The sequence below is a fragment of the Paenibacillus campinasensis genome, assembly GCF_002272015.1.
Classification (GTDB): domain Bacteria; phylum Bacillota; class Bacilli; order Paenibacillales; family Paenibacillaceae; genus Paenibacillus_AQ; species Paenibacillus_AQ campinasensis.
In genome coordinates this window covers 1-57,671 of the sequence record NZ_NPBY01000067.1, presented here as the reverse complement: position 1 = coordinate 57,671, position 57,671 = coordinate 1, and the positions used below count along the sequence as shown (strand labels likewise).

The 57,671-nt window shown below is 52.2% G+C and carries 55 protein-coding genes (1 of these 55 running past the window's edge); 14 read left to right on the top strand and 41 right to left on the bottom strand.

Translation table 11 applies throughout. From position 1 onward, the window contains the following. Positions 1 to 309: the 3' portion of a vWA domain-containing protein gene (locus CHH67_RS20570; protein ID WP_244908273.1), read on the top strand. It extends 1,809 nt beyond the left edge of the window; the window shows 309 of its 2,118 coding nt (coding positions 1,810–2,118); its start codon lies off the left edge, out of view; the stop codon is at positions 307 to 309. 48 nt (positions 310 to 357) lie between these two features. On the opposite strand, the gene CHH67_RS20565 is transcribed toward CHH67_RS20570, so the two are convergent. From CHH67_RS20565 to CHH67_RS20515, 11 genes are all read right to left on the bottom strand, one after another. Further along, entirely contained in the window at positions 358 to 1,278 is a 921-nt protein-coding gene (locus tag CHH67_RS20565) for a serine/threonine protein kinase (protein WP_230875863.1), read from the bottom strand. 252 nt (positions 1,279 to 1,530) lie between these two features. Next, positions 1,531 to 2,100, bottom strand: a complete 570-nt coding sequence (locus CHH67_RS20560; protein ID WP_095267253.1) for a manganese catalase family protein — start codon at positions 2,098 to 2,100, stop codon at positions 1,531 to 1,533. A 94-nt stretch (positions 2,101 to 2,194) separates the two neighbouring features. Beyond that, complete coding sequence (locus CHH67_RS20555) at positions 2,195 to 2,470, bottom strand: spore coat protein CotJB (RefSeq protein ID WP_095267252.1); 276 nt, start codon at positions 2,468 to 2,470, stop codon at positions 2,195 to 2,197. A 6-nt stretch (positions 2,471 to 2,476) separates the two neighbouring features. Further along, entirely contained in the window at positions 2,477 to 2,698 is a 222-nt protein-coding gene (locus CHH67_RS20550) for a spore coat associated protein CotJA (RefSeq protein WP_095267251.1), read from the bottom strand. Between the two features lie 159 nt (positions 2,699 to 2,857). Further along, positions 2,858 to 3,889 carry a sporulation integral membrane protein YtvI gene (ytvI, locus tag CHH67_RS20545; RefSeq protein ID WP_095267250.1) on the bottom strand — a complete coding sequence of 344 codons (1,032 nt, stop codon included), beginning with the start codon at positions 3,887 to 3,889 and terminating at the stop codon, positions 2,858 to 2,860. Positions 3,890 to 3,929: 40 nt separating this feature from the next. Continuing rightward, a complete protein-coding gene (locus CHH67_RS20540) occupies positions 3,930 to 5,249 on the bottom strand; it encodes a hemolysin family protein (protein WP_095267249.1) in 1,320 nt (439 codons plus the stop codon). Between the two features lie 24 nt (positions 5,250 to 5,273). Further along, positions 5,274 to 6,413, bottom strand: a complete 1,140-nt coding sequence (yfkAB, locus tag CHH67_RS20535; protein WP_095267248.1) for a radical SAM/CxCxxxxC motif protein YfkAB — start codon at positions 6,411 to 6,413, stop codon at positions 5,274 to 5,276. Positions 6,414 to 6,538: 125 nt separating this feature from the next. Continuing rightward, positions 6,539 to 8,815, bottom strand: coding sequence for an MMPL family transporter (locus CHH67_RS20530; RefSeq protein ID WP_095267247.1), 2,277 nt, complete (start codon positions 8,813 to 8,815; stop codon positions 6,539 to 6,541). A gap of 18 nt (positions 8,816 to 8,833) precedes the next feature. Then, positions 8,834 to 9,931 (bottom strand): HD-GYP domain-containing protein, encoded by a 1,098-nt coding sequence (locus CHH67_RS20525; protein ID WP_095267246.1) that lies wholly within the window; start codon positions 9,929 to 9,931, stop codon positions 8,834 to 8,836. Positions 9,932 to 10,045: 114 nt separating this feature from the next. Further along, positions 10,046 to 10,873 carry an undecaprenyl-diphosphate phosphatase gene (locus CHH67_RS20520; RefSeq protein ID WP_095267245.1) on the bottom strand — a complete coding sequence of 276 codons (828 nt, stop codon included), beginning with the start codon at positions 10,871 to 10,873 and terminating at the stop codon, positions 10,046 to 10,048. Positions 10,874 to 10,968: 95 nt separating this feature from the next. Next, entirely contained in the window at positions 10,969 to 12,405 is a 1,437-nt protein-coding gene (locus CHH67_RS20515; RefSeq protein ID WP_095267244.1) for a bifunctional metallophosphatase/5'-nucleotidase, read from the bottom strand. A 111-nt stretch (positions 12,406 to 12,516) separates the two neighbouring features. On the opposite strand from CHH67_RS20515, the gene moaD reads away from it, so the two are divergent. Next, a complete protein-coding gene (gene moaD / locus CHH67_RS20510) occupies positions 12,517 to 13,251 on the top strand; it encodes a molybdopterin converting factor subunit 1 (protein WP_095267243.1) in 735 nt (244 codons plus the stop codon). A 105-nt stretch (positions 13,252 to 13,356) separates the two neighbouring features. After that, a complete protein-coding gene (locus CHH67_RS20505; RefSeq protein ID WP_095267242.1) occupies positions 13,357 to 14,418 on the top strand; it encodes an HD-GYP domain-containing protein in 1,062 nt (353 codons plus the stop codon). Between the two features lie 352 nt (positions 14,419 to 14,770). Here the strand turns inward: CHH67_RS20505 and sufB are convergent, their stop codons facing one another. From sufB to CHH67_RS20475, 6 genes are all read right to left on the bottom strand, one after another. Further along, positions 14,771 to 16,168, bottom strand: a complete 1,398-nt coding sequence (gene sufB / locus CHH67_RS20500) for a Fe-S cluster assembly protein SufB (RefSeq protein WP_095267241.1) — start codon at positions 16,166 to 16,168, stop codon at positions 14,771 to 14,773. Positions 16,169 to 16,192: 24 nt separating this feature from the next. After that, entirely contained in the window at positions 16,193 to 16,615 is a 423-nt protein-coding gene (gene sufU / locus CHH67_RS20495; RefSeq protein ID WP_095267240.1) for a Fe-S cluster assembly sulfur transfer protein SufU, read from the bottom strand. Beyond that, on the bottom strand, positions 16,605 to 17,828 hold the full coding sequence (locus CHH67_RS20490) for a cysteine desulfurase (RefSeq protein ID WP_141235872.1): 1,224 nt from the start codon (positions 17,826 to 17,828) through the stop codon (positions 16,605 to 16,607). The genes sufU and CHH67_RS20490 overlap by 11 nt, the downstream gene beginning before the upstream one ends. Further along, positions 17,825 to 19,129, bottom strand: coding sequence for a Fe-S cluster assembly protein SufD (gene sufD, locus CHH67_RS20485; protein ID WP_095267239.1), 1,305 nt, complete (start codon positions 19,127 to 19,129; stop codon positions 17,825 to 17,827). The genes CHH67_RS20490 and sufD overlap by 4 nt, the downstream gene beginning before the upstream one ends. Positions 19,130 to 19,151: 22 nt before the next feature. After that, positions 19,152 to 19,934, bottom strand: coding sequence for a Fe-S cluster assembly ATPase SufC (gene sufC, locus CHH67_RS20480; protein ID WP_095267238.1), 783 nt, complete (start codon positions 19,932 to 19,934; stop codon positions 19,152 to 19,154). A gap of 278 nt (positions 19,935 to 20,212) precedes the next feature. Continuing rightward, on the bottom strand, positions 20,213 to 20,689 hold the full coding sequence (locus CHH67_RS20475; protein WP_095267237.1) for a Dps family protein: 477 nt from the start codon (positions 20,687 to 20,689) through the stop codon (positions 20,213 to 20,215). 294 nt (positions 20,690 to 20,983) lie between these two features. On the opposite strand from CHH67_RS20475, the gene mtnK reads away from it, so the two are divergent. Both mtnK and mtnA read left to right on the top strand, forming a co-directional pair. After that, positions 20,984 to 22,204, top strand: a complete 1,221-nt coding sequence (gene mtnK / locus CHH67_RS20470) for an S-methyl-5-thioribose kinase (RefSeq protein WP_095267236.1) — start codon at positions 20,984 to 20,986, stop codon at positions 22,202 to 22,204. Then, positions 22,201 to 23,280 (top strand): S-methyl-5-thioribose-1-phosphate isomerase, encoded by a 1,080-nt coding sequence (gene mtnA, locus CHH67_RS20465; RefSeq protein ID WP_095267235.1) that lies wholly within the window; start codon positions 22,201 to 22,203, stop codon positions 23,278 to 23,280. The genes mtnK and mtnA overlap by 4 nt, the downstream gene beginning before the upstream one ends. A gap of 252 nt (positions 23,281 to 23,532) precedes the next feature. On the opposite strand, the gene CHH67_RS20460 is transcribed toward mtnA, so the two are convergent. The 10 genes from CHH67_RS20460 to CHH67_RS20415 all read right to left on the bottom strand — a co-directional run bounded on the left by CHH67_RS20460 (position 23,533) and on the right by CHH67_RS20415 (position 34,544). Continuing rightward, positions 23,533 to 25,161 carry a PucR family transcriptional regulator gene (locus CHH67_RS20460; RefSeq protein ID WP_095267234.1) on the bottom strand — a complete coding sequence of 543 codons (1,629 nt, stop codon included), beginning with the start codon at positions 25,159 to 25,161 and terminating at the stop codon, positions 23,533 to 23,535. An 85-nt stretch (positions 25,162 to 25,246) separates the two neighbouring features. Next, a complete protein-coding gene (locus CHH67_RS20455) occupies positions 25,247 to 25,963 on the bottom strand; it encodes a cysteine hydrolase family protein (protein ID WP_095267233.1) in 717 nt (238 codons plus the stop codon). Continuing rightward, a complete protein-coding gene (locus tag CHH67_RS20450; protein ID WP_095267232.1) occupies positions 25,960 to 26,397 on the bottom strand; it encodes a cupin domain-containing protein in 438 nt (145 codons plus the stop codon). The genes CHH67_RS20455 and CHH67_RS20450 overlap by 4 nt, the downstream gene beginning before the upstream one ends. 20 nt (positions 26,398 to 26,417) lie before the next feature. Further along, the gene (locus tag CHH67_RS20445; RefSeq protein ID WP_230875657.1) at positions 26,418 to 27,578 is read right to left on the bottom strand and encodes a BMP family ABC transporter substrate-binding protein; all 1,161 of its coding nucleotides are present in this window, start codon (positions 27,576 to 27,578) and stop codon (positions 26,418 to 26,420) included. Between the two features lie 69 nt (positions 27,579 to 27,647). Continuing rightward, positions 27,648 to 28,562: an ABC transporter permease gene (locus CHH67_RS20440; RefSeq protein ID WP_244908272.1), complete on the bottom strand. Its 915-nt coding sequence runs from the start codon at positions 28,560 to 28,562 to the stop codon at positions 27,648 to 27,650. Next, on the bottom strand, positions 28,559 to 29,620 hold the full coding sequence (locus tag CHH67_RS20435) for an ABC transporter permease (RefSeq protein WP_095267230.1): 1,062 nt from the start codon (positions 29,618 to 29,620) through the stop codon (positions 28,559 to 28,561). The genes CHH67_RS20440 and CHH67_RS20435 overlap by 4 nt, the downstream gene beginning before the upstream one ends. Beyond that, the gene (locus CHH67_RS20430; protein WP_095267229.1) at positions 29,617 to 31,152 is read right to left on the bottom strand and encodes an ABC transporter ATP-binding protein; all 1,536 of its coding nucleotides are present in this window, start codon (positions 31,150 to 31,152) and stop codon (positions 29,617 to 29,619) included. Before CHH67_RS20430 ends, CHH67_RS20435 begins: the two co-directional genes overlap by 4 nt. A 334-nt stretch (positions 31,153 to 31,486) precedes the next feature. After that, positions 31,487 to 33,271, bottom strand: a complete 1,785-nt coding sequence (atzF, locus tag CHH67_RS20425) for an allophanate hydrolase (RefSeq protein WP_095267228.1) — start codon at positions 33,269 to 33,271, stop codon at positions 31,487 to 31,489. Between the two features lie 48 nt (positions 33,272 to 33,319). Beyond that, entirely contained in the window at positions 33,320 to 34,015 is a 696-nt protein-coding gene (biuH, locus tag CHH67_RS20420; protein WP_095267227.1) for a biuret amidohydrolase, read from the bottom strand. 226 nt (positions 34,016 to 34,241) lie between these two features. Then, positions 34,242 to 34,544 (bottom strand): YunC family protein, encoded by a 303-nt coding sequence (locus CHH67_RS20415; protein WP_095267226.1) that lies wholly within the window; start codon positions 34,542 to 34,544, stop codon positions 34,242 to 34,244. A 189-nt stretch (positions 34,545 to 34,733) separates the two neighbouring features. Between CHH67_RS20415 and CHH67_RS20410 the strand changes: the two genes are divergently transcribed. Next, positions 34,734 to 35,294 carry a hypothetical protein gene (locus tag CHH67_RS20410; protein ID WP_095267225.1) on the top strand — a complete coding sequence of 187 codons (561 nt, stop codon included), beginning with the start codon at positions 34,734 to 34,736 and terminating at the stop codon, positions 35,292 to 35,294. Between the two features lie 55 nt (positions 35,295 to 35,349). Here CHH67_RS20410 and CHH67_RS20405 read toward each other — a convergent pair whose 3' ends face one another. Beyond that, entirely contained in the window at positions 35,350 to 35,736 is a 387-nt protein-coding gene (locus CHH67_RS20405) for a DUF423 domain-containing protein (protein WP_095267224.1), read from the bottom strand. Positions 35,737 to 35,915: 179 nt separating this feature from the next. On the opposite strand from CHH67_RS20405, the gene CHH67_RS20400 reads away from it, so the two are divergent. The 4 genes from CHH67_RS20400 (at position 35,916) to CHH67_RS20385 (ending at position 41,417) form a co-directional block, all read left to right on the top strand. Next, complete coding sequence (locus CHH67_RS20400; RefSeq protein WP_095267223.1) at positions 35,916 to 36,332, top strand: hypothetical protein; 417 nt, start codon at positions 35,916 to 35,918, stop codon at positions 36,330 to 36,332. Positions 36,333 to 36,513: 181 nt separating this feature from the next. After that, complete coding sequence (gene yhbH, locus CHH67_RS20395) at positions 36,514 to 37,674, top strand: sporulation protein YhbH (RefSeq protein WP_095267222.1); 1,161 nt, start codon at positions 36,514 to 36,516, stop codon at positions 37,672 to 37,674. 314 nt (positions 37,675 to 37,988) lie between these two features. Next, positions 37,989 to 40,280 carry an acyltransferase family protein gene (locus CHH67_RS20390; RefSeq protein ID WP_244908271.1) on the top strand — a complete coding sequence of 764 codons (2,292 nt, stop codon included), beginning with the start codon at positions 37,989 to 37,991 and terminating at the stop codon, positions 40,278 to 40,280. Between the two features lie 300 nt (positions 40,281 to 40,580). After that, positions 40,581 to 41,417 carry a sulfurtransferase gene (locus CHH67_RS20385; RefSeq protein ID WP_095267221.1) on the top strand — a complete coding sequence of 279 codons (837 nt, stop codon included), beginning with the start codon at positions 40,581 to 40,583 and terminating at the stop codon, positions 41,415 to 41,417. A gap of 629 nt (positions 41,418 to 42,046) precedes the next feature. Here CHH67_RS20385 and CHH67_RS20380 read toward each other — a convergent pair. The 8 genes from CHH67_RS20380 to CHH67_RS27100 form a co-directional block, all read right to left on the bottom strand. Beyond that, positions 42,047 to 43,408, bottom strand: a complete 1,362-nt coding sequence (locus tag CHH67_RS20380; RefSeq protein WP_095267220.1) for an SIR2 family protein — start codon at positions 43,406 to 43,408, stop codon at positions 42,047 to 42,049. A gap of 44 nt (positions 43,409 to 43,452) precedes the next feature. Beyond that, positions 43,453 to 44,466 (bottom strand): hypothetical protein, encoded by a 1,014-nt coding sequence (locus CHH67_RS20375; protein WP_144029296.1) that lies wholly within the window; start codon positions 44,464 to 44,466, stop codon positions 43,453 to 43,455. Between the two features lie 138 nt (positions 44,467 to 44,604). After that, positions 44,605 to 44,937, bottom strand: coding sequence for a hypothetical protein (locus tag CHH67_RS20370; protein WP_095267218.1), 333 nt, complete (start codon positions 44,935 to 44,937; stop codon positions 44,605 to 44,607). After that, positions 44,927 to 45,295: a hypothetical protein gene (locus CHH67_RS20365; RefSeq protein WP_144029294.1), complete on the bottom strand. Its 369-nt coding sequence runs from the start codon at positions 45,293 to 45,295 to the stop codon at positions 44,927 to 44,929. The genes CHH67_RS20370 and CHH67_RS20365 overlap by 11 nt, the downstream gene beginning before the upstream one ends. Before the next feature lie 267 nt (positions 45,296 to 45,562). Then, complete coding sequence (locus CHH67_RS20360) at positions 45,563 to 46,141, bottom strand: tyrosine-type recombinase/integrase (RefSeq protein WP_179292180.1); 579 nt, start codon at positions 46,139 to 46,141, stop codon at positions 45,563 to 45,565. 10 nt (positions 46,142 to 46,151) lie between these two features. Then, positions 46,152 to 46,511: a hypothetical protein gene (locus tag CHH67_RS26005; protein ID WP_144029293.1), complete on the bottom strand. Its 360-nt coding sequence runs from the start codon at positions 46,509 to 46,511 to the stop codon at positions 46,152 to 46,154. A 134-nt stretch (positions 46,512 to 46,645) separates the two neighbouring features. Beyond that, a complete protein-coding gene (locus CHH67_RS20350) occupies positions 46,646 to 46,948 on the bottom strand; it encodes a 4-fold beta flower protein (RefSeq protein WP_095267214.1) in 303 nt (100 codons plus the stop codon). 10 nt (positions 46,949 to 46,958) lie between these two features. After that, the gene (locus tag CHH67_RS27100) at positions 46,959 to 47,090 is read right to left on the bottom strand and encodes a hypothetical protein (RefSeq protein ID WP_280523059.1); all 132 of its coding nucleotides are present in this window, start codon (positions 47,088 to 47,090) and stop codon (positions 46,959 to 46,961) included. Between the two features lie 946 nt (positions 47,091 to 48,036). On the opposite strand from CHH67_RS27100, the gene gdhA reads away from it, so the two are divergent. Beyond that, on the top strand, positions 48,037 to 49,416 hold the full coding sequence (gene gdhA, locus CHH67_RS20345; protein ID WP_095267213.1) for an NADP-specific glutamate dehydrogenase: 1,380 nt from the start codon (positions 48,037 to 48,039) through the stop codon (positions 49,414 to 49,416). Positions 49,417 to 49,605: 189 nt separating this feature from the next. On the opposite strand, the gene CHH67_RS20340 is transcribed toward gdhA, so the two are convergent. Further along, a complete protein-coding gene (locus CHH67_RS20340; protein WP_095267212.1) occupies positions 49,606 to 50,589 on the bottom strand; it encodes a diaminopimelate dehydrogenase in 984 nt (327 codons plus the stop codon). 190 nt (positions 50,590 to 50,779) lie between these two features. Here CHH67_RS20340 and CHH67_RS20335 point away from each other — a divergent pair, with 190 nt between their 5' ends. Further along, positions 50,780 to 51,118: a hypothetical protein gene (locus tag CHH67_RS20335; protein WP_095267211.1), complete on the top strand. Its 339-nt coding sequence runs from the start codon at positions 50,780 to 50,782 to the stop codon at positions 51,116 to 51,118. 69 nt (positions 51,119 to 51,187) lie between these two features. On the opposite strand, the gene CHH67_RS20330 is transcribed toward CHH67_RS20335, so the two are convergent. From CHH67_RS20330 to CHH67_RS20320, 3 genes are all read right to left on the bottom strand, one after another. After that, a complete protein-coding gene (locus tag CHH67_RS20330) occupies positions 51,188 to 52,009 on the bottom strand; it encodes an AraC family transcriptional regulator (RefSeq protein WP_095267210.1) in 822 nt (273 codons plus the stop codon). 145 nt (positions 52,010 to 52,154) lie between these two features. Next, the gene (locus tag CHH67_RS20325) at positions 52,155 to 54,260 is read right to left on the bottom strand and encodes a beta-galactosidase (protein WP_095267209.1); all 2,106 of its coding nucleotides are present in this window, start codon (positions 54,258 to 54,260) and stop codon (positions 52,155 to 52,157) included. 291 nt (positions 54,261 to 54,551) lie between these two features. Further along, positions 54,552 to 55,811 (bottom strand): amidohydrolase, encoded by a 1,260-nt coding sequence (locus CHH67_RS20320; protein ID WP_095267208.1) that lies wholly within the window; start codon positions 55,809 to 55,811, stop codon positions 54,552 to 54,554. Positions 55,812 to 56,000: 189 nt separating this feature from the next. Here CHH67_RS20320 and CHH67_RS20315 point away from each other — a divergent pair, with 189 nt between their 5' ends. Further along, positions 56,001 to 56,336, top strand: a complete 336-nt coding sequence (locus CHH67_RS20315) for a hypothetical protein (protein ID WP_095267207.1) — start codon at positions 56,001 to 56,003, stop codon at positions 56,334 to 56,336. Positions 56,337 to 56,343: 7 nt separating this feature from the next. Here CHH67_RS20315 and CHH67_RS20310 read toward each other — a convergent pair whose 3' ends face one another. Beyond that, on the bottom strand, positions 56,344 to 56,832 hold the full coding sequence (locus CHH67_RS20310) for a GyrI-like domain-containing protein (RefSeq protein ID WP_095267206.1): 489 nt from the start codon (positions 56,830 to 56,832) through the stop codon (positions 56,344 to 56,346). 170 nt (positions 56,833 to 57,002) lie between these two features. Here CHH67_RS20310 and CHH67_RS20305 point away from each other — a divergent pair, with 170 nt between their 5' ends. Further along, a complete protein-coding gene (locus tag CHH67_RS20305; protein ID WP_244908270.1) occupies positions 57,003 to 57,647 on the top strand; it encodes a GyrI-like domain-containing protein in 645 nt (214 codons plus the stop codon). Positions 57,648 to 57,671: the final 24 nt, after the last annotated feature.

Below are 57,671 nucleotides of genomic sequence, written 5' to 3'. Positions count from 1 at the left end.
GGAGGAGGCACTGTAACCCTCGCGGAGCTGTTCCGTACCCTTCAAGTGCAGGAGTCGCTCCCGGAAGCAGCCAGAATCGTGTTCAGTGCAGGCAAACAGGGTAAGCTCTATGTCAAGCATAGTACACGATGCGCGGTTCAAATCGGCAAAATGCCTGTTCCAGCGGGCAAGAAGGCTGCCCTCGACTTCAACGAGAAGTTATATGTCACCTTCGAGGACGGTATAACCGAGATCGAGCTGCGGTATAAGGCTATTAAACCCAATACCAATATCTATACCGACCACCTGACTGTGAAAATATCCTCGTAATCGGCATTATCTGCTTCTGATAACAAAAGGAAGCTTTGGCGGATAGCGCTAACGCGCCGAACTTCGCCGAAGCTTCCTTTTGTTCATTAAATACTCCGTCCGCAGTGCCGCTTTGAGCCACCCGAGCGATATTCTGCGCTGTTGGGGACGGAGAGCCAAGCCACGACGAATCGCGGTTGATAGCAGCGCTGAAACCCCGTGACCCACGGGTTCAAAACGCAGACGGTCTTCAAACAGCCTTTGTCTTACATCCGGTGGCGTCTCGCCGGTACAGCAGCGGTACATCACCGCTGCCAGACTGTATATATCCGACGCGGGTCCCTGCTGTGACTTCTTCGAATAGAATTCCAAGGGGGAATAACCGGATGTGGTAAAGATCGGGTACTCCTCCTGTGTATACTGTACAGCAGATCCGAAGTCAATCAGCTTCACTTCCCCCTGGGAGCTAATCATCATGTTGGAGGGCTTGATATCCCTATGGATGATGCCGTGTGCATGAAGATATGCCAGCGCATTCATGACCGGCAGAAGCGTATCATACATCAGCTGCAGATCTGCTTCCCGCTGTTCCAGAATTTGCGCCAGCGTGGTTCCTTCGCAGAACTCCATGACGAGATAGGCCGTGCCTCGCTCCTCGAAATGGTCAAGGTATCGAACGATCCCCGGATGATCCAGCCCCTTCAGAATGAAGGCTTCCTGCAGGAACTGCTCCCTGAATTCATCGAGCTTGTGCGCAAGCGTCCGCTGACGGCAGACAACTGTTTTTCGGTCTTGTCCTCGTGCAGCCAGGGAAGTCGGGAATAGCTCCTTCACGATCACTTTCTCCCGGGTGTCGATCTTACGTGCCAAATATACGGCAGAGAGCGCACTGCTGGACAGAACCGTTCGGATCTGATAGGTGTTATGTAATTTGGTGCCTCTGGGTAGAGTTTCTTCCCTACTCCTGTATGTTCGATATTCGCTGATCAACCGTCTATCCTCCTGCATGGGAATTTAGCTGCTTAGCTGCATGGCTGTTCTTCATGAAGAGGTTGTCTTTACAATATATCGGTTCACCATTTCTTCAAGTTTAGTGGTTTAGAAAATACACTCCCTTCCGTTTACGCAAAACGGGAACAGGGCGCCTCAAAGGTCATTAACCTGACCAAATAGGCAGCCCTGCTTGTGCTCGGCACAGGACCCTTCAAGGAGAGATAACCGCTATGCCATTCATCCATATGATTAGAATATTTTCTTATGCTCCCGATCCTCTTTAATGATCTCCACCGCTTCCCGGAAGCGGATCGAGTGAATGATTTCACGCTCGCGTAAAAATTTCAAACTATCCTGCAGGTCCACATCATCGGTCATGTCGATCAGCCATTGATATGTAGCCCGCGCCTTCTCTTCCGCGGCAATGTCCTCATACAGATCGGCGATCGGATCGCCCTTGGCCTGAATATAGGCTGCCGTCCACGGCACACCTGAAGCGTTCTCGTAGAACAATGCGTTGTCATGGTTCGCATAATGGGCGCCAAGGCCGGCTGCTTCCAGCTCCTCGACACTTGCATCCTTCGTAAGCTTGAACACCATGGCGGCAATCATCTCAAGATGGGCAAATTCCTCGGTGCCGATATCATTGAGGAGACCGATCACCTTGTCAGGAATCGTATATCTCTGATTCAGATAACGGAGAGCGGCTGCCAGCTCCCCATCCGCACCGCCATATTGCTCGATCAGAAACTTTGCCATTCGGGGATCACACTTGCTAACTCGCACCGGATATTGCAGTTTTTTCTCATAGACCCACATCGGATTGTACCGCCTCCTTTATAAATTCCCCGCTTCCTTGCCTGTTCGGGGGCCGCCAGGGCTGCTCCGGCTCGGCCGGGGGCCCGAACTGTGCTCACACTTGCCATGGCCAAGGGCCTTGTGACCATTCAAACGGATATTTCGAATAGGCGCGGCCAAAGTTTTGCAGCGGGCCGTACATTTCCTGAAACTGCTTGGCAAGAATCGTCCGCTCCTGCGTGACCTTGTTAAACTGTTCAATGCTTTTCAAGTCATCCGGATGGGTATCGAGATAGAGATTCAGTTCCACCAGTACAAAATCGAGGGCCTGCAGCTGCTCCAGCAGCTCATAGTATTGGCGGTCGCCCACCTTAGGCGCTGCATCCGTCATGGACGATCACTCCCCTTTGAATTTTCTGGACGTGTACGGACTGTATAAGGACGGCCATAGTGTCCCGTGCTTCAAGGCTTCCGCGGGGCTGAACTGCGGCAAACCAGCGGGCTGGAACACCACATACTGGTTTACGGGCACAACATACGTTTTATAATGCTTCGGAGGGCAGGGATCGAACGGTGAGTGAAACAACGGGTACGCCCGCTCCTCTGGATTCTGCTTCAAGAGAGATTCCTCCTTTATCGGTTTATCATTCGTTTGGGAACCTGATCCTTTCGACTCTTCGTAATTAACATATGTCGTTCGCCCAGAAAATGAACTGGAAATTGACAAAAAAAACCTCTTCTCCGGCGTTTCGCCGGGAAGAGGCTTGGCACTTTCGTCCTAAAATTTGATTTTGATCTGGAACAGGCCCGCCTTACGCATGGCGGAATAAATAATGATAACCACCGGTCCGACAAAAAATCCGATCACCCCGATCAGCTTGAAGCCGACATACATGCTGATCAGTGCAGGAAGGGCCCCGATGCCCACCGCATCGCCGATCACTTTCGGCTCCAGCACGCGTCGTATAATTGTGATCACAATAAACAGCATAATCAATCCGACCCCGGTAAACACATCGCCCGCAAACAGCAGATAGATCGCCCACGGCACCAGTACCGAACCTACGCCCAGAATCGGGAGTATATCAACGACCGTCACAAGCAGCGCAATGGCCATCGGATAGTTGACGCCGAGAATGAGGAGTCCAAGCAGTGTCACGACATAGGTGAACATGCTCAGAATCAGCTGGGCACGGAGAAAGCCAAAGATCGACTTTTTCAGGCTGCCCAGCACTTCGGTTACCTGCGACTGCGATGATTCGTCAAACAGGGACAAGACGCTTTCCTGCATCGTATTCATACTGAATCCGAACAGGTACACCGCTACAAAAAATACGATCGAGCTGACAAACAGATTCGGCAGCGTCTTGGCAAACGAGAGCACAGCCGAGGATACGGAATTGACAATGGACTGAATGTAGGAAGAGATATTCGACATAAACTCGGTCAGGCTGTCCGCCAGTCCGGGAGAAATGCCGTTTAGCACGTCCTGCGCCTGCAGAATGGTTTCCTGCAAAATTTCATTCGCGCCTTCAAAATAAATCGGCGCACGGCTCCAGTACTCGACAAGCTGGCTGAACACCTGCAGGCCGATCACATAGACCAGGAGCAGCAATAGCAGCAGGAAAAGGGTGCTGGTGATCGTCACCGCACCGATCCGGTTGATCTTCATGTTCCGGATCATGAGCCGATTCAAAGGCTCCAGCGATATGGCAATGACAATCGCCAGCAGAAACGGGGCTCCTACCGTAAACATCATGTATAACAAAAAGAGACCCAGGCCGATAAAAATCAGCTGTTTAATGGACATAGCGCTACTCCCCACCTCATCGTGTGTTCCGGTTCATATCCTACTCCAAGCTTTCTTGCGGCTTACGGTGAATCATGACGCGGATTACCCTAAGGTCTGTAGCTTCCTCAACCTCAAAAGTCGTTCCGTTATAGGTGAGCTGTCTTCCGATAACCGGCTTGCCTTCAAGCTCTCTGAACAGCCATCCTCCGATGGAGTCCACGGTCTCTTCCTCGATGACCACACCGGTCAAATCGTTCACTTCTTCAATCAGCATCCGGCCGTTGACAGAATAATAGTCGTCATAGATTTCGATCTCTGGCCGTTCGTCTTCAAACTCATCATGAAGATCCCCGACAATCTCCTCAACGATCTTCTCGACGGTCAGAATGCCTGCGGTTCCTCCGTATTCGTCCACCACAAGGGCCATCTGTTCATGCCGGTCCTGCATCAATCGAAGCACCTGGCTGATCTCCATCGTCCCCGGCACGTCCAGAATCGGCCTGACAATCGAGGCCAGATCCCCTTGCTTCTCTGGCGAAGCAAGCAGGAAATCAGTGATGTGCACAAATCCGATAATCCGGTCCTTATTGTCCGTAGCAACGGGATAACGGGAATGCTTCGTCTTGCTGATGATGCGTAGATTCTCCTCCACGGAATCATTCGTGAACAGACAGTCTACATCCGTCCGGGGAAGCATAATCTCCCTTGCGCGCAGATCGGCAAAATCAAACAGGTTGTCCATCAGCTTCATTTCGTTCTGATCAATCACCCCGCTCTTCGCGCTCTCGCTCATCAAGATTCGGATTTCTTCCTCGGAATGCGCACCCTCGGCTTCCGATACCGGCCTTACGCGCAGCAATCGGAGCACCCCGTTGGCCGATACGTTGAGCAGCCAGATGACCGGAAGAAACAAACGATAGAACCATAGGAGCGGAGCCGACAGCAGAAGGGCTGTTCGCTCCGTTCTCTGAATGGCCAGCGACTTGGGAGCAAGCTCTCCTAACACAATATGCAGAAAGGTAATGATACAGAAGCCGACCACAACGGAAATCGTTGTAATGAGCCGCCCGTCAGTGTAACCCATGCTGTGCATGAGCGGTGCGATCAGCAGTCGGGAAATCGCCGGCTCCCCGATCCAGCCAAGCCCGAGCGAGGTGAGCGTAATCCCGAGCTGCGTTGCCGACAAATAGGCATCCAGCTTGCGGTTCACTTTAAGAGCGAAGCCCGCCAGCAGGTTGCCCTCGCTCACAAGCTGGGTCAATCGGGATTGACGCATCTTGACCAGCGAAAACTCAGCAGCTACAAATACGCCATTCAACAGGACAAGCATAAATACCAAGAATAAATTCAAAATCAGTTTCCCGACCTCAAATTCCATGGTGGTACGCCTTCTTTCCGGATTCTAGTTCGTCATCGCTGTCCTCGATTTAAAGTTTACGCCCTGATAATACATATCCGCTACCAGCAGATTAGGTCCGCAGCAATTCGCCGCATTGCAATGACAGTTGACCGTCTGGTTCAGCGGATGGCCGGTTAACCACGAGGCAAAGATGTCATCCAGCCTCTGTTCTTTAATATTACCAAATGGAGGAATGTCTGCAAAATCCGTCACATATACGTCCCCGGAGAACAGATTCACATTGACCCGGTTGCGGCCGTCAGGATCGTTACGGACGGTCACATTGGGCTCTTTCCACAAGCGGCGGATCAGATCCAGGTCGCTGTCATCCGAGCTGCAGGCAAAGAACGGGAGCGTGCCGAACAGCATCCATATGTCCGGATTGCGGGCATCCAGCAAACGATGGATCGCCGCTTTCATATCAGCCAGCGGCAGCACCGGCAGCGTGGATGCAAAGTTCGAAGCATACATCGGATGCACCTCATGGCGCTTGCAGCCCATTTGGTCGATGAGGCGGTGGATGCCATCCAGCTTCGTATGGGTGCGGTAATTGATCATGGATTCGGCGGAAATAAACATCCCGGCCGCACTCAGTTGTTCCGCATTGCGGATCATCGTCTCATACAGACGGTAGGCTGCCTCTTTCGGAACGGGGTGCAGGCTGTTCTTGAAGCCCACTTCATAGAAATCGTCCCCGTTTAAATAGTTGAATGATATATGCATCACATCAAGATAGGGCAGCATCTTCTCGTATCTTCCCAGATCGAGCGTCAGATTGGAGTTGATCTGGGTCCGGATCCCACGCTCCCGGGCATATTTAAGCAGGGGCACGATGACGTTGTCCACCGTTTTTCCCAGAAACGCCGGTTCCCCGCCGGTCAGACTGATCGTCTGCAAATGCTCCACTTCATCCAGCCGCTTCAGCATCATATCCAGCGGAAGCATCGGCGCCTCCTTCATGACGAGCATATCGCCCACCGCACAATGCTCGCAGCGCATATTGCACAGATGGGTCACCGTCATCTCCACGCTTGTCAGCACATGTCTGCCATGCTCGCGCAGTGAAGTGATCGGATCCCAGGGATCGTAGCTCGGAGAGAGCGGGATGAGGCTGGGCTGTACAGGACGTGCCGTATAACTCATGTATTTTCACCTTATTTCTTTGAATTACCGATTTCAATCAGCACAAATGATATTTGCGCCTACGGTTTGATCATATCCATCGTATGATTATAACATACCCGGTTGAAGCCGTACTGCCACTTCGATCACGTTTTTCGATCCAGATCCCGGCTGTCTTGGTCCGGCATCGATGGGCCGAGCGATGACTTCGCTCGCTTCCGGGAAGCAAACATCCATCCGGGGCTCCACCAGTTGGCCCGGCCCAACAGCTTCATAAAGGCCGGAACGAGCAAAATCCGAATCAAAGTAGCGTCGAGCAGGACAGCGGCCGTCAAGCCGAGTCCGATCGCTTTCATGACCTCGTTGTCTGTGAACAGGAAGGCGCCGACGACCACGGACAGAATGAGCGCTGCTCCCGTAATCAACCCGCCGGTGTTCTCCAGGCCTTCAATCGTGCTCCGGTCATTGTCCCCGGTCCGCTCATAGCTTTCCATGATCCGCGACAGCAGCATCACCTCATAATCCATCGAGATCCCGAATACCACGCAGAAGATAAGAATCGGCAGCAGCGCAAACAGCGATCCGGTATACGTTACCCCCAGCCACTCAGCGCCAACGCCCTCCTGAAATACCCAGGCGACCACGCCCAGGCCTGCGCCCAGACTAAGCACGTTCATCAGGCTCGCTTTGAGCGGAAGGAGAATGGACCGGAAAGCAACACACAATATGATATAGGTAGCCAGAAACACGAATACCAGCACGGCTAGCGAATCACGGCTGATCGTTTGTATGATATCGTATTTATAAGCGGGATTACCGGTAACGTAGGTGGACAAGCCGTCCATCTCGATCCCCCGAAGGGCTTCAACCAGCTCTGTCGTTGACGGGTGCAGCTCTCCGTGCTCCGGAACGACCGCCACAATGGCCATATTGCCGCGCACCACCCGGTACTGCTCCAGCTGCTCCCGGATATCCGCCTGCGCAAGGAGACGCATGACTTCATCCATCGACCCGCGCCCGATGCTGAGATAGCTTTCGACACGTCTTGCGTCAGGGAGCTGTCTCACTTCATCCATATAGGTCTTCAGCAGCTCGATGCTGCTGGGATCATCATAGGGTGCGGGCAGCTCGACAGCAATCATAATCGGACCGAGCTCGCGGCTGTTATAGGCCTGCATCAGCAGCTCTTGCCCGTAACGGGATTCATAAGCCGGTGGCAGCACCTCGGCATCGGGAATCGTCAAGCTCAAATTTTTCAATGGCAGCATGGCCCCCAGCAGCACCAGGATGACGGCAATCGATACACTTACAGGACGCGCCATCACAAAGCCGGCGATTGTATTCCACAGGCCGGACGAAGCGCCCGCTCCGCGCTTGCGTGCAGGCAGGACGGGCAGCGCATGGATTCGCCTGCCCAGCATGCCGAGCAGCCCCAGCAGAAGCGTATTCGCAGCCAGCACCGACACCAGCACAACGGTAATGCCTCCGATGCTGAAGGAACGAAAGATCGGCAGGTCGATAAAACCCATGGCCACAAATCCGATCAGCACGGCCGTTCCGGAAAATATGACCGCTTTTCCCGCAGTGGCACAGACGATCCCGACGGCGTGAGCCGGGTCAGCGCCGCGGTCGATCTCTTCCCGGAACCGGCTGACGACCAGCAGCGCATAATCAATGCCGACAGCAAGCCCGAGCATGGTGACAACATTCGGCAGGAAATTGCTGATGGTGCCATCCACCAGGGCCGGGAAATAAAGGGCGCCCATCGTCACAATCACGCTCGTCACGCCGACGATGAGCGGCAAGAGTGCAGCGGTCACATTCCGGAACACCAGCAGCAGGATGATAAGCGCTGCCGGGATGCCGATCAGTTCGGCGCGGATAATATCACTCTTGATCGCCTCGTTCATATCCGCAAACACCGCGGTGCTGCCTGTCACATAGACATCGGCGCCCGGAATGTCCGGAATCGCACTGCGGATCGTCTCGTACTGGGCAAGCGCCTCCGATGCTTCCATATCCAAATATACTTTCGCTGAAACGATATGATTCTCTCCGGCATCATGCGTCGCCAAATTCCAGTACATGGATCTGACATAGGAGCTGGACGCAAACGGCGCAAGCTCGTCCATCAGCCGCCGCTGGGCCGTCCCTGTCGTCAAATTGTCGCCATTGTTGCTGACAATGACGATATCGAGAATGGCCGAGGATAGGTCCAGGCCCTCCTCAAGCTTCGTAATGGCGATCTGGGAAGGGGAACTTTCGGAGGTAAAACCGTTGTGCTGCAGCAATGCAGGCAGCTTGAACGCGAGCGGAAGCAGCGCCAGAAACAGAATCAGCCATACCGCAGCAATGGCTCGGCGAAAGCGGAATACCATTCGCCCCCATATGTAGAGCTTTGAGTCACGGCCATTATGCTTCACGGTCTAACCTCCTTGCAGTTATATCGATTGCGTCTGGTTGTCTCCAATACCGGCGATCATCTTCGTCAGACTTTCCGACAAGTCCAGCTCATATGGCGGAGTCACCGGCTGTCCTTCAGAATCCGTCAAAATTCGCACCACAGGCCGATGAGGAACATGAGGATGAATCCGGGATACCACCCCGGTCTCCCCTGTGTGAAGCCTCACCGTCAGGCCGACAGGATAGATCGCCACCCTGTCCCGAAACAAGGCAAGAAACGGCTGCTCGTAGAGCGTGCCTGAACCGGTATACATGACCTCCACCGCTTCATGTGGAAGCATCGCCGGCTTATATACCCGCCTGGATACCATGGCATCATAGGAATCGACGATGCCGATCCACTTGGCATAATCATGGATATCGTCACCCTTCAGCCCCCGCGGGTACCCGCTGCCATCCAGCCGCTCATGATGCTGCAGGGCGCAATGGGCCGACAGGAGAGGAATGTTCGGTTCATCCTTCAATATTTTAAAGCCGATCTCGGTATGCCGCTGGATCTCGCGGAACTCTTCCTTGCTTAAAGCGCCGGGGCGGTTAAGCAGCTCAGGCGGCGTTCTCGTCTTGCCGATGTCATGCAGCAGCGCCCCCAGCCCCAGCACCTTCAATTCATCCTTGCTGTAACCATACGAGATGCCGAGCACCATCGTATATAGGCACACATTCAAGGAGTGGCGGTACAAATTGTAATCATTCGTATGCATGTCGGTCAGCAGCACCATCGATTCTTGATGGCTTGCGATTTCATCCATAATCGAATCCATCAGTCCGCCAAAGGTTTTTCCCAAATGAAGAAAGCTCCCTTTCAAATGGCTCTGACTCTCCAGATTTCTGAAGCTGGACTGGATCGAGCGGATCGCTTTGAGCCGCGTCTCTTCCGAGACCAGCTCAGGGATGACGATATCCTCCGTCAGCTTGTCCTTGATGTATACGTATCCGAGGTCCATCCCTTGCAGGCGGCGAATCATTCCCTCCGACAGCTTTACACCCTCCGCAAGCAGCACCAAACCGTCACTGTTGTATATATTTCTCGCAAGAATCATTCCCGGGCTCAGTAATTTAACAGGTATAAGACGCAAACCGTCACTTCCTCTGCAGTCATTCAATGAATGGGAGCCTAAACCATTTATCCAAATGGAAGAAGCATTCCGTAAGGTAAAACTCATCCTGCTGCCTGTGAAGGAGAACAGGATTTAATGCATAATAAAGAGCCAGAACAGTGCGGCAAGAACAAATCGGTAAATCGCAAAATGAGTTAACCGGATCCTTTGAATCAGTCTCATAAAGACAAGCACTACGAAATAGGCCACAACAAAAGAAACGATAAACCCGACCGCAAACACGCCCAGCACATCGGAACTTAAATACCTGTATGAATCCAAAAGCTCATATCCTGATGCCGCGCACATGATCGGAATGGCGATCAGGAACGAAAAGTCCGCGGATGCCCGGTAGCTGACCCCGCTCAGCATCCCTCCGGCAATCGTGGAACCGGAACGGGAGAACCCGGGCCAAAACACCGATATAATCTGATAAAGACCGATCATCAAGGCCTGCTTGTAGCTGAGATCATCCAGCTCATGCGCCGTGATCTGCGCTTTATGTTTATTGTACCATTCGGAAAATATCATAAAAATGCCTCCGGCCACAAGCGCATATAATACGGTCTGGACGTGAAACAGGCTTTTGATGAAATCTCTCGCAAAAAATGCTACAACAAGCGCGGGTGCAATGCCGAGAAAGACATGCAACAGATCCAGTCTTTTCTTCTTCGGCGAGCGCTTGGACAGCGGCTCAACCCGCGTCCAGCCGAGCAGATCCAGAATCCGGCGCCAATAGACGAGCGCAATGGCAAGAATGGCCCCTAGCTGTATCACGACCTCGAACGTTTTCATGACCGGTGTCTGATCGTCATATCCGAGCAGCTTCGTTGTCAATATCATGTGTCCTGTCGAGGACACCGGAATAAACTCCGTTAATCCCTCTACGATCCCTAGAATGATGGAGGTTATAAAATCCATATCGATCCCCTTCCTTCACCTTTGTCCTCCTATATGTATGCTTGGACAATGGAAGTTAGTCTTGGGATCGGATAGGCTCATCCGCCCCTTCAGGATCAATCAAGCCAGCGCGGAATCATCGTTTGCTCCAGTGCGCCGGGACGGGACAGCTCATCGCGCAGCAGGTCCCTGATGAACTCCGGCAGCATGTATACCGTATCCTGGCCATGAGAAAGCGTCTCATAGCCGACCTTAAACGTGAACATATCCAGAGTGCCTACCGTGTATTCCCTGCTCCGGTCGAGCGGCTCGCCCTGGACGGTGATTTTCGAGATTTTGCGATAAGGCTCGGCGCTGGCATCATACCGGATCTCCATGCCGTCAACGGCCAATGCACCCAAAATGTAGCCGCGGAATCCGAATCCGAAAATCTTCTTCCCGCTGAATTCCTCCAGCAAGCTCTCCTCCAGCGCCTGCACGAGATCGGAGCCTGACAATTTAATGATGCACGGGTTAATGGGAGACGGGCACAGCGCATGCAGCATGCCCGTGCTGATCTCCCCTCCGGGCAAGGGACCGAGCAATTGACCGGAATTGACAACCGACAGCTGAGCCCCCGTATGGCGGCGTACCGCCTGAGCCAGCAGGTTCGCAAACGGAGATTCCCGCTCATAATGGATCGGAAGATCACGGGCTGTGACAGCGATCGTCTCGGACAGCGTCTCCTCAGCCCGCTGGCGATGGCGGATAATGGCATGTTCGACCTCCGGCTCCAGCAGCTCGTGGGTCACCGACAGCAGACGGCCTTCCTTACAGCCAAACGGTTCAGAGCGTGTCTTCCGCTCGAGGACAATTTTTCCGACATAGGCTCCGAATTTTCCAGCGGCGCAGACGGCCGTACGCTCGATGATCAGCGGCTCTTCCAGCACATGATGGGTATGACCGCCGAGAATTACATCGATGCCGTCCACATTCTCCGCAAGGCGCTTATCTATGGTTAATCCCAAATGAGATAATACGATAATGAGATCTGTCTTGTCCCTCAGCTCCCTGACCTGTTCAGCGATGGCCTGCTCTGGCTCCAAGGCATCCCAGCCAAGCAGCTGGTAAAAGCCGGAGAAAGCGGCGGTGGCGCCAATGATGCCGATCGTTATTCCGCCTTTCTCAAGGAGAATATAAGGTTTCATCCAAGGTGGAGGGGTCCCTGTCCCCGTTTCGAGAATATTGCAGCATACAACAGGGCATTGAAGCCCGGCATAAATGGTGCCAAGCGTTTCCGGAGGAATGGTCAGACCTTCGTTGTTGCCGATGGTGATGGCATCGTATCCCGTCAGGTTAAGCACATCCACATTGGCCTGCCCCATCGTGCCCTCCGTTTCCGCAGCTGCACGATCCATATGATCGCCAACATCGAGGACGAGAACATGCTCCTGTCCGGCTGCCTCTTTTTCCCGGGAAATGATCGCCGCCACACTGCTCATCGTTTCAAAGTGACTGTGGATATCGTTCGTATGCAGAATCGTAAGCTTCTGTCTGCCGCTTTCCGCTTGCAAGATGACGGCCCCCTCTCTATCGTCGTTCAGCGTTTTTTCGTCCTTTTAGCATAACATTTTAACGGAGATTATGGTATATTGAGCCCATAAGAAATCAGAGGTGAAACAACAATGACAACTCCCTTGCATGTATTCCTATTCGCAGGACTGGCCGATCGCATCGGCTCCTCCTCGATCACTATGAACATCCCGCAATTGCCCGTGTCCGCCGGTGAGCTGAAGCAGCTGCTGAGCGAGGCATATCCTGACGCCGCCTCCCTGATTGCCGCCTCTTTTGTCGCTGTCAATCAAGAATATGCCCCGGCGGACCTTCTGATCCATGAAGGGGATGAAGTTGCGCTGATTCCGCCGGTATCCGGCGGGGATGGCCTTGGAGATCGAGCTGGTGCAAGCACGATGGCGACTGAGGATGGCATGTGCTTGATTACCAGCGAAAGTCTCTCCGTAGAAGACACACTTTCCAAGGTGCTGCATCCCGACCATGGCGCTTCCTTGTCTTTTGTAGGCACGACTCGAGAATTAACAGGAGAGAGAAGAACGGTGACGCTGGAATATGACGCCTATATTCCGATGGCTCTTAAGGAACTCGACAAAATACGTCAAAATATTGCAATGAAGTGGCCGCCAAGCTTATGTGCCATTTCGCACCGGATCGGAACGGTTGGCATCGGCGAAATCAGCGTAGTTATCGCGGTTTCTTCGCCACATCGGGCCGATTGCTATGAGGCCAGCCGCTACGCTATTGAGGAACTGAAACGCACGGTTCCGATATGGAAACGTGAGATCTGGGACGACGGTTCGGAGTGGAAAGGTGCGCAGACAGGGACTTGGGACCCATCAAATTAGATAATTGGTTACGTTTTACGTTGAAAATCCATCTTTTACTTGCTAATATGAGTTTAATTACATTGATTTAACAATTAATTTAATGAGGTAAGAGGTGCTGTCATTTTGAAAGTTCATGTCTCGGATCTGATACCAGGCGATCAAATAGAGCAGGATGCTTTCAACAGTCATGGTGTACATATTCTACGAAAAGGAACCGCCCTTCGTACACAAGATATAGCGAAGCTGCTACAGCATAATATCGATTTCATTGAAATTGCACCGCGGGAGGAACAATCCAGCATCGCTTATGAAGCTCCATCAGAGTCTCAGGATCTGGTCGACAAGGTGACATCTCAATATGAATTGGCATTCGAGGGATGCGAAGCATTGTTCTCAGAGGCTCTGCAGACTGGCAGCTTTGATGAAGTCGTGGCTGAGGAATCCTTCCGGCCTCTGGCTCATACCATTAGCAAGCATAAAGATGCCGTCTCTCTTCTGCTGATGTTTAATAGCGATGATGATTATACCTACAGACATTCCATCCAGGTTGGCATGCTCTCCTATTATATTGCCACCTGGCTCGGCTACTCCGAAGAGGAAGCCTATGACATCGGCAAGGCCGGTTATCTTCACGATATCGGCAAATGCAAAATTCCGAAAGAAATTTTGGAGAAGCCCGGCAAGCTGACAAAGGAAGAATTCGAAACGGTGAAGCTTCATACGGTCTACGGCTATGAGTTGATCAGAGAATCGACCGATAACGAAGCCATTGCGCTCGCTGCGCTCCAGCATCATGAGCGTATGGACGGCTCAGGGTATCCCCAGCGCCTGTACGAAGATGAGATCCACCCTTACTCGCAAATTTGTGCCGTTGCCGACGTGTACAGCGCTATGACCACCACACGGGTCTATCAGTCAAGACAGTCCATGCTTACCGCGCTGCGTGAATTACACCGCCTAAGCTTCGGAAAGCTTAGTGCCAAGCCGACTCATGCGTTTATTGAGCAGATGCTGCCGAATTTCATTGGCAAAAAGGTGCTGCTCACAACAGGCGAACAGGGAACGATTGTGATGAATAATCCGTCCAACTATTTCCGCCCGCTGGTTCAGGTTGGATCGCGATTCATTGATTTATCCAGGGAGTCCGAAGACGAAACCGCTATCAGGGACATTTTGCAAATTTAAGGTTAGGCTGATCTGCGGTGACTTCATTTCGTGCTGGCTATTATCCGTTTCTTATATCATCCGGCCCCCAGGCTAAAGCATCCCGTACATGCATGATGTGACGGGATGCTTTTTTATATCGTATAAGCCACTCATCCGGAGTCATCATCCCCTTTCATCCCCCACGTATCCCTCATAGGAAATCTACGGCACGCGAGGACCAGCTATGTATGTATAATGCAGTGCTTACTTAGTTACACTTTAGGAAAATATCGCAGAAACTGTATCCGCACAGGTGGTGGAATAAAAAAAGAAGGCGAACTGTGAAGTTCGCCTTCTTCTATCATTTAACATCGGTTGGCACCAGCAGAACTTAACCGATGGAGCCTTCCATCTCGAACTTGATGAGACGGTTCATCTCAACCGCATATTCCATCGGCAGTTCTTTCGTGAACGGCTCGATGAAGCCCATAACGATCATTTGCGTCGCTTCTGCTTCGCTCAGACCACGGCTCATGAGATAGAACAATTGATCCTCCGACACCTTGGATACGGTGGCCTCATGCTCAAGCGTAATGTTGTCATTCTTGATCTCGTTGTACGGAATGGTATCCGAGGTCGACTCGTTATCCAGAATCAACGTGTCACACTTGATGTTCGCTTTCGCGCCTTCCGCATTGCGTCCGAAGGAAGCAAGTCCGCGATAGGTTACTTTACCGCCATGCTTACTGATCGATTTCGATACGATCGTAGACGTTGTGTCCGGAGCCAGGTGAATCATTTTCGCCCCTGCATCCTGATGCTGGCCTTTGCCCGCAACAGCGATGGACAGTACGCTTCCTTTCGCCCCGCGGCCCTTCAGTACTACCGCAGGATATTTCATCGTCAGCTTCGAACCGATGTTGCCATCGACCCATTCCATCGTTGCATTCTCCTCAGCAACTGCGCGCTTGGTTACCAGGTTGTAGATGTTTGGCGCCCAGTTCTGAATGGTAGTGTAACGAACGCGGGCATTTTTCTTACAGATAATCTCAACGACCGCGCTGTGAAGCGAGTTCGTGCTGTAGATTGGAGCGGTACAGCCCTCTACATAGTGCACAAAGCTGTCTTCGTCAGCGATGATCAGGGTACGCTCGAATTGTCCCATGTTCTCGGAGTTAATGCGGAAATACGCCTGAAGCGGAATTTCACATTTCACACCTTTAGGAACATAGATGAAGCTGCCGCCGGACCATACTGCACTGTTCAGTGCCGCAAACTTGTTGTCTGCTGGCGGTACCACAGTTGCGAAGTACTCTCTGAAGATTTCAGGATGCTCTTTCAGCGCGGTGTCGGTATCCATGAAGATAACGCCCTGATCCTCAAGATCCTTCTGCATGTTGTGGTAAACAACCTCGGATTCATACTGCGCGGATACACCCGCCAGGAACTTCTGCTCGGCTTCAGGAATCCCCAGTTTATCAAAGGTTTCCTTAATTTCGGCAGGCACTTCCTCCCAAGTCTTTCCTTGCTTCTCAGAAGGTCTTACATAATACTGGATGTCATTGAAGTCCAGCTCGTCGAGATCGCCGCCCCAACGCGGAACCGCCATTTTCTCAAACTGTTCAAGCGACTTCAGACGGAAGTCCAGCATCCATTCAGGTTCTCCCTTAATGCGAGAAATTTCAGTGACAACTTCCCGTGTCAAGCCTTTGCCGGTCTGGAACACAGCCTTATGCTCGTCACGGAAACCATATTTATACTCTTCCAATTCAGGTGCTTTTTTAGCCACTAATCTTACCTCCCTATCGTAATATTACTGCTCTGATTCAATTCCTTTTCGCAGTGCGTTCCACGCCAGTGTTGCACACTTGATGCGCGCAGGAAACTTATTTACACCGGATAGGGCTTCAATATCCTCATATTCTTCAAACTCCACAGGTTCCCCCTGCATCAGAGCAGAGAATCGGGATGCAAGCTCAAGCGCTTCTCCGAGAGATTTGCCTTTGACGGCGTCTGTCATCATCGAAGCCGACGACATGCTGATGGAGCATCCTTCGCCTGTGTACATGGCATCGCTCACCACGCCATGATCAATCTTCAGCTGCAAGGAGATCCGATCGCCGCAGGTCGGATTGTTCAGATCCACCGTAACGGCATCGTCTTCAAATTTCCCGCGATTTCGCGGATTTTTATAATGATCCATTATGACACGTCTATATAAATCGTCAAGTTGCATCGCCAAAATACTCCTTTGTCTGGATTAAGGCGCTCACTAATCGATCGATGTCCTCTTCTGTATTATACAGATAAAAGCTGGCCCGTGCTGTAGAACTTTCCTTGAGCCAGCGCATCAGCGGCTGACAGCAGTGGTGTCCTGCCCGAATAGCGATACCTTGCGCATCCAGTACCGTAGCGACATCATGCGGATGAACATCTCCGAGGTTAAAAGTAACGAGACCCACCTTCCGCTCGCGCGGGCCGTGCAGCCGAATCCCTTCGATCTCGGACAAGCGGTTCATCGCATATGCCGCCAGCTTCGTCTCATGCTGTTCGATCGCATCCAGACCGATCTCTTCAAGGAAATCAATGGCAGCTCCCAGGCCAACAGCACCTGCGATAATCGGCGTGCCTCCCTCAAACTTCCAAGGGAGCTCCTTCCAATTGGACTCATACAAACCGACATCGTTAATCATCTCGCCGCCGAATTCAATCGGCTCCATGCGATTCAGTAGCTCCTTCTTCCCGTACAGTGCACCGATGCCGGTTGGAGCACACATCTTATGCCCGGAAAAGGCATAAAAATCAATTCCAAGCTCCTGCACATCCACCTTCATATGCGGAGTGCTCTGCGCTCCGTCAACCACGATCACCGCTCCATGACGATGCGCAATCTCGGCAATCTGCTTCACGGGATGAACAACGCCCATCACATTGGACACATAGGCGATCGCCACGAGCTTCGTCCGGTCAGTAACCGTCTGTTCCACATCTTCTACCCGGATCGTTCCGTCCGGTTGAAGCGGGATATATTTCAGTGTGGCGCCAGTCGCGAGCGCGGCCTGCTGCCACGGAATGAGATTGCTGTGATGCTCCATTTCGGTCAAGACGATTTCATCGCCTGGACCACAAACCGAGCGTGCGTAGGACGAGGCGACCAAATTCAAGCCAACCGTAGTCCCTCGATTGAAAATAATCTGCTCAGCGCTTTCGGCATTAATAAAACGGGCGACCTTCTCCCGGGCCCCTTCATAGGCATCCGTTGCACGGCTGCCCAGCGTGTGTACGCCGCGGTGCACATTCGAGTTCTCCCACTCATAATAGCGCTTGACCGCATCGATAACCTGCCGCGGCTTCTGGGAAGTCGCGGCGTTATCGAGATACACCAGCGGATGTCCGTTGATCTCCTGATGAAGGATCGGGAACCATTCACGGACGGATGAAGGTATCATTGTCCCAGCTTCCTTTCAACAAGCCCTTGAAGCTGGTCACGGAGACCTTCAAGCGGAATTTCGCTGACAACCGGAGCCAGGAAGCCGTAAATGATCAGCGATTCTGCAACACGGCGGGAAATGCCGCGCGACATCAGGTAGTGGATTTGCTCCTGGTTAACCTGACCGACAGAAGCCGCGTGTCCTGCCGTCACATCATCCTCATCAATGAGCAGGATCGGGTTGGCGTCACCGCGCGCTTTCGGGCTCAGCATGAGCACGCGTTCGGTCTGCTGACCGTCAGCTTTCGTAGCGCCCTTCTCGATTTTGGTGATCCCGTTAATGATCGCCTGAGCTTCTTCCCTCATGACGGCACGGGTAATCATCTGAGAAGCGGAGCTTTTTCCGAAATGCTTCGCCTGTGTTGTATAGTTAATCTTCTGAGAACCGGAACCTACTGCGATGACTTTGGCATCCGAAGTGGAGCCGTTCCCTTTCAGAATGCTCATCGTATCGCTCGCGGTATCGCCGTCGTTCATCTCGCCAACGATCCATTCGATGGAGGCGTCGTTGTCGATCACAGCGCGACGGAATGTCACATCAGTTGCACCTTCAGCCAGCTGGTGAACGGTCGCATAACGGACCTTCGCTCCGTTCTTGACAAATACCTCAACCGCTCCGTTGTGTGTGATAGGCGCAGACAGCGAATCCGAAACATAGTTGTCCACGTACGTAACCTGGCTGTTCGCTTCGGCTACAACGAGCACATGCGGCGCAAACGTTGCTTCCGCATCATCAACGAGGAAGATGGCCTGAAGCGGTGCATCCACCTCGACATTTTTAGGCACATACAGAAACACTCCGCCGTTCCAGAGCGCGGCATGCAGTGCAGCCATGCTGTGCTCGTCACGCTTCACAGCTTGATGCAGATACGGTTTCACCAGATCAGCATGCTCTCTGACCGCCGTCTGAAGATCTGTGAAAATGACGCCTTTCGCGGCCAGCTCTGGCGAGAGGCTCGCATGAACCGCACCCGAGTTGCGCTGAATGACCAGGCCGCCTTCTCTGGAGCCTGCCACCAGCTTCGCAACATGCTCCGGCAGATCGTCAAGCGAAGCAAGTGAAGCGCCCTCCTTGAATTGACCGTAGCTGTTAATCGCCCATTTCTCGATGCGTTGCTTCTCCAGCTTCGGCAGCTCAAGCTGTCCGGCCAGCTCAAGCGATTCCAGTCTGCTCTCAGTAAGCCATGCTGGCTCCTGCTTGCTTGCGGACAAAGCTTTCAAAGCTTCAGCGTTGACCGGAAGAATGGTTTGTGTAGTCATATCGTTTCCTCCTCCCGTCTATTTACGCTTCTTGTCCTACAGTTTCGTCTGTAATGCCCAGCTCTTCCTTGATCCAGTCGTATCCGTCCGCTTCCAGACGCTCAGCCAGCTCAGGACCGCCGGACTTCACGATGCGTCCTTGCATCATTACGTGCACATAATCTGGTGTAATATAGTTAAGCAACCGCTGATAGTGGGTAATAATCAGAAAACCGCGTTCTTCGGATTTCATCGCATTTACACCGTTAGCTACGATTCTCAGTGCGTCGATATCCAGACCGGAGTCGATTTCGTCCAGTACGACAATTTTCGGATCCAGCATCAGCATTTGCAGAATTTCGTTCCGCTTCTTCTCACCGCCGGAGAAGCCTTCATTAAGGTAACGGTGAGCGAACTCCGGGTTCATCTCCAGTTCCTTCATCTTGGTCTCCATCTGGCGGATAAACTTAATGAGGGAAATTTCGTTGCCTTCGCCGCGGCGTGCGTTGATTGCACTGCGCAGGAAGTCGGAATTGGTCACACCAGCGATCTCGCTCGGATATTGCATTGCCAGGAACAGGCCAGCGCGAGCGCGCTCATCCACTTCCATGTCGAGTACGTCTTCGCCATTCAGCGTTACACTGCCGTCAGTTACTTCATATTTTGGATGTCCCATAAGCGCGGATGCCAGCGTACTTTTACCAGTACCGTTCGGTCCCATAACCGCATGAACTTCTCCGCCTTTAATCTCCAGGTCGATTCCTTTCAAAATCTCTTTCCCTTCGATTGTTGCTTTCAATCCTTCAATGACAAACTTTGTTGACATGTTCGATTCCCTCCGTCGAATAGTTAGTATAGTGTGTCCTCAATTATGATAACAGGATTGGACGCCCTGATTTCATCCATATAGAACAATTACTTGTTTGTAATTATTCTAAACTGATTCTCACTGATTCTCAAGCCATTTTATAATAAAAAGTGACGTATTTCAACCGGACAAGCCGCTAACAGGGCAGGCGGCGGACTTTGCGAAATAAGAGAAACAGACCTGACCGTCCCCGGCCAGGCCTGTGATCAGGCAGCAGGATTGCTCTCCCTTGGAGCTTACCCCAAGAATGAACGAAGCATCCACATATGCTTTTCAAAGTCTGCTTTAAATCCTGTTAACATATCTGCAGTCGGAGCATCTCCGGCTTCTTCCGCCATATCGATGCCTTCCTGCAGCTCTTCCGCCACCGTAGCAAAGTCCTCGATCAGCGTTTGCACCATTTTGCGGGCATCCTCTTTGCCGGACGCTTCCTGAACGGTCGCAAGGTCCAGATAGTCCTTCATCGTGGAAGCCGGTTTGGCTTTCAGGGCCAGCATGCGCTCAGCAACCTCGTCCATTTTCAGCGTGACCTCATTATACAATTCCTCAAATTTCTCATGCAAAGCATAGAACTGCTCACCGGTTACGTACCAGTGGTAATGATGGAGCTTCACATACAGCACGTTCAAGTTAGCCACCTGCTGATTCAGCAGCTGTTCAATTCCCGAGCTTTTGGTTTTGCCTGCCGATTTGTTCGAAGAAGCTTTCGCCATGGTTTATCCCTTCCTTTTTATAAAGTGGTACATCCCTACTCGCAGAATGAAGGTTCAGCGGGCCAGGGATTGCTCACGATATTCTTCCCGGCGCCCGAAGTCTATTTCCTGATCGTTCCTTACATGCCGAGAGTCTAATTATAGCATACCCGTTCGCCAATGTTTCGAATCAAAGCGCATCCATTCGCCAATATCCAAAAAAATATACAAAAACCGCGAAAAAACGTTATACTACTAATACCAAGCACATAAGTTGGCTTTAATTTCTTCTATCATATTTGGGGGTGACAGTTTATGTCTGCATATCATCCGCTCACCGCGGAAGAAGCTATACAGCTGGCCAAAAGTTTACCGGGCCGTTTCCCGGATCAAGCCGAACTTGAATGCCGGGAAATCGGCGATGGAAATTTGAATCTGGTGTTTCATGTCACCGCCAAGCATTCGGATCACAGCCTCATTATCAAACAGGCGGTTCCTTATGCCAAAGTCGTCGGTGAATCCTGGCCGCTATCGCTTGACCGGGCTCGCATCGAACGCGAGGCGCTCGAAATGGAGCATTCACTCTGCCCGGCTCTCGTTCCCGAAGTGTACGGTTATTCGGACGAGATGGCATACACGATCATGGAGGATCTGAGCGAATATACGATTATGCGCAAAGGTCTGATTGAAGGAAACAGCTATCCGAAGTTTGCGGAGCATATCGGCGAATTCCTTGCCAGAACCTTGTTCTATACTTCCGATCTCGGCATGAACCAGCAGAAGAAGAAGGAGCTTGCCGGACGCTTCATAAATCCGGATTTGTGCAAGATTACAGAGGATCTGATCTTCGAGGATCCTTACCGGGATTCTCCGAACAACAGCTACCCGGACAGCATCGCAGATGAAGCCGAGGCGCTGCGCAGCGATACCGAATTGCATTTTGAAGTGACGCTGCTGCGGCACAAGTTCCTCACGCAAGGACAAGCCCTTCTTCATGGGGATCTCCATACCGGAAGCATCTTCGTAAGGGCGGAGTCCACCAAGGTGATCGATCCGGAGTTTGCCTTCTTCGGCCCGATGGGCTTCGATATCGGGGCAGTTATCGGCAATCTGCTATTGAACTACGCCGCCACACCGGGCTGGGCTGCCGATCCGAAAGCGCAGCAGCTCCGGGAGCAGCGGCTTGTACAGATGTCGCAGGATGTATGGAACCATTATGAGCGGAACTTCCGGCAGCTATGGAATGCAGACCTGCTGGATGAAATGTCCCGCACGCCGGGGTATCAGGATCATTACGTCCTGCAGGTGCTGCAGGATGCCGCAGGCTATGCAGGCTGCAAAATGATCCGCCGTATCGTCGGTTTGTCCCACGTTATCGATATTGATACCATTGCAGACGCTACCGCCAGGGAAGCGGCACAGCGCAAGGCGCTGGCCATCGGTAAAAATCTCGTTCGTCATCATCGCAGTATCAAGTCCATCGATGATGTGATTGAACTCGTTAAACAAGCATCAGGAAATGAGGTTTCGATATGAGCTATACATCTGCAGGCCAGACCCACACCTATGAACCTTTAAGCTCCGTCTCCTGGGGCGGCGACCATCTGATTCTGCTGGATCAGCGCCTGCTGCCTGAGGACATCGTTTATCTCAAGCTGTACACCCCCGAGGAAGTATGGGAAGGCATCCATTCCATGAAGGTCAGGGGAGCTCCTGCAATCGGGATAGCCGCTGCCTTCGGCGTCGTGCTCGGAGGCCTTCAATATGCCGGAGACCAGCCTGGCGAATGGCTGCAGCAGGTGCGGACCACATGCGATTACCTTGCTACATCTCGACCGACAGCCGTTAATCTGTTCTGGGCTCTGGACCGCATAAAGCTGACTGCCGAGAAGCTGGCCGAGACCCTATCGGACCGCACCGCCTTGAATGCTGCACTTCTGGCAGAGGCTGAAGCGATTCGCGCGGAAGACGAAGACGTCTGCCGCCGCATCGGAGAGAACGCCCTGCCGCTGTTCAAGGATGGCATGGGCATCCTTACGCACTGCAATGCGGGCGGTCTGGCTACGGCCAAGTACGGCACCGCGCTTGCACCGATGTACCTTGCCCACGAGCAGGGCATGAACATCAAGGTGTTCGCCGATGAGACAAGACCCGTGCTCCAGGGCGCCCGCCTGACAGCATTCGAGCTTCAGCAGGCCGGCATTGACGTCACCCTGCTCGCCGACAATATGGCAGCCATGGTCATGTCCAAGGGCTGGGTGCAAGCTGTCATCGTCGGCACGGATCGCGTAGCGGCCAACGGCGATGTCGCGAACAAGATCGGCACCTACGGCCTGGCCGTGCTGGCCAAGGCTCACGGCATCCCGTTCTATGTGGCCTGCCCGCTGTCTACCATCGATCTGAACACCAAGACCGGTGCGGAGATTCCGATCGAAGAACGCCCGGCTGAAGAGATTACCGAAGGTTTTGGCAAGCGGACTGCACCTCATGGCGTCAAGGTCTACAACCCGGCCTTTGATGTAACGCCTAATGAATATGTAACGGCAATCATTACCGAAAAAGGCATGGTGCAGGCTCCATACAGCGAGAATCTCAAGAAGCTGTTCGAGTAGCGCCATTGCTGACCATTTCAGCGGCCAGCCGCTGCCGCGCACCGGCTGGCTGCCAAGGATTGAAGCGTCATCTTGAACGCAGAATGATACCGTTATAAATAAAGAAGCCCTCCTTTGCTTAATCACGGGTTATCCCGGCCATTAGTAAAGGAGTGGCTTTTTTTGCGTATGCAGAACATAAAGCATTTCTTGACACAAGCCCCCGCAGCATTCTGCCACGTTGTATGGTTAGCTGCTGCGATGGCTGTTTCATTAATTCAGCTCCTGGATCTCTTCCAGCTTCAGCGCCAGCTGAAGCATCAGCTTCGTCTCCGGATCATCCAGCCTCAGTCCAAGCTCGCTGCGGATCCGTTCGAGCCGGTAGTTGACCGTGTTGTAATGCACGAACATCCGCTCCGCCGTTTCCTTCGCATTGCAGTTGCACTGGAAGTATGTCCGCAGCGTAGACAGCAGCGCTCCGCTCTGCCGCGTGTCCAGCTCCAGCAGCGGCTGCAGATACATCCGCTTGTATACCTCAAGCTCATCGCTTCCCTGAAGCCGGTAGAGCAGCAGGTAGAGGCCCAGATCGCCGAAGCGGACCACCGTATCGCTTAGGCGGCAGACGCTGCGCACTTCGGCTGCGCGTCTGGCATCCTTGTAACTGTTAGGCACAGCCCCGGTACCAACAGCTTCCCGGCCCAGGCACAGCGCTTCAGCTTCTCCGGTCAGCGCTGCCTGCAGCATATCCCATGCTTGGCGGATGAGCCGCTCAGGCACCCCGGCTTCGCCTTGCTCGTGACGAAAGGTAAGGAGAACGACAAGCGCCCCTTCCAGCACCGTCCATTTCACCGCATTTTTGTACAGAGCGCTCTCATCATTTAGCCGTTTGGCGATGGCTTGCAGCTTCTTGACATCCGCTTTGACGCTTCGCATCGCCGCGACACCAATCACATAGGCAGCCCCGCGCTCCAGCGGCCATCCACAGGCCTCTGCGCGCAGCCGCAGATCAACAGAGGAGACCACCCTTCCGCTGATCCAGTCCTGAAGAAACTGGTCGAAATATTTGGCTTCAATCGTCTTTCTTGCCTGCATATTGCTGATCTCGAAGCCAAGCAGACGCCCGGCCCAGGTTACAGTGAGCGCATCCACCGGCCCATAGTTGCTGCCATCCTCGATGATAAGCAGCAGGAAGGATCTTGGGCCATCATCGGATACCGCAGTCACATGAACGCGGAGCTGGCGCTCTCCCATGCGCAGAAACTGCGTCTCTGCCATCGGCTCTCCCCTCAAACCGCTCCATGCCTCCTCATTAATCTGAACACACCAGTCCTCGGCGGCAGGGGAAGCCGTCCAGCGGTTCTCGGGGTCCAGCAGGGCGACCGGATGCTTGATCATAAGCTGTAGATGATTCAGAAATGCAGGAAGCCCATCCCCGTGCAGCAGCACGTGGGACAGGCGTTGAACGCGGCCCTGAAGAATCGATAAATCTCTCGATTCCGCAACAAGCACGCGCTCCATCACTTCACGAACAACATCGGAAAAGGTCGTAGCCGGGGGGAGTTCAATGAGCGGAATACCGTACTGATCAGCTGCCCGAATCGCCGCCTCGGGTACGGCATCCAGAAACCGCTTCGTCTTGATGCCAAGCGCAACCACACCCTTCTGCTTCAGCTGGGCAATCAGCGTAACCAGGGCGTTCGGATCCTCCTTGAACGGATATCCGGTCGTCATCAGGAATTCACCCGGTCTGACCCAATCGACCACGTCCGGCACTTCCATCACGTTGACACGGCTGATCGGCACGTCCAGCCCGGCATCTCCGCCAAGCAGCGCTGCATCCTCAAAATGAGGCACACCGAATAAATCCCTGACCGTAAATGCATCACGCATACCGTATTCCATATCATCCTCTCCCCTTCCAAGCTTCGCTAAGTTGTCATCTTAATGCGTGCGGCATCCACCTTTTCTAATCCATGCTCTGCCTCGTTCAACCGATCGCGGACATGAACGCAGCGCTGGCTGCCGTCCAGCCGAATATGCCGCCTTGCTGCCTGACCATATGAAGAGCTGCCTCATGATCGGCCGGATCAAAAGCCGCCGTCGCATCCTCCAGCACCAGACACCGGTATCCCCGGTCATTGGCTTCCCGCAGCGTTGTATGCACACAGACATGGGTTGTCACGCCGCACAGCACCAGATACTCGATCCGCCTTGCCTCCAGGAGATCCTGCAAATTCGTGGCATAGAAGGCGCCCTTCCCCGGCTTGTCTATCACGGGCTCACCTTCGGTCGGATACAGCTCCGGAATAATGTCATGCCCAATCTCACCCCGGACAAGAATACGTCCCATCGGACCAGGGTCACCGATGCCCGCGCCTTGCTTTCGGCTTCGCTCAAGCTTGGCGGGCGGACAATCGGATAGGTCCGGAAGATGCCCCTCGCGGGTATGCATGACCGTCAGCCCCGCTGCCCGGGCTGCCGCAAGCACAGCCTGGACCGCCGGGATGATGCGCCGGGCCGGTGTGACGTCATTGCCAAGGCGTTCGCCGAAACCACCGGGTGCGCAAAAATCATTTTGCATATCAATGATGATGACTGCCGTACGCGCCGGGTCGAATGGAAAAGCATACGGCAGAGCGGTTTCGATCACCTTTTCCGTTATCAAGCCTGTCACTTCCGTCCCCACCCCTCCGGTGCGCTTCATCGTCTCAAAACCTCGGCAAGATCCGCCGGAACCAGCGTCGTGCCGAAGAACCGATTCGGGGGCACTTCCGCTTCTGCCGGAACGAAGATGCTGATTTGCTCGGAAGGCTCGTCGCCGTCATTGGCCACAGAATGGACAACCCCTGCCGGCACATGGAACGTATCTCCGGCCCGGTAACATTGCCACTCCCCATTGCAGAGCAAGCGCACCTTCCCGGCTGTGATATGAATAATCTCGGCAACATCATGATAGTGAGGGAGAACGGCGCCCCCGACGCCAATCTTCTCCCATAGCACCGAATTCATTCGTATACCGAGCTCATCTGCTTCCTTGGCAGACACAATCTCGCGATGATACAACGCTACGTGATCCGGCATGAGCGCCCAAGGCATCTCTTCCGCTGTTCGCACTTCTGTCTTCCTGCTCTTCTCCATAGAAATCACGTCCTTGTCGCTTATTTCGGAATGCTGCCGATGACGCCTTCGACCAAATAATCCGTCGCTTCCAATTCCTCTGCATCCGGCTCCGCTCCCTCTTCGATCTTCACGTTTCCTTCCTGATCCTTCACCGGTCCGGCGAACGGATGCAGCGTCCCGTCAATGATCGCCTGCTTCTGCTCCAGCACGTAGGTCCGAACGTCCTCCGGCACGCTCGCTCCGAAATCTGTCAGCTGCACAACATCATCCTTCAGCATCCCGCGATATTTGCCATCATAGATACTGCCCTTGAAGCTGCCGTCAATCGCGGTCCGGGTCATATCCACAAACAGGTCCGACCAGTTCCAGACAGATCCCGTCAGCCATCCTTCCGGCGCCAGTGCCGAGGCGTCCGTATGGTAGCCGACCGACATCACCCCGCGGCGCTCGGCCGTTTCGATCACGGTCTTCGTGCAGTCCTGATGCTGGCCAAGCACGTCAGCGCCTGCATCGATCAACGAGTTGGCCGCATTCGCCTGCTGACCCGGGTCGCACCAGCTGCCGGTAAATACGACAGAGGTCGTTGCATCCGGATTGACCGACTGCGCTCCAAGCTGGAATGCATTCACATTCAGCAGCACCTGCGGAATCGGCACGGAGACGATGAAACCAAGCTTTCCGGTTTTGGACATTTGCGCTGCCGTTACACCTGCCAAATAATTCGGTTCCCATATCGTGCCGAAGTAAGTGCCGAGATTATCAGCCGTCTTCAGCCCGCCCTGGTGAAAGAACGCAACGTCCGGGTGGCGCTTAGCCACGTTCAGACTTGGCTCCAGATGACCGTACGAGGTCGGGAAAATGATCTTTGCCCCGTTCTTGATCATCTGCTCCATCACCCGCTCGGCTTCAGCCGTTTCCGGCACGTTCTCCGAGCGGAGCACCTTCATGTCAGGGAAGGCCTGCTCCACAGCTTCGCTGCCGATATACGCCGCCTGATTGTAGCCATGATCATCCTTCGTTCCTACGAAAATAAATCCGATCGCGGAACCGCCGGTTCCCGGAGCAGCCGCTTCGCCACCCTCTGCAGCCCCGCTTGGGCTCGGCGCAGCTCCCGGCTGGCTGCATGCGCTCACCAGCATGGACAAGGCCAGGACACCTAACATCAAGGTTGTACGGAATGCTTTTCGTGTATGGTTCATTGTTCTGTTTCCCCCTTAAAATATCGAAATGGTTAAGTAGCTTCCTGCGCCAATAACTAGCGGATAGCGCTAGCGAGCGCCGTCCCCGGCAAAAACCTTACCCAGTGATTCCGGCATCAAGCTTCGCTGCTTGCGCTCCACAATCAGCAGTGCTGCCAATGTGAGCAGGTAAGGCACCATGAACAGGAAGAACGGCGAGATCGGCAGGCCTTGCTGCTGCACCGTCAGCTGAAGCGCCTGGGCCGCCCCGAACAAATACGCGCCGAGCATCGCTCTGGCCGGCATCCATGAAGCGAAGATCACCAGCGCCACCGCTACGACGCCGCGTCCCTGTGTCATATTCTCCACCCAGCTATGGGTAAAGGCGACGGACAGCTGGACACCTCCCACGCCTGCCAGAAAACCTCCGGCCAGCACCGCCAGGTAACGAACCAGCTTCGGATTAATCCCGCTGGCAAACAACACCTCCTGACGCTCTCCGGTCGCTCTCAGCACGATGCCAAGCCGCGTCCGGAATAGCACGTACCACAGACATGGGACGAACAGGATCGCCAGATAGGTCAGCGGATCATGATTGAACAATATGCCGCCGATGAACGGAATGTCCGACAGAAACGGAATGGGGACGGGATTGAAGCCCACGATCTGCTCGCTGACGAAACCCCGGCCCAGAAACGAGGTCACCCCCATGCCGAAGAACATAATCGTCAAGCCTGTTGCCAGCTGGTTCGCTCCGCAAGCGAGAACCAGGAAGGCATGAATCGCGGATATGAGCATGCCCGCAATGCCGCCCGCCAGCACGCCAAGCCAAGGATTGCCGGTCCAGACCGTGACGGCGAATCCGCCGAGCGCGCCGCACAGCATCGAGCCTTCGGTCCCCAGGTTGATCACGCCCGCCCGCTCGGATATCAGCTCCCCCTGCGAGGCCAGCATAACCGACGTTCCCGAACGGATCGCCCCTGTTAAAATATCTGCAATCATCATGAAGACCTCCTTCCGCTGCCGAGTATGAAGAACAGTACGAGCCCCATCAAAATATGGACAGACGATGCGGGCAAGCCGGAAGCAATCTCCAGTGTGTTGCCCGCCACGCTGATCATCCCGAGAATAAATCCGGTCAGAACGATCCGAAGCGGATGGTTCCAGGCCATCATCGCCGCCAAAAATCCAAGATAACCGTAGTTGACACCGGTGGAAGCCCGCAGCCGGCCTTCGATGCCGGCGATTTCGATCATCCCGGCAATGCCGGCAAGCATCCCGCCTGCGACGAGCACCCAGAAGTAGGTGCGGTTAATGCGGAAGCCCGCTCGTTCGGCTGCAAACCGGTTGCTGCCGATAACGCGAATGCGAAATCCAAGTCTTGTTCGCGCAAGCACATACCAGGTGACCGCCGCTAGCACCAGCGCAAGGAGGATGCCGACATGGAGCCTCGTGCCGTTGACGACCGGCAGCCGCAGCGATGATGCGATCTCCGGCGAGAAGGGCCAGTTGAACGAGTTCGGATCCTTGAGCAGCCCATGCACGAAAAAGCCAACGGTAAACGCCGCAACATAATTGAGAAGCAGGCTCGTAATCGTCTCATTCAGCCCGCCCTTCACTTTGAGCAGGGCCGTAACGGCGGCCCATAAGCCCCCGCCAAGCGCGCCTGCAAGCAGCATCAGCGGAATGCCGAGCGCGGCCGGCATCGCATCAAGGTAGAATACAGCAAACCAGGTTGAGAACAGCGCGCCGATGGCCAGCTGACCTTCACCGCCCACATTCACCAATCCCGCCTTAGCCGGAAGCGCAGCCGCCAGGCCCGTCAGAATAAATGGCGTCGCCTTCAGCAGCACCTCGCCAAAACCATACAGGTCACCGAACGTGGATTGAATCATCGAAATATAGAGTGTGACAGGGTTGACGTTGTGAAATAACAGGAAGAGTCCGAACACAACAAATGGTGCCAGCATCAGCGCTGTCTTCAGGGCGGCCGGCTTCCAACGGTTTCCGCGAGTCATCCCATTCGCCGGGGACAGAGCCGCGGCTCCAGCTTGTTGTTTCATGCGGATTCTCCTTTCAGCATGCGTTCTCCGATCCTCGATACGTCGGTCTCATGCGTATCGTACGGGCCCAGCAGCTTCTTGCCGCTAAGTACCACCAAGCGGTCCGACAGCTTGAACAGCTCATCCAGATCTTCGGAGAACAGCAGCACCGCCGTCCCCTGCTTAGCCAGCTCAATTAGCTGCTGCTGGATCGTACGAGTTGTACCGATGTCCAGCCCGCGGCTGGGGTAGCTAATAATCAAAATGTCCGGCTTGCGGATCAACGCCCGGGAAAGCACCATTCGCTGCACATTGCCTCCAGACAGCTGATCCGCCCTTCTGCTCCCGTCGGCAAGTGCAAGCGCCCTGGCTTCCTCGCTGTCTTCCAGCAGTTTTTGCGCGCGGGCCCAGTCGATATTGGCCCCTTTGACAGGCGCCTCAATGCCATCGAGTATCATATGCTCCAGAATAGAGAAGCCAGGGATGACGGATTCCTTGATAGGATCCTCGGATACGAAGGTCACTCCGGCTTCCATGAATTCCTTCGTTGACGCATCGTTCATCACAGCCGAAGCGATGGTCAGCTCACCGGTGCCCAGCTTCCTGAGTCCAAACAGCACTTCTGCCAGTTCCCGCTGGCCGTTGCCTGAAATCCCTGCTACACCGGTAATCTCGCTCTTCCGAAGCGTCAGGTGAACGCCCTCCAGCACCGGCTCCCCATGATCTCCTCGAATTGTGCCGTCCTTAAGCTGTAATATAGGCTCGCGTTCTTCCCCGTGCATCCCTTGCTTCGTCACCGGGTTTAACGTTTTCTCCCCCATCATGGCGGAGATCAGTTTATCGCCGTCCCCGCTGTCCACCTGATCAGACTGGTATACCATCCGGCCGGCCCGCAGAACAGACACCTGATCGGCGCAGGCCAGCACCTCGTTGATCTTGTGGGTGATGAGCAGGATGCCGTAACGGTCCTTGCGGAGTTTATCCAGCATATCCAGAAACTTCTCCACTTCCTGAGGCACAAGCACGCTGGTCGGTTCGTCAAAAATGATGACCCTCGTTCCCGGCGCCAGCAGCACTTTCACAATTTCCAGACGCTGTCGCTGCCCGAGGTCCAGCTGCCAGACATAGGCGTCAGGGTCCACCGCCAGTCCGTATTTGCGCGATACTTCAAGAATCCGGGCCCGGAGCTGCTTTCGCCGCAATGCAAAACCTGATTCTACCGCGAGCGCAATCGACTCCAGTACGGTCATAGCCGGAATCAGGCGAAAATCCTGAAACACCATACCGATCCCTTTCGCTCTCGCCCGGCTTGGCGGATATAGTACGGCCGGCTCCCCATCCATCAGAACGGTTCCTTCGTCCGGTTCGTATACGCCATACAACATTTTCATGAGCGTGCTCTTGCCCGCGCCGTTCTCACCAAGGATGGCATGAATTTGACCAGGCCGGACTTCCAGATCAATTCCCTCGTTGGCTGTCAGAGAACCGAAACGTTTCGTAAGACCGGCGGCTCGGAGCAAATAGGCAGGTTTCACGGGATGATCAGTTTTCATTCGAACCGCCTCCTTTTATATGTCATATTAACTAACACTTATAATCACTTATCTTCACTTCCTCAAGTATAATACAGCTTTCTATCAATTTCTTTAGCAAATATTTATATAAATCCGACTACTATTTTGTTTTTTGTACACATAAGTACCTCGTATGTTACATATTATGTTATATATTACGAATAAAAAGGCTCCTCTCACTTGAGCATGAGAAGAGCCTATTCAGTCGTTCAACTCGATCCCTCTGTCTCCGGAGGTCCAACACAGCCCTTATAAATAATCCACAGCTTAAAGGACTTACAGCCAGCTACCGGCCAGTTTTCGCCCACCTCCGTCAGACGGCGCTTCCCGCTTCAGGCCGTACCGCCGCACGCCATCCCCCTAAAGACGTGATGTCCTCCGCCCCCTCGGATGAAGCCGCAAACGCTTCGCAAATAAACCCGGTCACTTCCGTTCCGTCCTCAAGCTCGACTCTGCCAATGCCGAGTGGTGAAGGGACGGTGGCTACCAGCTCGCCAAGGGATTTAACGGGCATCTCCCAAATTTCCAGGTCGATGCACGCCCCTCCAGCCTCCTTCCTGATCAGCCCCGGACGAGGCGGTTCCATTGCCAGCTTCACCAGCTGATATGCGGGCGATGTTCTGGCTTCCCGCAGAAAGGATGCCCCCAGCCGTTCCATCTGAGCCGCCAGCGGATATCCCCTCATATGAAGTCCGCAGACCGCCACCTGGACGGAGGCCGCGTCTTCTCCCGCAGCAGGGCGGGAACGATTCATCGCTTCCAGGAACGCTTCCGCCGCTGCCACTTCCGCGCCATCGTGCTCCGCCATCGCAAAGAACGTAATCCCAAACGGCAGCCCTTGCTCCGCATCTTCTCCCGGCACTGCGACCGCACTCATATCCAGCAAGTTGCAGTGGTTCGTGTATTGTCCGAGATCCTGATTGCGCCTGATCGGCTGCTCGTGAATATCAGCCCTGCTCCAGGTTCCTCCAGTCGTCGGCAGCACCAGAACACCATCGCCAAGCAGTCGGCGGGCCGCCAGCTTCAGCGACTGCAGCCGATGCATTGCCCGGAACACCGATGCGCCATCATATCCGGCGTCCGCCCCTGAACGAAGCACTGTTTCCGTTTCCGGCATCAGACTGCCTGGATTAGCCTCGACGAATCCCCCGAGTCCTGCCCGACGTTCTTCCACGAACGGTCCGCCATAGAGCAGGGCAGCGGCTTGCTCGAACACGTCTGTATCCACATAACGGATGTTTACATATATGTTCTGCAACCGGCGAACCGTCTTCTCCCAGGCGGATCGGTAAGCTTCCGCATACGGACCGAAGAAGGACAGCTCTCCCTTCGGCAAACATACCTGTTTCGGCATCCGGGCAACTGCCGGCCCAATCTCTCTTGACCACGGATCGTCTGCGTCGTATCCTCGGACAACGCCGTCCACAACCCGTGCATCCGCCAGCTGCCACGTAAACACACTGACACAGTCCAGGCTTGCACATGCCGGTACGACCCCAGAGGTTGACCAGGCTCCAAGCGGCGGCTTATATCCGACCAGCCTGTTGAGCGCAGCAGGAACCCGGCCTGACCCTGCCGTATCTGTGCCTAGGGCGAAGGCAGCCTGTCCCCTCGCAACGGCAACCGACGAGCCTGAGCTTGAGCCTCCGCTGATCAGCTCGGGGCGCAGCGCATTATGCGTCTCCCCATATGGGCTTCGCGTCCCGACCAATCCTGTCGCAAATTGATCCAGATTCGTCTTGCCAACAGGAATCGCTCCGGCTTCGATCAATTTGGCGACAACGGCGGCATGCTGCTGAGGGATAAACTGATAATCCGGACATCCCGCCGTAGTCGGAATGCCGGCGACATCAATATTATCCTTCACGGCAAACGGCACGCCCCATAGCGGCGATGTTCTCGGATCTAACGTATCCAGGCGTTCCAGATAAGGCCGTATCCGCTCCATCCGGGGTGGCGTGATCCATATGTTCATCTCCCGATCGGCTTCCGCCCGTTCGATCATGACCCGAATCACCTCCTCCGGCGTTACAAGCTGGCGACTATAGGCTTCTCTGAGCCACTCAATCGTCATCATTTCAGGTACTACACAGCTCATCTTGCCCCTCCTTTCGCTAACAGCTGAAGCAAATATATATACCGGTATCTATGCATGGGCAGCCGCCAATGCCTTGAGCGCAGCGATCACGCGGCTAGAATCCGAGACACTGCCAAAAACGCCGCCCTGCATCGTCACCATCTTGAGTGCAGCCAGATGATTGTCATAATCGGTCGCCCCGGTGCAGTCCTCCAGGATCAGGCATTCATAGCCGCGGTCGTTAGCCTCCCGCATCGTCGTGTGAACACAGACATCGGTCGTGATGCCCGTGAGAATGAGGTTCCGGATTCCGCGATTGCGCAAAATCAGATCCAGATCGGTTGCGTAGAAGCTTCCCTTTCCCGGTTTATCAATGATGATTTCTCCAGGAAGCGGAGCCAGTTCGTCAATGATGTTCCAGCCGGCCTCGCCGCGCACAAGGATTTTGCCAGCAGGCCCCTCAGACCCGATCTCGGCTCCGATCTGCCGGCTGCGCCACCGCTTGTTGTCCGGCAAATCCGACAGATCCGGCTTATGCCCTTCACGCGTATGAATAATCGTGAAGCCTTCCAATGCCCGAGCCGTTTCCAGAATGCGCTGGATAGGCTCAATAGCTCGCCGGGTAAGTGAAAGATCATACCCCATTCGGTCCACATAACCGCCCGGCCCGCAGAAATCGGTCTGCATATCGATAATAATCAATGCCGTGTTGTCACAACGTAAATCCCCGTCGTAGGGGAAGGAATATGGGTTTGCTTCAATCATCAGTTACCCCTCACTTTTCATGTTATATTCGCGTTATATCCAACTCATTGTTTGTAACATTATATAACATCAAGGATAACGAGTCATTGTAGACTGCCTACAAAAAAAGCCGGAGCCTCTTGTGTTCGGATGATAAAGCAGGAGTTTACGTAAATGCGAAACACAAAAAAGCCGCCCGTAAGGGCAGCCCGAAACCTGCAACCAATCAACCTGTATGTCGGCCATCTCACAGCATACGAAGCAGCGCTTCTTTTCCGGTAATTCCGGGATGAATCCCCATCTTCTCGGCCTCTAGCGTTACCGATTCCAATGGGGCTTCCATCAGCTGTTCCAATGTCCTTACACCAACGGCTCTCCCTGCTATAATATGCCTGTCGGCAAGCTTTTCATTAAGAAGACCAACATCAAGGGCTCCGCACATGATATATCCACGGGATGTGTAGACGGCCAGCAAGGTCGTTTTGGGCAGCTTCACCTCCACACCCATCACCGTATGCCCTTCCACCTCCATTGGCAGCAGAGTAACCATGTCCTTGTACCTCCCCTCATACGCCTTTAGATATATGTATTCCTAGATTATTCGTTTGGTTCCGAAGTCCGAAATTAGGTACCAGTATAATAGTCTCTGTCACAGAGACATTAGGACTATGAAAATTTTTGAAATATGGTATATTGTAGACACTAGGAATAATGTGAAAGCTGGTGAAGGTTAAAAGCTATGAGAAAGAACACAGACACCGACGACAGGGGCCATTTATTTAACGTTGATATATTGGTCAAAAGTCCCTCCAACGCACTGGCTTTGCAATATTTGCTGGAACTGCTTAACAGCAAGAAAGAGGTCGTCGATTTTCAAATCAAATCCGGCATAAAGCTTGGAAAATTGATCGACGTGATGGTTCAAACGAATAAAGAATCCCCAGAACCACTCCCTCTAGACCTCGAATCTGGTGATGTAGACTCCCAGGAGGTTGCGGTGACCACGGCATTATCAGAGAAATCAGAGACAACGGAGTCAGCTGAGATCACAGACACCACCAGTAAGAACGTAGAGAACATCACCGCTGGCAACGATCCGTTTGAATGGATCAAACAGTACAGCAGAGATAATCGGCTCGTTCGCTTGACCACTAATCAAAGAGGGAAGCAAATCAGCTTGCCCTGCCGCATTCTTAATTTTGACGAGGTCAACGCTTTGGTGAATGTGTATCATGTTGATGAAAAGCAAGTATACACGTTCAAAGTCAATGAGATAGACGAATTTAGTGTGAGCTCATAGGTCCGCAACTTAAAAATGGCTTCTCCCAGCTGCTGGGAGAAGCCATTTTTAATGTTCATCGCGATTGTCGCCGACCTGACAGGGCCGAGACCATTAGCGCAATCCACCCCGCAATAAAAGCGGTGCCACCGATTGGCGTAATCGCCCCCAGCCACTTGATGCCGCTTATGCTGAGCACATACAAACTGCCGGAAAAAATAATCGTCCCGACAATAAACAGCGTGCCGGCCCAGAACAATCCTCTTGAATTCCCGGAAACTCCGGCCAACAGTCCTGTAATCAAAATGGCAATTCCATGAACCATATGATAATGAACGCCCGTTTCATAAACGGCCAGCGCATCCGCACCAATGCGATCCTCAAGCATATGCGCACCGAACGCCCCAATCGCTACCGATAGCGCCATCAGCACCGCGCCCCAGGCAATAAACATACGCTGCATTTCATTCAACTCCTTTACAACATATCACAGCATCCTTAGCCATCCTCATATGTACAGCCTTTAGTTTAACGGATTGCCCCTTTCTTTGCTACCTTTCTGAATACCGCCCAGACTTGATTTCAAGGCCATTTTGTGAAACATTATTAGGGAGCTACTACATTAGAAGGAGCGAATATATTATGGAACCAACATCTTCCTCGCCCGAGCAGCACGATGTCCCGGGCAACGACAACCATTCCTTTGCCCCGCCTGAAGACCGGAAGCATTCAAGACTTGGCATTGCTTCCTTCATTCTGTCTGTGATCACGTTGGTCGGATACATACTTCTCGGCGCGATGGGCAACACCATGATCGAACCGTTCATAACGCCAGACGGCACCGTACTCGAACCTACCCAGGAAACACTCGAAGCCATGACAACCCTTGCCGCCATCTTCATGATCATTATCTTCATCAATCTGGTCGGGTTGATTCTCGGTCTGGCCGGTGCCTTCACCAAGCAGCGCAAGCGCGTGTTCGGTGTTGTCGGCTCCATCATCAACGGTGTCATTATGCTTACGATCGGCTCTCTGTTTTTTATGGTTTTAACCGGTTAAGCCCCTTATTGCTCCTATCGATCGGCTCTCTTTCCTGCGCTTTATTCGGAAGAGAGTCTTTTTTTTCGCCATTTCACACTCACATATCGCTCTTTCTCCCGAATATAATGAGATACTACAGCGCATTAACTCAGATGAATCCTGCACAAGGTCAAGACTACACTTGGGAGGTGACTGCCGCTTGCAGAACAAGGACGACTTTTCGTTTATCGTATCCCGGGAAGACTGGTCTCTCCATCGCAAAGGGTACCAGGATCAGGTCCGTCATCAGCATAAAATCCGTGAGGTCATCAAAAGCAACCTGCCCGATCTTATTACGGAAGAGAATATTATTCTGTCCGATGGCAAACAGATCATCAAAGTGCCGATCCGCAGTCTTGACGAGTATCGCTTCATCTATAATTATCAAAAGCAAAAGCATGTCGGTCAAGGTGACGGTGACAGCCAGGTCGGCGATGTGCTTGGCCGCGACCCTGCCTCGGCCCAGCCCGGAAAGGGAGAATCTGCCGGGGACCAGGCCGGATACGACATCGTGGAAACCGAAGTCAGCATTGATGAGCTGGAGAACATGCTGTTTGAAGAGCTCGAGCTTCCGCTGCTGCAGCCCAAGGATAAGGAGCAGATTGAAACCGAGTCCATCGTCTTCAACGACATTCGCAAAAAAGGCATTATGTCCAACATCGACAAAAAGCGGACCATTCTCGAAAATTTGCGGCGCAATGCGCGAGACGGCAATCCCGGCATCCACGGAATCAGCCCGGACGATCTCCGGTATAAGACATGGGATGATACCGTCATTCCCGAGTCGAATGCCGTCATTATCGCGATGATGGACACTTCGGGGTCTATGGGATCTTTTGAGAAATACTGCGCGCGCAGCTTCTTCTTCTGGATGACCCGCTTCCTCCGCAAACAATATGAAAAAGTCGACATCGTTTTCATCGCGCACCATACGGAAGCCAAAGAAGTGACCGAGGAGGAGTTCTTCACCCGGGGCGAAAGCGGTGGAACGATATGCTCTTCTGCCTACCAGAAAGCGCTGGACATCATTAACCGCAGGTATCCTCCGGCCAAATACAACATCTATCCGTTTCATTTCTCCGACGGCGACAACCTGACTTCGGATAATGAGCGCTGCGTCAAGCTGATCGGCGAGCTGCTTAAAGTGAGCAACATGTTCGGATACGGAGAAGTTAATCAGTACAACCGCAACAGCACGCTGATGTCCGCCTACAAAAATATAAAGCTGGACCAATTCATGCATTACGTCATCAAAGATAAATCCGAGGTGTACGAGGCGCTGAAGGCCTTCTTCCGCAAACGCGAAGGGGCTGCCCTGTAACCTGCGTTCTTGTTAAATAACTCCTGCTACCGATAATCCGGACTACATCCGTGACTGCGAAGTTTGCCTCTATAAGCTCATCCCCTAAAGGAGGGAACCCGAAAGGTTCGCCTCCTTTTTCCTTGTCATTGTCCAGTGAAATTTCTGTCTTTTTATTGACATCATAATGTATCCACGAATTCATGTTTTTGTCACCTTCTGGCATTTCAGCCATGATAAGATGATGAAGTGATATCGATTCTCAGGGATATGGCTCTTGCTTGACAACACATCGGAAGAATGTGATATCCCCAGCTTAGAAAGGGAAGGTTAACATGCTTCATAGGGCACCTACATACGACCAGCACAAGAACAAGTCACCCGTCAAAGAAAACATACATCCGCCAGACCGTCCCTTGACCCGATACATGCCCGGACTCGACGGTCTTCGTGCGCTTGCCCTGCTCGCAGTGATGGCCTATCACTGGCAGTTTGGCTTCGCCTCCGGCGGCTTCCTCGGAGTCAGCCTCTTCTTTGTACTCTCCGGCTATTTGATTACCGATATACTGGCTGCCCAGTGGCATCACAGCCGTACATTGAATCTTAAAGATTTCTGGATGCGCAGAATAAGAAGGCTGATGCCTGCCATGCTGTTCACGTTGTTCATGACTGTGGTATGGGTGACGCTGTTCGATCCCGCCAGATTACCGGAGCTTCGAAACGATGTGCTCGGAGCTGTGACATACATAAGCAATTGGCAATTCATTTGGGAACAAAAATCCTATTTCGAATCATTCGGGCCTCCATCCCCGCTCGGTCACTTCTGGTCACTGGCGGTGGAGGAGCAATTCTATCTGCTATGGCCGATTCTGATGGTCATCGGTCTGCGATTCTTTCCCCGAAGGGGGCAGCTGTTCACCTTCATTATGACAGGGGCGGCGCTGTCGGCATTTGCCATGGCTGCATTATACGTACCCGGAACGGATCCAAGCCGGGTCTACTTCGGAACGGATACCCGTGCATTCGGCCTGCTGATCGGCGCAGCACTTGCCTTGGTCTGGCCAAGTTCAAAGCTCTCATCCGTCTCATCGACCAGAAGGACCAGACACAGCCTCAACCTCGTGGGCGGGCTTGCGCTGTTCATCGTCCTGTTCATGCTGTGGAAGACGGATCGCTATGATCCGCTCGTCTATCAAGGCGGCATGCTCGGCTTCTCTGTCGCCGCTGCGGTGCTGGTAGCCGCGCTCGCACATCCTGCATCGATGTGGAGCAGGCTGCTAAGCTGGAAGCCGCTGCGATGGATCGGCGTTCGTTCCTACGGCATTTATCTGTGGCATTATCCGGTCATGATTCTGACTTCGCCTCCAGCGGGGCCTGGGCAGCTGTCCGCCGCGGAGATCAGCCTGCAGATTATCGCCAGCATCGTGCTAGCAGCCTTAACTTATACCTATGTAGAGGAGCCGATTCGTAGAGGCCGTCTGCAGTCGCTGTGGAACAACGTCCGGCAGCGTAAGCCGCGCTCGATCTTTCTGACATTGCGAGGATCGATGGCTTCATTAGGTTTGATAGGACTGCTCGCTATTTTTTGCTTCGGCATTATGACCAGCGCCCACACTGTAAAAACGGGCGGCGATATGGCCGCTTGGCTTGAAATGACGAATCCGGAAGGAAGCCAGCCGGCGGGTGCCGTGAATGGAAGCGACACCACGAAGGGCCATATCAATAACACCCATCCGCAGCAAGCGCAGGGCGAATCTGATGATCGAAACGCTGACGGTAAGCCTGATATCAGCGGCGAGAAGCCTGAGTCTCCTCCTTCGTCTATCGATGAAAGAAGCGACGAGACGTCAGCAACCGGCAATCCCGATAAGGACTCTGAGGAGGGTGCGGGCAGCGGGGATCCTGCGCCAGGAAAGGCTCGCCCAACTGACTCCGATGAGACCGGGCAGCAAAGCGAGCCTGGCTCACCAGGCGACACCAGCTCGCAGGATCTGCCTCCGTCTGGCGGAGAGAAATCCCCCTCGTCTACCCAGCCGAGTGATGCACCATCTTCGGATCCCTCCGGCAGCGGCGACGCAGGCGACAGCCCTTCCGGCGAAGGTAAATCCAGACCGCAGCAAGGAGAGCCGCCCCGAGCGGGCCATGAAACCGGCAGTCCCGCTGCAGCCATCTCGGCTATTGGCGACTCTGTCATGCTTGGCGTCACGCCTTATCTCGAGCAATCGCTCCCCGGCATCAACATCGATGCCGAAATCGGCCGTCAGCTTCGGCAGGCAGAGAGCCTGCTTCCCCAGCTCGCACAATGGGGGCGCATCGACGGTGGTGTCGTGATTATCGCCCTTGGGACGAATGGAGCCTTTTCACCCCAGGAGCTGGATTCCTTGCTCACCTCCCTGTCTTCTGCGAAGCAGGTTGTCCTGGTGAACATTCGTGTTCCGCGCGACTGGGAACAGCAGGTGAACCGCATGCTGGCCCAAGCCGCTGCGGATTACCCTAACGTGTCTCTCGCCGATTGGCACTCTGCCAGCAAGGGGCATCCGGAATATTTTTATGAGGACGGTGTTCACCTTCGGCCTGAAGGCGCGAAAGCCTATACAGCTCTGCTAATCCAAACGATCAAGCCATAATGAGGCACAGCAGCAATTCCCGTGCTTGATGCATGTTTATTGGCTTTTCCTAACCCCTTAGCCTCATTATCCCTTTGGTTCAGGGGACTATCAGGAAGTTCCCTGATTCAACGTGATGATCGCGCCAAGCCTCCGGTCCCGTTACCGCGTCCCCCGTTTCAGCCATAATCGGTAGTCGGCTTGGCGGTCTGCACGGATGCAGACCGGATTTGTGATGCGAGGGCACTGAGGCATAACCGAGTATGATATAATTCGAATACTATCATTACATCTAAATTTCCATAAGGATCGTGATCTCCGATGAAACATATCGTATCGATGAAATGGCTGCTGGCCCGCCTGTACGAACCTGACATTGTCATTGTAGACTGCCGCTTTATTCTGGGACAGCCGGATGCAGGCCGGACCGCATATGATGAGGAACATATTCCGCGCGCGGTGTATCTGGATTTGGAGCGGGACCTCTCCGCACCGGTTGCCGCTCACGGTGGGCGCCATCCGCTGCCTGATATGGACCAGCTTGCAGCTTCGCTGGGTAAGGCCGGCATCCATCATGGTATGCGGGTCATTGCATATGACGACCAAGGCGGTGCCATGGCCAGCCGCTTGTGGTGGCTGCTGAAATACACCGGCCACGACCAGGCTTATGTGATGGACGGAAGCTTTACGCATTGGAAAGCAGCTGCCTACCCGGTAACGAAGGAGCAGCCGGTTGTTATTCCTGTTACATATGAGCCGAAGCTTCAACCGGGAATGCTGGCTGATGTCGAGGAGGTGCGGACAGCTTCCCGCGAAGGAAGCAGCATGCTGATCGACGCTCGCGAACCTCGCCGCTATGCCGGTATTGAGGAGCCGATCGATACCAAGGCCGGACATATTCCCGGCGCGGTCAATTATTTCTGGAAGGAGCTGCTGGATGAACAAGGACGATGGCTTGATGCAGCGGCCATTCAGCGGCGATTCGCAGATATCCCTGAAACTTCAGACATTATCGTCTATTGCGGCTCTGGCGTAACCGCATGCCCGAATGTGCTGGCATTGCACGAAGCCGGATACCGGAACGTCAAGCTGTATGCAGGAAGCTGGAGTGACTGGATCTCGTATGAGAGGAATCCGGTAGCAACTGGGGAAGAGTAGAGAGACGAGAAGTCCGTGTCGGACGCGTGTTTGGGGGCTGTAGCAGGTTATGAGCATGTGACCTGTTGTGACCCTCTTTGGACTTTTCTGTCAACAGCAACAAGGCCCCGAGGAAAGCAGTTGCAAGCGGCCCGGAGCCAGCAGAAGTAAGGCGGTCGTGTCAGGTTGTTGTTGAATGAGTGAAAGATCAAAGGCATTGTTCAGCCACGACTCCTGTAAGGTCAAAAGCGAGCGCTTAGCTTTTAAGAGGATTGATTATTTATTATTTTGTTTCTCTTGTTGTCACTTCGCTGCCACCTTCTGTCACCTTCTGTCACTGTGGTGGCAGTTCCGCTCGTACCTTCTCTGCGGCTCCGAGCTTCACTTTTGTCACTCTGTCACCATCTTACCCCTGTTCCGGGCTACTTGTTGTTGTATTGCCTTGTTCTTTCGGTTCCTATTGGCTCTTTCGGGTGACACTGTGACAGAAATTGCTCCGCTGCACCTTCTTTACGACTCCCGTCCACTGCCACCGCTGTGACAGCAAGTGGCAGTCAACCGGGGCAAAGGTATACCCAAGTGACTACCACGAGTTTTGGTGCTGCGCTGCTTATGGTGACAACGGTCAGGAACGGACGGTTGCCGCTGCGCTATAAGTTCACAACATATTCTTCATTATTTATAACTTTTCGCAACAAAGCAACCATTTCTTCTGAATATTTATGAGTGGTCATTCTATCACCAACTTTAACAGTTATATGATATCTATTATCGCTGGTCTTAATGCTATGCCCCGTCTCTCTCTTAACTTTCTCTAATAGCGAGTGAGCGCTGTGCCATCCTTCAAAACCCAGTTGTTTTGAAACTTGTGATAAAGTGTAGGGAAATGATGCATTTAAAGCAGTTGGATTTGTAAGAGTAGTAATTCCATAAATTTTTGCGAGCTCTCCTTCTTCCCCTACAGCTTTTTCTAAAAACTCAAAGTCTACCTCTATTGTCCTTTTAGGAATATCATATCTCACAAGTTCATACGTTCTTGCAAGTAACGAACGCAAGATTTTTGGATTTATTTTTTCAATAGAGTCATTTGCCCCGAATGCCTCAAATACCCAATTAAATGAATTACTTGTTATTGATTTAATACGCACACTCCTATATGAATCAATAGAAATAATTTTTTCACGTTGCGGGTATTGGGAATCGGATACCGAAGGTGACCATTCGAGAATGTATATATTTGGTATTAGCTCGTTGTTGCTTGAAATAATTTCATCGATATCAGATAAAATGGTCTTTATGTTAGGGTCTTCTGCGCTATAACCAATAAATAATAAAGGGTGTTCTGCGAAATATGTTAGCAGCTTGGCGCTTAAATATTTCTTTTTATTCATAAATTCATTATAATCATTTTGTGTCAAAACCATGCTCTCAGGTTCTGTAATACAACCATGAATCTTAAATACCTCACCAATACTCATAGGATTGGTTTTAAGGATTTTTTGACCAATAATAGGTTCATAGTCAGGAAAGACTTTCTCCAAGAATTGATCGTAGTTTGTTGTAATAACAGTATGGGGACGTATGCGTTGCAACAATTCAATTTCATTGATTAACTTACTTTCTGTTATATGCTGCAAGGTAGGCGGAGTAATAGATTCTATAAATTCTCTAACTTTATGTTTAAAGTAAATATCAGATGATTTGGATGCATCAAATAGTTCCCTTGGGAAATTTTCTTTACCAGTACTCCAAGCCCACTCCTTATAAAGTTGAGAAAAGACTTCGCCTATTTTAATATTTGATCCGTTACTTTGCTTATAATAAGCATACTCCTTGTCAATAAGGGGACACAATTCAGCCATTTTCATAAGTAGTTGTTCCCAATTAGGTCCATCAAAATAACGCTTCGATAATCCAGATCCGATAAACAGGATTGGCTGGCATCCCATATTTTCCAAGCAAGCGTTAATATCATCGCTAACATCTGCTATATACTGCGTATAGTTTTGCATGGCTTCCCTCCATGTTTTAAGTTCATAGAATGTCTGTGATAATTTCAATTTTCTAGGAGATTATGATTCCAGTTAAGAGCGTATTTATTTGCAGTATAGATAACATCTAAATATTCAGACATCTGCTTTTTTGATGTAATTCCTTTTTGTGTAGATTTTGAGTAGTAAATTAGCACTTCTATAGCTAATTTAATAGCCTTTAATGCTATACTTTGATCATCAATGCTAGTACCTTTATGCACAAATAAATGGCGTGCATTAAATACTTCTTCAACAGAAAGGCTATCGTACATTTGTCCAACCAGAGCACGTACTCTTTTTTTAATCAGACCAAAACCATCGCCCTGCTCTGAGAAAAGAATTTCAATAGCAGTCACACAACCAAGTATTTGAGATGAATAATCTAAAGAATGAATTGCACTAGAAAGTCGCAATACCGACAGAATGACTGTACTACGTAATTGCGACGAAATATATCTATAGTTAATGATTATGGTAGAAAGTTCAACATATCGTTCACTATTTAGTAAATCAGTGATCTCACTATGGGTGAATTCTAAATAGTCTTCAGGAGTTTCTATTATATTAGTAATAGGGTCAGATAAATGAATATTAAATCCTTTACTCTCGAAGTTATATGCCATAATTGTCTTATTATATCTATGCATCTGCTCTAACAACCCACAAGTTCCCTTGTGCCCGTTCCACTCGAAATATACAATGGTTAAAAGTGCTGCAATTTCATATGCTCTTGCTGTAGCTTTCTTTAGTAACTCTGGCTTGCTTCCATCAGGAATAGGAATAATACCGGTTCTTTTTATTGCAAGATATACATCAAAATCATCATAAAAATCATCTTCAAATAGGTATATTATATTGTTTGAATCATTCTTTGTGCTGTTACTAGAATCCAAAATAGGTAGTATCCCTTCGATTTGCTCTCTTGAAATTATCGTGGCATCATGGAATATAGGATTCGAGATACTGTTAATCGTATCTTTCAAAAGCAAACCCTTTAATGGAAAGAAGAACCACCAAACATTATTAGTTAGATTCAATCGCATATATCCCTCCTTGGGCTCAGCTAACCTTTTTCTGAATTGAAGTAGGTTTTCTTATAGGGCTTAATTCATAGTATAAATTTACCACAAAAATGCCGCCAAGTCTCCATACTTCAACTTGACGGAAAGTGTGTATTAATATATCAGAGTATCTTTGTCATCATCATTAGAATCACTTTTCCCATGCAGCCCTCTGGCCAGTTTCTCTACCTCTTGCTTGATATTGGCATCCGACTGTAGTTCTTCAACGAAGTCGAACATCTCCCTAACCTCTTCCCAATTGAACGCAGTATAGCGCCCACCAGCAACGCGGTAACATTGTGGAGCTACTACTAATCCGTCACCGCCATTTACTTGAGCGTTCTGAAAGTAGCTCATGATAATCGGCATCAGCATCTTCTCATCGTACTTATTTTTAATCCCCACATTATGGAGCGTTTGAATAGCATCTGCAATTTTAATGAGCAATACTTTCCGCACGGACTTCCGCTTTCCGTCCGCCATCTTTGCCATATACGTCTTTCTTATCAGCGGTTGGCTGGTATACCATAACGGTCTTTCCGATTCCGAATACGTTGCCCTTGTTATTGCCATGGGTGTTCCCAAAATATGAAAGATCGCCGAGGAACTGCCAAAGCTCATCGACTTTGTTGCCGAGAGTTGCCTCTGCATGCTCGGTGATCGTATCAACGACATCATATATCTCTTCATCGGAATAGTGGCAGTTCAATCCATACTCATCAGCCAGCTTCTTGAAGTAGTACAAACCAAGCGATACAACAGCGTAGTTACCACTCTCACGTTCCTTTAATTGCGGGTATTTCACTGCGATTATTTGTTTGCTTTTCTCGTACGCCGCTAGAACATCGGCCTTATCCTGTCTCGCGCACCAAAGCAGATAGCCTGTCCAAAAGCGCTTGTCCTCAGCGTTGTTAAGCAGGTGATACGTTTCTTTAGCTACCTTCGGAGCCTTTGATGCATATAGGTTTTGAGTGGGTTCGGTTTGGCGTGTTTCAACACCTCTGCACTTGAACCGGTTACATGCCGACGAGTGGGCTGTTTTGTGAGTGTTGTTCTTGCAGATCGCGGTTGTTCAACTGGACGTACTTCCGAACCATACTGATGTCGTGGTGGCCGGTATCTTTTGCAGTGAAAAAAGGTCGCCGCCATTCATGAGGTACAGCTTGGCGAACGTGTGCCGGAACGTGTGCGGAGAGACGCGAACGCCAGTGATGCCTGCTCTTGCACCGTGCAGACGGATTCGCTCATAGGCCTGGTTGTACGTCAAAGGATTGGCGCTGTTCGAGAGAAACAGGTTGGAAGGGCTTCGTCTGGTGAACTCCTTTTGGTTCTCTTGGGCGAGTGCGGTGAGAATCTCGGCAGTACGATTGCCTATAGGTACAGAGCGCGACATACCGTTCTTGGCAATGTCGGCACGGACAGTAATCGTTCTGTTTGCACCGTTCAGGTCGCCCACGGTCATATTCAATGCTTCGTTGATTCGCAGTCCGGTGTCGAAAAGCAAGGTGAGTAGTGCATAGTCACGGAAACCAAGGTACGTCCGTTGATTCGGTGCAGCAAGTAGTTGAAGCACTTGCTCCTTCTCGAAAGCTCCGATGGTGTCCTCTTTGACTTTCTGGAGCTTTACGCGGGAAGCAAGGTCGGCTTTCAAGTATCCTTCGTCATGGAGGAACCGAAGTAAGCACTTGAGCGTCCGGATGCGTATGTTCACGGTTGCGGGTGCCCAGCCTTTGGCGCTTTTGTGGCTTTGCAACGTTGGGTGTCCAGTGTTCGGTCAGCATGTGCCCGACGTACTGGCGAACGTGGTCAGCAGTCAGTTCTTCCAGCTTGAGCGTTGGATACTGATCGACCAACCAACGTTGCAAGTAGCGGTAGTGGCTCTTGTGGTCGTTCAGCGTCCGGGGCTTCAAGCCTTCGGCTTCCTTGGCTCGCAGGAAGATACCGAAGTAATAATCGAGCGGATGGTGCAAGGTGATCGCAGCGGAAGTCAGCCGTTCGCGTGTTGCTGTTGCCGTGGGCATATGAATCGCTCCTCTCAAAATAGATGCAAAAAAGCCGCCAAAGCTATGGCGGCGGTGATTAGTATTCTATAAAAATCATAAAATTGGAGAATCCAAGCGATCAAGATATATGGCAATTGGTCTAAAAAAGACTATTATTCATCCTCAAATTTGGGGAAATCTTCATAACCAGCATACATTGCATAACCAGCATAGTTCGCATACTTAGCATATCTCCCACGCTTACCGTAAGGGGCAAAGGGGGATTTTCTCCAACTCTTTTTGCTTTTATTTCTAATTAACCTATTACCATTTATTATTTCCCCAAGGTATTGCCCGTTACGATCATAGACTTCATCATTATAGAACTTGCCTACATGTTTGCCATTATAAGTCCAAAGATCATCGCCATCTCTATACCCGAAACAACGACCGCCCCATGTCCAGAGCCAATCCATAGCTATCACCTCATTTAATAACATCATTATTAGTTTTGGGAGATACCTTAGCGAAGGTAGAAAAGTCTGGCTTTTTGAGGCGTACTACGAAAGGAGGAATTCCGACATTGATGCCCTCAAACATATTCCACAGCGTTTTCATAAGCATCCCTCCCGCAGTTTTGATTTTCGCTAAGTTCGATGGTGTATCTCGCCGAGGCGCTACCTCCCAAAACCAACAATATACCAGTATTATACAATAAAATTACCTAAAAGTCAAACAAGGTCAAACGAGATTTACCATTGCCAACAACCATTCAACAACTTGCAAACAGCCCCGTCCTCCACGGGCTTCTTGCTCCACAAGTCCTCCCAAGCGTAGCCAAGGGGGATCGTTGCACATGGACGTTGGCATATCTTCCGATGCATTCCCGCCGCGCTGATCGGTACCCCTATTTTTTTGTTTCAGAACTATCTGAACATGGGGTTCGTAGGGGGATAAGAAGCTGGAGCGATTGGATCTCGTATCCGGACAACCCGGAAGCAGCCCGCGTCATCGACGCGGGCTGTTTGTCATATATCGGCTGTTACTGCTTTCGTTGACAGCTGCTCGGCTAACATATGGACTCACATAACCCATCCTCATGATAAAACGTATAATTATACAACCATATCCGAAATTAATCCACAATTATTTTCAAAATCAAAAATAATCATCCCTCATTCATTTGCACTTTTCGAATCCATCATCCCGATCATCCTCACGATGGTTCTGGCACGAAAATCCCTCGAAAAACCTGCCATAACAAGTAAACTCCCTCCATCCCCATAACAAGAAACCTTGTTTTTTCAACACAAAAAACTTACATAAAACGATAGGTGCATAGAAATTATTAATGAGGTCAAAAAAATGATTTTATTGGAAAACGATGTGGATATTCTATAAAATCCTCTTCAACCTCACTTGAATTTGTGCAAAAATTTATTGCATTTATACAAACAGCTGAAAATGCTTCCATGGTGAGATTGTCCTGACGTCCTTAGCCATGATGTTGACAGGGCGTTCCACGCCTTACTACTTTAACCATTTGAAGGAGTGCATCGTAAAAGTGACTACCCATGTTTCTGTTTCTTCGCCGCTTGCTGCCGCGAAAGATTATGTTGAGTCTATCTATGCCCAGGTCGTGTCCCGCGATCCGCATGAAGCTGAATTCCATCAGGCTGTCCGTGAATTTCTCGACTCGATTGTCCCGGTCCTGGCCGAACAGCCGAAATTTCGGGAATACGGAATCCTGGAGCGCCTTGTAGAACCGGAGCGCATGATTACCTTCCGTGTGCCGTGGACAGACGATCAAGGCCGGGTTCAAGTGAACCGCGGTTTCCGCGTTCAATTCAACAGCACCCTCGGGCCGTATAAAGGCGGCATTCGTTTCCATCCTTCGGTCTATGCCGGTATCATTAAGTTTCTAGGCTTTGAACAGATCTTCAAAAACTCGCTGACCGGACTGCCGATTGGAGGCGGAAAAGGCGGTTCTGATTTCGATCCCAAAGGCAAATCCGAACAAGAAGTGATGCGTTTTACGCAAAGCTTTATGACAGAACTGTATCGTCATATCGGGCCTGACACCGATGTGCCTGCCGGAGATATCGGCGTTGGCGCGCGGGAAATCGGCTTTATGTTCGGTCAATATAACCGCATTCGCGGCGGACATGAAGCTGGCGTATTGACAGGGAAAGGCGTACTGTATGGAGGCAGCCTCGGACGCACAGAGGCAACCGGATACGGCTGTGTCTATTTTGTACAGGAGATGCTCGCCGCCAAGGGACTCAGCTTCAAGGACAGCCGTGTGGTCGTGTCCGGCTCCGGCAATGTGTCCATCTATGCCATTGAGAAGGCACAGCAACTAGGCGCTCACGTCGTCGCTTGCAGCGATTCGAACGGATACATCTATGATCCTGAGGGCATCCAGCTTGAAACACTCAAGCAGCTCAAAGAGCGAGATCGTCTGCGCATCAGCGAATATGTGCGCATTCATCCACATGCGCAATATTATCCGGGCAGCACCGGCATTTGGAACATCGCTTGCGACATCGCCCTGCCATGCGCTACCCAAAACGAGCTGGACGCCGAAGCAGCTCAAACGCTGATCCACAACGGTGTCAAAGCTGTGGGGGAAGGCGCGAACATGCCATCTACCCTTGAGGCTATCGAGCTGTTCCTGCAGGCTGGTGTTCTGTTCGGACCGGCCAAGGCTGCCAACGCCGGCGGTGTAGCCGTATCTGCACTGGAAATGAGCCAGAACAGCATGCGTCTCTCCTGGAGCGCCGAAGAAGTGGATGACAAACTGCAGCAGATTATGAAAAACATTTACCGCAGTGCTGTCGAGGCCGCAGAACAGTATGGCACCCCCGGCAACCTCGTCGCTGGCGCCAACATCGCAGGCTTCCTGAAAGTGGCCGATGCGATGATCGCCCAAGGCGTCGTTTAAGCTAAGCTCCCCAAGTTAGCCGAAGTTTCTTTCCAGGTGCCGCAGGCCCGCGGCCTGAATAAAGCACTTGGAAGGAGGATTGGCTAGCGCAATGCTCGCATAAGCATACAAAGCAAACACAAAAATCCCCGCCGTCTTTCATGACGACAGGGATTCACTTGTGTATCAGGGGATTAAACGAAACGGGCCTTACAGCAGCTCGCGGCGGAGCTCCTCAGCCGATTTCGGGGAGAGGTAGCCAAGCGGAATGTCAAACACCGTTTTGGCACCTTGCTGTCCCTCTTGCTTCAAGCGATAGGCAGCTCTCGCATATGCGACAAGCACACTTGCGGTAAACTCGGGATTGCTGTCCAGCTTGAGGCCAAATTCAATGATTTGCTTGTTGCCGTTGCCGGTAACGCCGCTTCGGATGACAAACCCGCCATGCGGCATGCCTGAATGCTCATCATCGAGCTCCTCTTGAGTAATGAAGTTCACGGTGGTGTCGTAGTCGGCAAAATAGTTCGGCATCGACACGATCGTTTGCTTGATCTGCTCAAGATCTGCGCCTTCTTCCGGAACGACATAGCACACTCTTGCATGCTTCTCGCGTGTGGTCAAATCTGGTGTCTCTCCGGAACGGATCGACTCAATGACATCTTGCACCGGGATCGTGTACTGTACGCCAGCCTTAACGCCTGGTACGCGTCGAATCGCATCCGAGTGGCCCTGGCTCACGCCTTTGCCCCAGAACGTGTACTCGCGGCCTTCCGGCAGAATTGATTCAGCCAGCAGACGGTTCATCGAGAAGAGCCCCGGGTCCCAGCCGGTAGAAATGACACTGACATTACCTCCGCTTTGAGCGGCCTTGTTCACCTGTTCGAAAAACTCCGGAATTTTAGCATGGGTATCGAAGCTGTCCACCGTGTTAAACAGACGGGCAATCTGTGGCGTCTGCTCCGGCAGATCCGTAGCGGATCCTCCGCACAGAATCATCACATCGATTTTGCCAATATACTGCTCGGCTGCTGTCATATGTTCAAAACGTGCACCGGATGCATCTGTCATCTGCTGTGGATCTCTGCGCGTGAATATGGCGACCAGTTCCAGATCAGGGTTTTGTCCGATCGCTTTCTGAACACCTTTTCCTAAATTTCCATAACCGACGATTCCTACTTTAATGGTTGTACTCAATTTGGTAATCCTCCCTTTGCCGCATCTCATTCATCAGCCTGATGCTATAATTTCTTCAAGGTATAAGTATAACATACATATTACACAATATGTAAAGTATATCTCGAAAATAAATCAACACATCTTGCTTATAATCGACAGCACGTCATTGTATAATGGGGAGGAATCAGACACAGGAGGACGGTTGACGGTGATCGAAGTGATTACATACGCACAATGTAGGCTGAGAGTACCTGCGGAAGAGAACTACAGACAATATATTGAAGATGAGCTGAACCGGTTGGACGGGGAAATTGTGACGGAACAGATCGTGTCGATCGACAAGCCAGCCCGGAACCAGACGACCTGGTCGCTCGAATCCCGTGTGCTGGCGCGGTTTATACTTCATATGCCGGAGCAGAGCCCAGCCAAGAAGGTGGATGAGTATATCGAGCATGTGGTGCCTTTTCTCAAGCGCCATGTCCCGAAATGCAATCATATCGACAGCACCAGGATCATTCAGCTGAAACGGGCATTAAACCTGGAATAGACGTATTCATACGAAAGACCTGAATCCCGGCCCTGCGAAGTAGATGGGCGCATCCAGGTCTTTTTCATTTTAGTTGAACAGATGGCGGTACCGATTCGGAGTGATATGCTCGATTCGTTTAAAGGTAGCCACGAAGTGGCTGACGTCTTGAAAGCCCACACGCTGCGCCACTTCCTTCAGCGTTATGTCCGGACTGGCAACCAGCAGCTTCTTGGCTTCCCGAATCCTAAGCTGGATAAGAAAGGCATATGGACTCATATGAAAGGTCTGGCGGAACAGGTGACTCAGGTGCTGGGAGCTCATGCCCGCCTCGCGCGCCATCTCTTGCAGTCCGATATTGTCGGCATACATGCGCTCAAGCCACTCTACAACCGGTCGAATCCGTTCATAGTAATGGGACAGGGAGTGCTGGCTTTGCGTCTTGCCGTATTTTTTCAGCATAATTAAAAAGCGGTACAGCTCCTCGGATGCGTCCAGCCGGGAAAACTCCGCTCCCTTCCCCATCAGGTCCATCATGCGCCAGATCAGCTCCGAGAACGGAAATTCCTCTGTTTCGGTATAGACCGCGGAGGAGATGCCCAGCGCATGCAAAATGCTGTCCGCCGAGGCGCCGCCAAACGTCATATACAGCGTCGACCAATCGCCGTCCCCTGTACAGTAATAGGAATGTGCCGTAAACGGCATGAGCAGTATTCCTCTTCCCTTGCTCAGCGTAACTTCCTCGCCGGAAAACCTGAACTCTCCTTCTCCCTCGACCGTTTGCAGCCAATGAAAATACGGGTATCCTTCCGGCCTGGCAAAGTCCTCTTCCCTCGGATTATAGCCAACGCTCTCTACAAATAAAGGCAAAGGCCGCTCCTGCCCTGACAAGGTGTATCTGATTTTCTCCATAGCAATCACCTTTCAAGCCTGACACGACAGTCGTGTTCCGTTTAATCTGTGCGGTATCCCCCAACTTCCATCTCATGTGTTCTACCGCCACAGGCAGCATAACTGAAAAGCCTGTTCATCCAATAAACAGGCTTTTCAAGATCGCTTATGCTCTATTGTAACGGATTGCCTGGCGTCTTAACACTGCAAATCCATACTTGGGCAAGATCAGTTCGCCCGCTACCGGCTGCTGGCCAAGCACATCTTCATAGCCATGCTCCGGCAGATTCACTCGCTGCGAAACTTCCGAGAAATTCATAATGAACACATATTCAGACTCGCCGTCAGAGCGCATCTGGACGTTTACTCCGTCCGGCAAAGCGGCATCCAGCACTGCTCTAATTCCAAGCTGTTGTGCAAGCCGGTCGTAGAAATCCTGATGGAAACGGTCCTCATTGCGGGAGGCGATATAATAAGCTTGTCCCCGTCCGAAAGTGTTGACCGTGAGCGCAGGCATGCCCTCGTAATAATCGGATGCATAAGCTGCCAATACTTCGGCAGTCTCGGCATGAATCACCTCACAGTATTCGCTGGCTTCATAAGTTCCGTCCAGGCCAAGAGCTTCGGACGTCAGTCGAATGCTGTTCTGATCGGAATCATACAGCGTATCGATTTCCTCTGCCCATATGCCGAGCAGTGAGCGCAGCGGTCCAGGGAAGCCGCCCAGGAAGGTGAGATCAGACTCGTCCACGATGCCGCTCCAGTACGTAGCCACCAGCGTTCCCCCCTTCTGGACGAACTGCTCCAGCCGCTCCGCAACGCCGGGACGAATCATGTACAGCATCGGTGCGATCACCAGCTTGTAAGACGAAAAATCGTTGTCCATGTCAATAATATCCACCGGGATGCCCCGCTTCCAGAAAGCTTTGTAGTGTGCCTGGCAAGTCTCGATATAACGCTTCTCTCTCGGCTTGAGCGCCTGAGCGTCATCCATCGCCCACTGATTCTCCCAGTCATAAATGACCGCTACTTCAGGCTTCACACTCGTACCTTGAATATCACCAAGGCGGCGCAAAATATCCCCCAGCTCGGCGACCTCACGGAATACGCGAGTATGTTCATGTCCGCTGTGACCTACCACAGCGCCGTGGAATTTCTCCGAAGCGCCCCGTCCTTTGCGCCACTGAAAATACAGGATGGCATCCGCCCCGTGGGCCAGCGATTGTACGGCAGATAAGGCATGCATGCCGGGACGTTTCGTTTTGTTCACCTGTTGCCAGTTCACCAGGGACGGCGTGTTCTCCATCACAAGAAACGGCTGCCCCTCTTTCATCGAACGATAAATATCATGAACAAAAGCGACATCGGCGGCCAGATCAGCCGTTGATTGAGCATCATGATGCCAGGTCGGATAGCTGTCCCAGGAGACGACGTCCACCTCCTTGCCGAACTTCGCATAGTTCAGTCCGATGTACGGCCCCATATGCGGATAATCGCCCATAAAGTTGGTCGTTACCGGGACATTCGGTGTGATGTCCCGCAAGGGCGCGATTTCATTCCGGTAAAAATCGATCGTCTGGTCGGTTACAAACCGCTTCCAATCGAGATTATGCCCGTGCACCTGATCCTCCCCATGCGGAGCAGGGGATTCAATCTGCGTCCAATCCGTAAACGTATGGCTCCAGAAGCCGGTCCACCAGGCATGGTTCAGCTTTTCCAGCGTGCCGTACTTCCGCTTCAGCCACTGACGGAATGCCTCCTGACACAAATCGCAGTGGCAGTCCCCGCTGAACTCGTTGGAGATATGCCACAGAATAAGCGCCGGGTGATCCTTGTACCGTTCGGCCAGTCTTCGGTTGATCTCCCTCGTCTTCTCCCGGTATACCGGGGAAGTCAGGCAGTGATTGTGCCTGTGGCCGTGCAGATTGCGCCGCCGATTGCTCTGTACACGCAGCACTTCGGGATATTTAGCCGACATCCATGCCGGTCGGGCTCCGCTCGGCGTCGCCAGAATGACCTGGATGCCCCTCTCCGCCAAGTTATCCATCATCTGATCGAGCCAGCCGAACTCATAGCGTCCCTCCTCCGGCTCAATCGCGCTCCAGCCAAACACATTCAGTGTGAATGCATTGCAATTGGCCAGCTTCATCAGCCGATAGTCTTCCTGAATAATATCCGGATAAGCCAGCCATTGGTCGGGATTATAGTCTCCTCCATGCAGCAGGCCTGTGACGGCTGGATGAAACGACGAAAATCTGAATTGAGTTGACATGCTTCTTCACTCCTCGCTTCCACTATCATTAGGTTCCCGGCCAAGGCCAAGCCTGGTTCGGTTCCCCTGTCATCTGTGTATCCATCTGCATAACTTGACCGCACACCGGTCTCCTGTTCATTGTAAAACGGCCTTGGACGAAACCACATGTAACAAAATGATGATTCGATATAAAAATCTGAAAGTGAAGAGAGCAGGGTCATCATGCTGGTGAAAAAGCGCCGCCGTCATGAAAAAAAAGCTGCCCTCAAGTCATAACCATGACTTACGAGAGCAGCCTTCAGCTACCTGTTATTGCATCGTTCTAGCCAGCCGTTCGAGCAGATTCACCGCCGGCTCCAGCACCGCTTCATCGATATCGAATCCGGGATGATGATGCGGGGCGGACAACTGAGTGCCAATGATCATATAGGTGGCCAGCCCTCCTTGCTCCTGGACACGACGAATCATGTAGCTGGCATCCTCACTGCCGAGAGCGGCGCTGTCCTGAACCACTTCGGCACAGGTGAATTCCGGTATATGTCCGGCCTCCCGGACCGCAAGCGCTGCAAGCTCCAGATCACAGCGGATCGGAATGGCGCCGCCGATCACTTCAACCTCCGCCTGGAGCTCATGCATCCGGGCGCTATGCTCGATAATCATGCGCACTCGCCGCTCCAGCTCCCGGTTCGTCGCCTCATCGGCCGAGCGGGTCTCGATGATCATGCGCGCATGCTCGGCAATAATATTCGCGCCGGTTCCTCCCTCGAGAACCCCTACATTAATCCGGGTATCCGCAGAGCTGAATCGCGGCAGCGCATGAATATTCAGCAGCGCTGTCGATGCCCCTAGCAGGGCGTTGCGGCCTTCCTCCGGCGAAGCCCCGGCATGAGCCGATATGCCGGTAAATCTCGCCTCTAGCTTCGTCGTTGCGAGAAATCCCGCTGCCGCTCCCCGGATATGGCCGGATGGAACCCCTACACCGAGATGGAGGCAGAACAGTCTGTCGACCTGATCCAGCATCCCTTTTTCAACCATCGCGTAAGCTCCCCGCACTCCCTCTTCGGCAGGCTGGAACAGAAGGCGCACTTTGCCCGCAAACTGCCTGTCCTTCAGCCGATCCGCCAAGGCCAGTCCCATCGCAGTATGGCCGTCATGAGCACAGGCATGCATAATGCCTTCATGCTCGGAGCGAAAGCCTGTCGCCTGCGGCGTATGCTTGTCTAGTGCGCTTTCCGTGATCGGCAACGCATCCATATCAAAACGGAAAGCAGTCGTCGGCCCAGCCTCCATCCCTTCCAGCTCTGCGACTACCGCGGTATAGCCGCCCCTCATCTTCTGCACGATCTCCGGATCGGCACCTTCGCGCAAGGCGCGCTGATAAGCCTCTTCCAGCACCTCCGGACGAGGAAGCCCCCGTCTGGCCGATTCTTCGATCGCATCCTTGCCGTAAATAACGCGGTAGCCCATCCCGGTCAGCATCTTCACAACCATCGCGGCTGTGCGAAATTCGGTGAAGCCAAGCTCAGGGTAACGATGCAATTCCCTGCGCAGCTGGATCAAATCGATCATGATGTTCTGTTTCTCCCCTCCGTGTATCTTGTAAAACCTGTTTACTGTACTTCAAATCGCATGAAATATTTTTAGAATATAGGTATAACATCTTACGATAAAAGTTGGTTTATATTGTAGAGCCTCATCCGACACGAAAGGATGAATGATAATTCCGCTTGGCTCAATACAATTAAGAGAGTTGGTAATATGCGTTTACATATCATGATTTCTGCTGTACTGATATCCTTTTTGTACACCTTTTCTTCTCTGTTCTCACCGCTGGTACAGGCTGAAGTTATAACCGACACCGAGGTTACAATCGAAAGCCTTAGAGCCGGGGAAAGCAAGCCTGCATTAGACATGCAAAGTGTAGTTGTAAGTCAAGAACGAGAAGATGAATTGCGCAAAATCTATGGTCTTGAGCCGTCCAACACTGATGACGCCTCCATTGATGTGAAACCATCTGACGTCGGAGCTTCTTATGAAAATGCACGGTATATCTACTGGATTTACATGTTATTCCACTTTATGAGAATACCTTAAGAATCTCTTATTTCACAGGGATCATAATGACAAATTCAGGCTGGTCATCATACGGGTCCTGGTCCATCGGATATTGCTCCAGATGGGTCAATCCATCCGGGGCTTTCTCTTGATAGCCCTGTTCACGAATCCAGTTGTACACATTGGTATAGGATTGCTGAATATTTTGCTGTTTCGCGTGATGACAGGTGGCATAAGTCAGCTCAGGAACAGCTATAGCCACCATCCCTTCCGGGATGTCGACCACCTTCTCTACCTCCACTGTAGCATAGTGTGTGAACCCCTCCGCTCCGGGATGAGCGTGATAGGATAGCCCGAGCATCGTGTCCTTATGTATCGCGCAAGGAATTTCCGCAAGCCGCTCCTGCAGCTGTTTATGAATGGCCCGAATGCCGCCCGCTCCCGCTTCGGCATAGGTCCCTTCCCACTTGATCCCCACAGCCTGAAAAGCAGGTTTTGTTATAATTGAAGCTTCATTACGTTGTTCAACTGTCATCTCCTATTCACTCCTTTAACCATACTATGTGTTCATTATATACTGAAACTATGACAAAAACGGTCACCGTTTCTATAAAACGGCAAGGAGGCGCGTCATGCCCAAAACAGAGCGAATACTGAAAGTCATGCAGCGGGTATACGAGAAAACAGACCTTTACCGTCAGCCAGATGGCAGAGGAATTTGGCGTGTCCTATCGCACGATGCTCCGCTATCTGCACGAGCTGTCCGAGCTCGGGGTGCCGCTGTACGCGAATGAGGGCAGGCACGGGGGATACTCGATATTGAATGCCAGGCAGCGCTCCCTTCCTGAGCCGGCAGAGACGGGATTGCAGCGGCTTGTGAAGCCTGGGTTCCATCTTGTCGGCATGGAGATCAAAGTGCCGTTCACCGCCTACTATATGACGCAAGCGCTTAAGCCCAAATTGTGGACGGAGCTAAGCAGCCGAATCCAAGAAATCCGATATCCACGTTCAACCCGCGGTCAGGACTGGATCGCTGCCGTTCTAAGCCGCGGGCCTGTCTATCATTATATCGCCGGCATCGAAGTCACCGCGATTGGCACCATTCCTCCCGGCATGACCAGCCTTACACTGCCAACCCGGGAATATATCGTATATGTACACGAAGGCGGCACGGGCCGGGAGGATACCGATCAATCCTTCATCTATGTCATGCAGCAGATGAAACAGCGCGGGCTCCACTATAACCCGGAGATGTACGGTTTGGAGCGGAGAAGCCGCCTTGGCGACGACCGGGTCCAGATATACATTCCCGTTGCCCATTCCGTAAATCCAGGCGCCCTACATGAATAAGGACCCGATTCTGAAATCGGGTCC

Bases quoted from the DNA above. Each gene is read 5' to 3' on its own strand.
- CHH67_RS20540 (WP_095267249.1), bottom strand. From the start codon at position 5,249: ATGGAATTTGAGGTCGGGAAACTGATTTTGAATTTATTCTTGGTATTT.
- CHH67_RS20450 (WP_095267232.1), bottom strand. From the start codon at position 26,397: ATGGAGAAGAGCAGGAAGACAGAAGTGCGAACAGCGGAAGAGATGCCT.
- CHH67_RS20315 (WP_095267207.1), top strand. From the start codon at position 56,001: ATGCGTTTACATATCATGATTTCTGCTGTACTGATATCCTTTTTGTAC.
- moaD (WP_095267243.1), top strand. From the start codon at position 12,517: ATGACAACTCCCTTGCATGTATTCCTATTCGCAGGACTGGCCGATCGC.
- ytvI (WP_095267250.1), bottom strand. From the start codon at position 3,889: ATGTCCATTAAACAGCTGATTTTTATCGGCCTGGGTCTCTTTTTGTTA.
- CHH67_RS20390 (WP_244908271.1), top strand. From the start codon at position 37,989: ATGCTTCATAGGGCACCTACATACGACCAGCACAAGAACAAGTCACCC.
- CHH67_RS20555 (WP_095267252.1), bottom strand. From the start codon at position 2,470: ATGACGGATGCAGCGCCTAAGGTGGGCGACCGCCAATACTATGAGCTG.
- CHH67_RS20430 (WP_095267229.1), bottom strand. From the start codon at position 31,152: ATGAAAACTGATCATCCCGTGAAACCTGCCTATTTGCTCCGAGCCGCC.
- CHH67_RS20350 (WP_095267214.1), bottom strand. From the start codon at position 46,948: ATGGATTGGCTCTGGACATGGGGCGGTCGTTGTTTCGGGTATAGAGAT.
- CHH67_RS20320 (WP_095267208.1), bottom strand. From the start codon at position 55,811: ATGATCGATTTGATCCAGCTGCGCAGGGAATTGCATCGTTACCCTGAG.
- CHH67_RS27100 (WP_280523059.1), bottom strand. From the start codon at position 47,090: ATGAAAACGCTGTGGAATATGTTTGAGGGCATCAATGTCGGAATTCCT.
- CHH67_RS20455 (WP_095267233.1), bottom strand. From the start codon at position 25,963: ATGAAGCGCACCGGAGGGGTGGGGACGGAAGTGACAGGCTTGATAACG.
- mtnA (WP_095267235.1), top strand. From the start codon at position 22,201: ATGAGCTATACATCTGCAGGCCAGACCCACACCTATGAACCTTTAAGC.
- CHH67_RS20445 (WP_230875657.1), bottom strand. From the start codon at position 27,578: ATGAACCATACACGAAAAGCATTCCGTACAACCTTGATGTTAGGTGTC.
- sufD (WP_095267239.1), bottom strand. From the start codon at position 19,129: ATGACTACACAAACCATTCTTCCGGTCAACGCTGAAGCTTTGAAAGCT.
- CHH67_RS20405 (WP_095267224.1), bottom strand. From the start codon at position 35,736: ATGCAGCGTATGTTTATTGCCTGGGGCGCGGTGCTGATGGCGCTATCG.
- yfkAB (WP_095267248.1), bottom strand. From the start codon at position 6,413: ATGAGTTATACGGCACGTCCTGTACAGCCCAGCCTCATCCCGCTCTCT.
- CHH67_RS20435 (WP_095267230.1), bottom strand. From the start codon at position 29,620: ATGAAACAACAAGCTGGAGCCGCGGCTCTGTCCCCGGCGAATGGGATG.
- CHH67_RS20385 (WP_095267221.1), top strand. From the start codon at position 40,581: ATGAAACATATCGTATCGATGAAATGGCTGCTGGCCCGCCTGTACGAA.
- CHH67_RS20490 (WP_141235872.1), bottom strand. From the start codon at position 17,828: ATGATACCTTCATCCGTCCGTGAATGGTTCCCGATCCTTCATCAGGAG.
- CHH67_RS26005 (WP_144029293.1), bottom strand. From the start codon at position 46,511: ATGCCCACGGCAACAGCAACACGCGAACGGCTGACTTCCGCTGCGATC.
- CHH67_RS20305 (WP_244908270.1), top strand. From the start codon at position 57,003: ATGGCAGAGGAATTTGGCGTGTCCTATCGCACGATGCTCCGCTATCTG.
- CHH67_RS20310 (WP_095267206.1), bottom strand. From the start codon at position 56,832: ATGACAGTTGAACAACGTAATGAAGCTTCAATTATAACAAAACCTGCT.
- CHH67_RS20560 (WP_095267253.1), bottom strand. From the start codon at position 2,100: ATGTGGGTCTATGAGAAAAAACTGCAATATCCGGTGCGAGTTAGCAAG.
- biuH (WP_095267227.1), bottom strand. From the start codon at position 34,015: ATGATTGAAGCAAACCCATATTCCTTCCCCTACGACGGGGATTTACGT.
- CHH67_RS20520 (WP_095267245.1), bottom strand. From the start codon at position 10,873: ATGGATTTTATAACCTCCATCATTCTAGGGATCGTAGAGGGATTAACG.
- sufU (WP_095267240.1), bottom strand. From the start codon at position 16,615: ATGCAACTTGACGATTTATATAGACGTGTCATAATGGATCATTATAAA.
- CHH67_RS20380 (WP_095267220.1), bottom strand. From the start codon at position 43,408: ATGCAAAACTATACGCAGTATATAGCAGATGTTAGCGATGATATTAAC.
- CHH67_RS20400 (WP_095267223.1), top strand. From the start codon at position 35,916: ATGGAACCAACATCTTCCTCGCCCGAGCAGCACGATGTCCCGGGCAAC.
- CHH67_RS20325 (WP_095267209.1), bottom strand. From the start codon at position 54,260: ATGTCAACTCAATTCAGATTTTCGTCGTTTCATCCAGCCGTCACAGGC.
- CHH67_RS20410 (WP_095267225.1), top strand. From the start codon at position 34,734: ATGAGAAAGAACACAGACACCGACGACAGGGGCCATTTATTTAACGTT.
- CHH67_RS20460 (WP_095267234.1), bottom strand. From the start codon at position 25,161: ATGGAATACGGTATGCGTGATGCATTTACGGTCAGGGATTTATTCGGT.
- mtnK (WP_095267236.1), top strand. From the start codon at position 20,984: ATGTCTGCATATCATCCGCTCACCGCGGAAGAAGCTATACAGCTGGCC.
- sufC (WP_095267238.1), bottom strand. From the start codon at position 19,934: ATGTCAACAAAGTTTGTCATTGAAGGATTGAAAGCAACAATCGAAGGG.
- CHH67_RS20440 (WP_244908272.1), bottom strand. From the start codon at position 28,562: ATGATGATTGCAGATATTTTAACAGGGGCGATCCGTTCGGGAACGTCG.
- atzF (WP_095267228.1), bottom strand. From the start codon at position 33,271: ATGAGCTGTGTAGTACCTGAAATGATGACGATTGAGTGGCTCAGAGAA.
- CHH67_RS20330 (WP_095267210.1), bottom strand. From the start codon at position 52,009: ATGGAGAAAATCAGATACACCTTGTCAGGGCAGGAGCGGCCTTTGCCT.
- CHH67_RS20475 (WP_095267237.1), bottom strand. From the start codon at position 20,689: ATGGCGAAAGCTTCTTCGAACAAATCGGCAGGCAAAACCAAAAGCTCG.
- CHH67_RS20415 (WP_095267226.1), bottom strand. From the start codon at position 34,544: ATGGTTACTCTGCTGCCAATGGAGGTGGAAGGGCATACGGTGATGGGT.